The sequence below is a fragment of the Acinetobacter towneri DSM 14962 = CIP 107472 genome (assembly GCF_000368785.1).
Taxonomy (GTDB): domain Bacteria; phylum Pseudomonadota; class Gammaproteobacteria; order Pseudomonadales; family Moraxellaceae; genus Acinetobacter; species Acinetobacter towneri.
This window is the reverse complement of sequence record NZ_KB849690.1, coordinates 259984-317654: the sequence shown is the minus strand read 5'-3', so window position 1 is coordinate 317654 and position 57671 is coordinate 259984. Positions and strand designations below refer to the sequence as shown.

The 57671-nt window shown below is 40.7% G+C and carries 60 protein-coding genes and 3 pseudogenes (2 of these 63 only partly in view); 28 read left to right on the top strand and 35 right to left on the bottom strand.

From position 1 onward, the window contains the following. Positions 1–692 carry the 5' end (the start) of a 1-deoxy-D-xylulose-5-phosphate synthase gene (gene dxs / locus F947_RS08765; protein WP_004974635.1) on the bottom strand. The gene continues 1219 nt to the left of window position 1, outside the view, so 692 of the gene's 1911 nt are visible here — the first part of the coding sequence; the start codon lies at positions 690–692; the stop codon falls past the left edge of the window. 308 nt (positions 693–1000) lie between these two features. Between dxs and ribA the strand changes: the two genes are divergently transcribed. Next, a complete protein-coding gene (gene ribA / locus F947_RS08760) occupies positions 1001–1603 on the top strand; it encodes a GTP cyclohydrolase II (protein ID WP_004974633.1) in 603 nt (200 codons plus the stop codon). A 44-nt stretch (positions 1604–1647) separates the two neighbouring features. Here the strand turns inward: ribA and hemN are convergent, their stop codons facing one another. Further along, positions 1648–3021, bottom strand: a complete 1374-nt coding sequence (gene hemN / locus F947_RS08755; RefSeq protein ID WP_004974631.1) for an oxygen-independent coproporphyrinogen III oxidase — start codon at positions 3019–3021, stop codon at positions 1648–1650. 231 nt (positions 3022–3252) lie between these two features. On the opposite strand from hemN, the gene hemF reads away from it, so the two are divergent. The 3 genes from hemF to aroE all read left to right on the top strand — a co-directional run bounded on the left by hemF (position 3253) and on the right by aroE (position 5606). After that, positions 3253–4197: an oxygen-dependent coproporphyrinogen oxidase gene (hemF, locus tag F947_RS08750; protein ID WP_004974629.1), complete on the top strand. Its 945-nt coding sequence runs from the start codon at positions 3253–3255 to the stop codon at positions 4195–4197. Positions 4198–4514: 317 nt separating this feature from the next. Next, complete coding sequence (locus tag F947_RS08745; RefSeq protein WP_004974627.1) at positions 4515–4721, top strand: hypothetical protein; 207 nt, start codon at positions 4515–4517, stop codon at positions 4719–4721. Between the two features lie 96 nt (positions 4722–4817). After that, complete coding sequence (gene aroE / locus F947_RS08740) at positions 4818–5606, top strand: shikimate dehydrogenase (protein ID WP_004974625.1); 789 nt, start codon at positions 4818–4820, stop codon at positions 5604–5606. A 102-nt stretch (positions 5607–5708) separates the two neighbouring features. Here aroE and F947_RS08735 read toward each other — a convergent pair whose 3' ends face one another. Then, a complete protein-coding gene (locus tag F947_RS08735; RefSeq protein ID WP_004974623.1) occupies positions 5709–8099 on the bottom strand; it encodes a hypothetical protein in 2391 nt (796 codons plus the stop codon). Between the two features lie 225 nt (positions 8100–8324). Between F947_RS08735 and F947_RS08730 the strand changes: the two genes are divergently transcribed. After that, the gene (locus F947_RS08730) at positions 8325–10148 is read left to right on the top strand and encodes an acyl-CoA dehydrogenase C-terminal domain-containing protein (RefSeq protein WP_004974621.1); all 1824 of its coding nucleotides are present in this window, start codon (positions 8325–8327) and stop codon (positions 10146–10148) included. A gap of 194 nt (positions 10149–10342) precedes the next feature. Here the strand turns inward: F947_RS08730 and F947_RS08725 are convergent, their stop codons facing one another. Next, positions 10343–10861 (bottom strand): DinB family protein, encoded by a 519-nt coding sequence (locus tag F947_RS08725; protein ID WP_004974616.1) that lies wholly within the window; start codon positions 10859–10861, stop codon positions 10343–10345. A gap of 324 nt (positions 10862–11185) precedes the next feature. Between F947_RS08725 and F947_RS08720 the strand changes: the two genes are divergently transcribed. Together F947_RS08720 and F947_RS08715 are read left to right on the top strand one after the other, a co-directional pair. Beyond that, positions 11186–11641, top strand: coding sequence for a helix-turn-helix domain-containing protein (locus F947_RS08720; RefSeq protein WP_004973749.1), 456 nt, complete (start codon positions 11186–11188; stop codon positions 11639–11641). After that, positions 11631–12197: an IS630 family transposase gene (locus F947_RS08715; RefSeq protein ID WP_121533679.1), complete on the top strand. Its 567-nt coding sequence runs from the start codon at positions 11631–11633 to the stop codon at positions 12195–12197. Before F947_RS08720 ends, F947_RS08715 begins: the two co-directional genes overlap by 11 nt. Positions 12198–12206: 9 nt before the next feature. Here the strand turns inward: F947_RS08715 and F947_RS08710 are convergent. The 4 genes and pseudogenes from F947_RS08710 to hemW form a co-directional block, all read right to left on the bottom strand. Continuing rightward, positions 12207–13130, bottom strand: a pseudogene (locus F947_RS08710) (IS30-like element ISAba125 family transposase); the annotation flags it as partial. Positions 13131–13167: 37 nt separating this feature from the next. Continuing rightward, complete coding sequence (locus tag F947_RS08705) at positions 13168–14202, bottom strand: HpaII family restriction endonuclease (RefSeq protein WP_004974611.1); 1035 nt, start codon at positions 14200–14202, stop codon at positions 13168–13170. Then, positions 14186–15295, bottom strand: coding sequence for a DNA cytosine methyltransferase (locus F947_RS08700; RefSeq protein WP_004974609.1), 1110 nt, complete (start codon positions 15293–15295; stop codon positions 14186–14188). The genes F947_RS08705 and F947_RS08700 overlap by 17 nt, the downstream gene beginning before the upstream one ends. Before the next feature lie 141 nt (positions 15296–15436). Further along, complete coding sequence (gene hemW, locus F947_RS08695; protein WP_004974607.1) at positions 15437–16591, bottom strand: radical SAM family heme chaperone HemW; 1155 nt, start codon at positions 16589–16591, stop codon at positions 15437–15439. A 122-nt stretch (positions 16592–16713) separates the two neighbouring features. Here hemW and F947_RS08690 point away from each other — a divergent pair, with 122 nt between their 5' ends. The 3 genes from F947_RS08690 (at position 16714) to F947_RS08680 (ending at position 20022) form a co-directional block, all read left to right on the top strand. Next, positions 16714–17175, top strand: coding sequence for a DMT family transporter (locus F947_RS08690; protein WP_004974605.1), 462 nt, complete (start codon positions 16714–16716; stop codon positions 17173–17175). A gap of 38 nt (positions 17176–17213) precedes the next feature. After that, a complete protein-coding gene (locus F947_RS08685) occupies positions 17214–18578 on the top strand; it encodes an MATE family efflux transporter (protein ID WP_004974603.1) in 1365 nt (454 codons plus the stop codon). A 145-nt stretch (positions 18579–18723) separates the two neighbouring features. Beyond that, complete coding sequence (locus tag F947_RS08680; RefSeq protein WP_004974602.1) at positions 18724–20022, top strand: ABC1 kinase family protein; 1299 nt, start codon at positions 18724–18726, stop codon at positions 20020–20022. 158 nt (positions 20023–20180) lie between these two features. Here F947_RS08680 and F947_RS08675 read toward each other — a convergent pair whose 3' ends face one another. After that, positions 20181–20501, bottom strand: coding sequence for a type II toxin-antitoxin system PemK/MazF family toxin (locus tag F947_RS08675; protein ID WP_004974601.1), 321 nt, complete (start codon positions 20499–20501; stop codon positions 20181–20183). Then, positions 20501–20782, bottom strand: a complete 282-nt coding sequence (locus tag F947_RS08670) for a type II toxin-antitoxin system RelB/DinJ family antitoxin (RefSeq protein ID WP_004974600.1) — start codon at positions 20780–20782, stop codon at positions 20501–20503. The genes F947_RS08675 and F947_RS08670 overlap by 1 nt, the downstream gene beginning before the upstream one ends. A 277-nt stretch (positions 20783–21059) precedes the next feature. Here F947_RS08670 and F947_RS08665 point away from each other — a divergent pair, with 277 nt between their 5' ends. Continuing rightward, entirely contained in the window at positions 21060–21308 is a 249-nt protein-coding gene (locus F947_RS08665; protein WP_004974599.1) for a type B 50S ribosomal protein L31, read from the top strand. A gap of 213 nt (positions 21309–21521) precedes the next feature. On the opposite strand, the gene crcB is transcribed toward F947_RS08665, so the two are convergent. Continuing rightward, positions 21522–21899 (bottom strand): fluoride efflux transporter CrcB, encoded by a 378-nt coding sequence (crcB, locus tag F947_RS08660; RefSeq protein ID WP_004974593.1) that lies wholly within the window; start codon positions 21897–21899, stop codon positions 21522–21524. 234 nt (positions 21900–22133) lie between these two features. On the opposite strand from crcB, the gene F947_RS08655 reads away from it, so the two are divergent. Continuing rightward, the gene (locus F947_RS08655) at positions 22134–22466 is read left to right on the top strand and encodes a HopJ type III effector protein (RefSeq protein ID WP_004974591.1); all 333 of its coding nucleotides are present in this window, start codon (positions 22134–22136) and stop codon (positions 22464–22466) included. Positions 22467–22615: 149 nt separating this feature from the next. Here F947_RS08655 and F947_RS08650 read toward each other — a convergent pair whose 3' ends face one another. The 3 genes from F947_RS08650 to F947_RS08640 form a co-directional block, all read right to left on the bottom strand. Next, positions 22616–23026, bottom strand: coding sequence for a protease inhibitor I42 family protein (locus F947_RS08650; protein WP_004974582.1), 411 nt, complete (start codon positions 23024–23026; stop codon positions 22616–22618). A gap of 9 nt (positions 23027–23035) precedes the next feature. Further along, complete coding sequence (locus tag F947_RS08645; RefSeq protein WP_373683431.1) at positions 23036–23575, bottom strand: hypothetical protein; 540 nt, start codon at positions 23573–23575, stop codon at positions 23036–23038. Positions 23576–23796: 221 nt separating this feature from the next. Further along, the gene (locus F947_RS08640; protein WP_004974565.1) at positions 23797–24855 is read right to left on the bottom strand and encodes an RNA-guided endonuclease InsQ/TnpB family protein; all 1059 of its coding nucleotides are present in this window, start codon (positions 24853–24855) and stop codon (positions 23797–23799) included. A gap of 182 nt (positions 24856–25037) precedes the next feature. Here F947_RS08640 and F947_RS08635 point away from each other — a divergent pair, with 182 nt between their 5' ends. Continuing rightward, positions 25038–25610, top strand: coding sequence for a class I SAM-dependent methyltransferase (locus F947_RS08635; protein ID WP_042068701.1), 573 nt, complete (start codon positions 25038–25040; stop codon positions 25608–25610). Here F947_RS08635 and F947_RS08630 read toward each other — a convergent pair. Further along, a complete protein-coding gene (locus F947_RS08630) occupies positions 25607–26080 on the bottom strand; it encodes a Holliday junction resolvase-like protein (protein ID WP_004974557.1) in 474 nt (157 codons plus the stop codon). The genes F947_RS08635 and F947_RS08630 overlap by 4 nt on opposite strands. 115 nt (positions 26081–26195) lie before the next feature. Between F947_RS08630 and F947_RS08625 the strand changes: the two genes are divergently transcribed. The 4 genes from F947_RS08625 (at position 26196) to F947_RS08610 (ending at position 29428) form a co-directional block, all read left to right on the top strand. Then, positions 26196–26840, top strand: coding sequence for a ParA family protein (locus F947_RS08625; RefSeq protein ID WP_004974554.1), 645 nt, complete (start codon positions 26196–26198; stop codon positions 26838–26840). Between the two features lie 108 nt (positions 26841–26948). Further along, positions 26949–28085 (top strand): AI-2E family transporter, encoded by a 1137-nt coding sequence (locus F947_RS08620; RefSeq protein ID WP_004974553.1) that lies wholly within the window; start codon positions 26949–26951, stop codon positions 28083–28085. Positions 28086–28302: 217 nt separating this feature from the next. After that, positions 28303–28791 (top strand): superoxide dismutase [Cu-Zn] SodC, encoded by a 489-nt coding sequence (gene sodC, locus F947_RS08615; protein ID WP_249399394.1) that lies wholly within the window; start codon positions 28303–28305, stop codon positions 28789–28791. Between the two features lie 340 nt (positions 28792–29131). Continuing rightward, positions 29132–29428: a DUF3817 domain-containing protein gene (locus F947_RS08610; RefSeq protein ID WP_004974548.1), complete on the top strand. Its 297-nt coding sequence runs from the start codon at positions 29132–29134 to the stop codon at positions 29426–29428. 123 nt (positions 29429–29551) lie between these two features. On the opposite strand, the gene craA is transcribed toward F947_RS08610, so the two are convergent. The 4 genes and pseudogenes from craA to F947_RS08595 all read right to left on the bottom strand — a co-directional run bounded on the left by craA (position 29552) and on the right by F947_RS08595 (position 33150). Beyond that, the gene (gene craA / locus F947_RS08605) at positions 29552–30781 is read right to left on the bottom strand and encodes a chloramphenicol efflux MFS transporter CraA (RefSeq protein ID WP_004974547.1); all 1230 of its coding nucleotides are present in this window, start codon (positions 30779–30781) and stop codon (positions 29552–29554) included. A 181-nt stretch (positions 30782–30962) separates the two neighbouring features. Beyond that, positions 30963–31073, bottom strand: a pseudogene (locus tag F947_RS14505) (pirin family protein); the annotation flags it as partial. 138 nt (positions 31074–31211) lie between these two features. Further along, positions 31212–31583, bottom strand: coding sequence for a hypothetical protein (locus F947_RS08600; protein ID WP_004974545.1), 372 nt, complete (start codon positions 31581–31583; stop codon positions 31212–31214). 157 nt (positions 31584–31740) lie between these two features. Beyond that, complete coding sequence (locus F947_RS08595; RefSeq protein ID WP_004974544.1) at positions 31741–33150, bottom strand: FAD-binding oxidoreductase; 1410 nt, start codon at positions 33148–33150, stop codon at positions 31741–31743. A gap of 347 nt (positions 33151–33497) precedes the next feature. Here F947_RS08595 and serA point away from each other — a divergent pair, with 347 nt between their 5' ends. Continuing rightward, entirely contained in the window at positions 33498–34730 is a 1233-nt protein-coding gene (serA, locus tag F947_RS08590) for a phosphoglycerate dehydrogenase (RefSeq protein WP_004974541.1), read from the top strand. A 49-nt stretch (positions 34731–34779) separates the two neighbouring features. On the opposite strand, the gene F947_RS14740 is transcribed toward serA, so the two are convergent. Beyond that, positions 34780–34935 carry a hypothetical protein gene (locus F947_RS14740; RefSeq protein WP_162164694.1) on the bottom strand — a complete coding sequence of 52 codons (156 nt, stop codon included), beginning with the start codon at positions 34933–34935 and terminating at the stop codon, positions 34780–34782. Between F947_RS14740 and F947_RS08585 the strand changes: the two genes are divergently transcribed. Then, complete coding sequence (locus F947_RS08585; RefSeq protein ID WP_004974539.1) at positions 34889–35767, top strand: EamA family transporter; 879 nt, start codon at positions 34889–34891, stop codon at positions 35765–35767. The genes F947_RS14740 and F947_RS08585 overlap by 47 nt on opposite strands. On the opposite strand, the gene F947_RS08580 is transcribed toward F947_RS08585, so the two are convergent. Next, positions 35764–36222 (bottom strand): hemerythrin domain-containing protein, encoded by a 459-nt coding sequence (locus tag F947_RS08580; RefSeq protein ID WP_004974536.1) that lies wholly within the window; start codon positions 36220–36222, stop codon positions 35764–35766. The two genes, F947_RS08585 and F947_RS08580, sit on opposite strands and share 4 nt — an antisense overlap. Positions 36223–36430: 208 nt before the next feature. Beyond that, positions 36431–37336: a tRNA pseudouridine(55) synthase TruB gene (gene truB / locus F947_RS08575; protein WP_026438418.1), complete on the bottom strand. Its 906-nt coding sequence runs from the start codon at positions 37334–37336 to the stop codon at positions 36431–36433. 142 nt (positions 37337–37478) lie between these two features. Here truB and F947_RS08570 point away from each other — a divergent pair, with 142 nt between their 5' ends. The 3 genes from F947_RS08570 to F947_RS08560 all read left to right on the top strand — a co-directional run bounded on the left by F947_RS08570 (position 37479) and on the right by F947_RS08560 (position 41008). Beyond that, a complete protein-coding gene (locus tag F947_RS08570; protein WP_004974534.1) occupies positions 37479–38510 on the top strand; it encodes a lipase secretion chaperone in 1032 nt (343 codons plus the stop codon). Positions 38511–38861: 351 nt separating this feature from the next. Then, positions 38862–39842, top strand: a complete 981-nt coding sequence (locus F947_RS08565) for an esterase/lipase family protein (RefSeq protein WP_004974531.1) — start codon at positions 38862–38864, stop codon at positions 39840–39842. A gap of 197 nt (positions 39843–40039) precedes the next feature. Then, positions 40040–41008, top strand: a complete 969-nt coding sequence (locus F947_RS08560; protein ID WP_004974530.1) for a lipase family alpha/beta hydrolase — start codon at positions 40040–40042, stop codon at positions 41006–41008. A 68-nt stretch (positions 41009–41076) separates the two neighbouring features. Here the strand turns inward: F947_RS08560 and rplS are convergent, their stop codons facing one another. The 12 genes from rplS to ispH form a co-directional block, all read right to left on the bottom strand. Next, positions 41077–41448, bottom strand: coding sequence for a 50S ribosomal protein L19 (rplS, locus tag F947_RS08555; RefSeq protein WP_004974529.1), 372 nt, complete (start codon positions 41446–41448; stop codon positions 41077–41079). A 181-nt stretch (positions 41449–41629) separates the two neighbouring features. Next, positions 41630–42370, bottom strand: a complete 741-nt coding sequence (trmD, locus tag F947_RS08550; RefSeq protein WP_004974528.1) for a tRNA (guanosine(37)-N1)-methyltransferase TrmD — start codon at positions 42368–42370, stop codon at positions 41630–41632. Between the two features lie 42 nt (positions 42371–42412). Further along, the gene (gene rimM, locus F947_RS08545; protein WP_004974527.1) at positions 42413–42961 is read right to left on the bottom strand and encodes a ribosome maturation factor RimM; all 549 of its coding nucleotides are present in this window, start codon (positions 42959–42961) and stop codon (positions 42413–42415) included. Between the two features lie 27 nt (positions 42962–42988). Beyond that, positions 42989–43246, bottom strand: coding sequence for a 30S ribosomal protein S16 (rpsP, locus tag F947_RS08540; RefSeq protein ID WP_004974526.1), 258 nt, complete (start codon positions 43244–43246; stop codon positions 42989–42991). A 221-nt stretch (positions 43247–43467) separates the two neighbouring features. Then, positions 43468–43929, bottom strand: a complete 462-nt coding sequence (locus F947_RS08535) for a type IV pilin protein (protein ID WP_004974525.1) — start codon at positions 43927–43929, stop codon at positions 43468–43470. Continuing rightward, positions 43916–44443 carry a type IV pilin protein gene (locus F947_RS08530; protein WP_004909555.1) on the bottom strand — a complete coding sequence of 176 codons (528 nt, stop codon included), beginning with the start codon at positions 44441–44443 and terminating at the stop codon, positions 43916–43918. The genes F947_RS08535 and F947_RS08530 overlap by 14 nt, the downstream gene beginning before the upstream one ends. 12 nt (positions 44444–44455) lie before the next feature. Next, on the bottom strand, positions 44456–48331 hold the full coding sequence (locus tag F947_RS08525) for a PilC/PilY family type IV pilus protein (RefSeq protein ID WP_004974524.1): 3876 nt from the start codon (positions 48329–48331) through the stop codon (positions 44456–44458). 14 nt (positions 48332–48345) lie between these two features. Next, complete coding sequence (locus F947_RS08520; RefSeq protein ID WP_004974523.1) at positions 48346–49152, bottom strand: hypothetical protein; 807 nt, start codon at positions 49150–49152, stop codon at positions 48346–48348. After that, positions 49152–50138, bottom strand: a complete 987-nt coding sequence (locus tag F947_RS08515) for a PilW family protein (protein ID WP_004974522.1) — start codon at positions 50136–50138, stop codon at positions 49152–49154. The genes F947_RS08520 and F947_RS08515 overlap by 1 nt, the downstream gene beginning before the upstream one ends. Position 50139: 1 nt before the next feature. Further along, positions 50140–50703, bottom strand: a complete 564-nt coding sequence (pilV, locus tag F947_RS08510; protein WP_004974521.1) for a type IV pilus modification protein PilV — start codon at positions 50701–50703, stop codon at positions 50140–50142. 3 nt (positions 50704–50706) lie between these two features. Further along, on the bottom strand, positions 50707–51240 hold the full coding sequence (locus F947_RS08505; RefSeq protein ID WP_004974517.1) for a pilus assembly FimT family protein: 534 nt from the start codon (positions 51238–51240) through the stop codon (positions 50707–50709). 163 nt (positions 51241–51403) lie between these two features. Continuing rightward, positions 51404–52354 carry a 4-hydroxy-3-methylbut-2-enyl diphosphate reductase gene (gene ispH / locus F947_RS08500; protein WP_004974515.1) on the bottom strand — a complete coding sequence of 317 codons (951 nt, stop codon included), beginning with the start codon at positions 52352–52354 and terminating at the stop codon, positions 51404–51406. Positions 52355–52488: 134 nt separating this feature from the next. Here ispH and gmk point away from each other — a divergent pair, with 134 nt between their 5' ends. The 6 genes from gmk to bfr all read left to right on the top strand — a co-directional run bounded on the left by gmk (position 52489) and on the right by bfr (position 57379). Further along, positions 52489–53112: a guanylate kinase gene (gmk, locus tag F947_RS08495; RefSeq protein WP_004974513.1), complete on the top strand. Its 624-nt coding sequence runs from the start codon at positions 52489–52491 to the stop codon at positions 53110–53112. 76 nt (positions 53113–53188) lie between these two features. Further along, the gene (gene rpoZ, locus F947_RS08490) at positions 53189–53470 is read left to right on the top strand and encodes a DNA-directed RNA polymerase subunit omega (protein WP_004809957.1); all 282 of its coding nucleotides are present in this window, start codon (positions 53189–53191) and stop codon (positions 53468–53470) included. Between the two features lie 222 nt (positions 53471–53692). Then, positions 53693–55795, top strand: coding sequence for a RelA/SpoT family protein (locus F947_RS08485; RefSeq protein WP_004974512.1), 2103 nt, complete (start codon positions 53693–53695; stop codon positions 55793–55795). 122 nt (positions 55796–55917) lie between these two features. Beyond that, positions 55918–56301 carry a RidA family protein gene (locus F947_RS08480; RefSeq protein ID WP_004809961.1) on the top strand — a complete coding sequence of 128 codons (384 nt, stop codon included), beginning with the start codon at positions 55918–55920 and terminating at the stop codon, positions 56299–56301. Positions 56302–56472: 171 nt separating this feature from the next. Beyond that, on the top strand, positions 56473–56667 hold the full coding sequence (locus tag F947_RS08475) for a bacterioferritin-associated ferredoxin (protein ID WP_004974511.1): 195 nt from the start codon (positions 56473–56475) through the stop codon (positions 56665–56667). 247 nt (positions 56668–56914) lie between these two features. Further along, entirely contained in the window at positions 56915–57379 is a 465-nt protein-coding gene (bfr, locus tag F947_RS08470; protein ID WP_004974510.1) for a heteropolymeric bacterioferritin subunit Bfr, read from the top strand. Between the two features lie 137 nt (positions 57380–57516). Here bfr and F947_RS14350 read toward each other — a convergent pair. Beyond that, positions 57517–57671: pseudogene (locus F947_RS14350) on the bottom strand (type II toxin-antitoxin system RelE/ParE family toxin); its annotated part runs 106 nt beyond the window's last position; the annotation flags it as partial.

Genomic DNA, 57671 nt, shown 5'->3' with positions numbered 1-57671 from the left:
GAGTTGTATGTCCATTTTGGATGCGGCTGCACGTAAGCCTCACCTGTTTCACTGACATAAACCGATTCACCACGCTCCCAAATGGCAGCAAGATGTTTGGCAAAGCCGCCTGTGCTACATGAAATTGACATATCGTTGTCATTCAGCACCACCATCATATCGGCTTGGTGGGCCACTGCATCATTCATGGCTTCAAAAGCCATACCTGCCGTCATAGCACCATCGCCAATAATGGCAACAACTTCACACGGGTTTTGTTGATAACGTCGTGCCAACGCCATCCCCAATCCTGCAGAAATTGCTGTTGAGGAGTGACCAACGCCAAAGGTATCAAAAATAGATTCTTCACGCGCAGGGAATGCAGCCAAACCATCTTTGGCGCGAATGGTGGTGAGTTGCTCGCGGCGTCCTGTTAGGGCTTTATGCGGATAAGCCTGATGACCGACATCCCAAATTAAGCGATCGTGTGGGGTATTAAAGCAATAATGCAGCGCAACGGTCAGTTCGATCACGCCTAAGTTTGCGCCAAAGTGTCCTCCACTTTGACCTGCGGCATACAAAATGAATTGACGTAACTCATCTGCCACCTGTGGAAGCTGGCTTTGCGCGAGTAAACGTAATTGCTGCGGATGGTCAATCTCATCGAGCAATGGTGTTACAGGGCGTTGAGTTGGAATTTCTGTATACAGCATATGTGGCAAAGCCTTCTAAAGCCTGGCAAATCCTAAGCGAGGTCAATGGGAATTACTCGATCATATAACCGAATGGTATTACCTTCAATCAGCCACATTTCTAGCGATGTAGTTTTGAGCAGTGATTTCAGTTGGGCACACGTTGGGTGGGTAGATTATCCTGAATAATCTAACTATTTATCAACCATTATCGTGCGCTTTATACAAAAAAGAAAATCTTCTGTATAAATTCGTGTTCGCTATTCTACTAATGTCTGAGCATTACGCTATACTTTAAACAATTTATCGACTATTTCACGAGTTAAACAGTGCCGATTAAGTTTGTCGCAACCTCACGATTACCGACCGCATTTGGTGAATTCAACATTACGGTATTTCAAGATCCTGAAACTGGCGAAGAACACGTGGCATTATCCAAAGGTTTGGACACTGCGCCAACCCAGCCCGTTCTGGTACGGATTCACTCAGAATGTTTAACTGGCGATGCTTTCGCGTCTTTAAAATGCGACTGTGGCCCACAGCTTCAAGCCACTCAACGTCTGATTAATGACGCAGGACAAGGTGTGATTTTATATTTACGCCAAGAAGGTCGCGGGATTGGCTTGACCAATAAAATTCGTGCTTATGCCCTGCAAGATCAAGGACATGACACGGTGGATGCCAATTTAATGCTGAATTTACCTGCCGATGCACGTCGCTATGATATGTGCAGCATTATGCTAGATCATTTGCAGGTTAAAGCTGTGCGCTTAATCACCAACAACCCTTTGAAAATTCAAGCATTACAGGAACAAGGGATTACGGTGGTAGACCGTGTGCCTTTAACTGTGGGTCTAAATCCATTCAATGAAGAATATTTGCAAACCAAACACGAACGCATGGCGCACATGTATGATAAAGGTGACTTCTGAGTCACCTTTTAATTTTTGAATTAAATAATTTCTACTCAACTTACTTAAATCGTCATCGAAAAAATACGATTATTCGGCATACGGCGTTTTAAACGCAAATCAAAGGCCATACAAATATTGCGCACAAAAGGTTTACCTTTTTCCAAAATCTGAATGTGCTGATCTTGAATGAGCAGTAATTCATCTTCCTGCATTTCCTGTAACTGTTGCAGCACTTGCTCAATTTCAGGAAATGCCAATTCTGGACTGGCCCACGACGTTTCAAAGCTGCACATTAAATTTAAAATATGCTGACGTATTACCAAATCTTCCCGATCCAGCACATGCCCTTTAAACACAGGAATTTCATTGCAGGCTAAACGGGCATAATAATCTTCAATGCTTTTTTCATTTTGCGCAAAGCTATACCAACTGTCGCTAATAGATGAAACACCCAAGCCAATCATAAGCTGCGTTTTAGATGCGGTATAGCCCATAAAATTACGGTGCAAGGTACCATTTTTAAACGACTGATACATACCATCACGTTCTAAGGCAAAGTGATCCATCCCAATTTCATGATAACCATAGGCCAAAAGACGCTGTTTGCCTTCTTCATAGCACTGACGTTTTAATTCATCTTTAGGTACATCTTCATCTTTAAAACCACGCTGCCCATTGCCTTTAATCCATGGCACATGCGCATAACTGTAAAATGCCAAACGGTCTGGCATTAAACGTTGGGTCTGCTCAATGGTATTCAGTACATCGTCTAGATTTTGAAAGGGCAAACCAAAAACCAAATCATGTGAAATAGAATCATAGCCAATTTCACGCGCCCACTCGGTCACACGTTGCACATGCTCAAAAGGCTGCATCCGATGAATGGCGCGCTGCACTTTTTCATTATAATCCTGCACGCCATAACTGACCCGACGAAAACCCAAGTCATTTAAGGCCTGTAAATGTTCGCGGGTGGTGTTATTGGGATGACCTTCAAAACTAAATTCGTGCTGTTCTGCCACTTTGGCTTTTGCCAGAATGCCTTGAATGAGCTGCGTCAAATGTTCGACAGAAAAGAAAGTTGGTGTGCCACCGCCCAAGTGAATTTCTTTAATGATGGGAGTGCTTTCGAGCAATTGGCAATATAAGTCCCACTCTTTTAATAACGCCTGAATGTATGGCTGTTCAACTTCATGGCGTTTGGTGACACGTTTATGACAGCCACAAAAAGTGCATAGACTTTCGCAAAATGGCAAATGAATATACAGACTAATGCCTTCGCTGGCATTAGATTCATCAAAAGAACGCTTCAGCGTCTGCTGCCATGCCTCGGCTGAAAAAGTAGCATCATCCCAATAAGGTACGGTTGGATAACTGGTATAACGTGGTCCAGGCACATTGTATTTTTGAATTAAAGAATTTGCCTGCTGTGTCATCCACTCTGCCCCATTCAGTTAATTGCTGCTGACTAAAATTTAGATTGTAAAAACTATTGTGCTGAGCTTAGGCATGGAAATCAACCTAGTCTTTTGCTCGGAATACATGCTGAAATACAAAGCACCTTGCGCAATTGCCTGAGCGATTTGCAGCAAACTGGATAAACCCCTTAATTTTTAGACAGTTTTATGTTTTGATGTAAGCCATTTTATTTTTATGCTGAGGTGGCCATGTCGCATCCTACTCACGCGGATATTCAACGTGTACGTGAATTTCTTCTCGATTTGCAGGCGCGAATTTGTGCGGCTTTAGAACAACAAGAACAGGCAGGTGGCGGAAGCGCACAGTTTGAAATTGATGACTGGCAACGTCCTGAAGGTGGCGGTGGTCGTTCCCGTGTCTTACAAAACGGTACAGTCATTGAAAAAGGCGGGGTGATGTTTTCGCATATCAATATTTCCAAACTGCCTGCTTCTGCAACTGAGCGTCATCCCAATATTGCAGGCGCACCTGCGCAGGCGATGGGTGTATCATTGGTGATTCACCCGAAAAACCCAAATGTACCCACCTCGCACGCCAATGTGCGTTTATTTGTCGCTGAACCTGAAGGACAACCGCCAATTTGGTGGTTTGGTGGTGGTTTTGACCTGACACCATTTTATCCAAATGATGAAGATGTGTTGGCATGGCACCAAACAGCACATGACTTATGTGCGCCTTTTGGCGATCAAGTCTATGCAGAACATAAACAATGGTGTGATGACTATTTTTATTTAAAGCACCGTGATGAACAGCGTGGCGTGGGTGGTTTATTTTTTGATGATCTGAATCAATGGGACTTTGACACCTGTTTCAACTATATTCAGGCGGTGGGTAACGGTTATTTGGCTGCAATTCTGCCTATTTTTGAGCGTAATCGTGACAAAGCCTATACCGAAGCACAACGTGAGTTCCAGCTTTACCGTCGTGGACGTTATGTGGAATACAATCTGGTCTATGACCGTGGCACTTTATTTGGCTTGCAGACAGGTGGACGGATTGAGTCCATTTTAGTCAGCTTACCGAACTTGGCGGGATGGTCGTACCGTCCTGAATGGGCAGAAGATTCCGCAGAGAAAAAACTCACTGACTATTATTTAAAACCACGCGATTGGTTAAATCTCAAGACGAGTTAAAGCTCGCGACTGGTGAAACCTTGCTACATCGCAGTGTAAAAAAGATCACATTCAAGGTTCAAAAAAGCGATTCTTCCACGAATCGCTTTTTTACTTACAAACTTTATTGCTTATTTTCAAATCAATAAATATGCACAGCATGAATTAACTGTCATGATAGTGCGGATGGATTTTAATAGATGATGTGACCGCGCACCCTATTCGACCATGCACAAATAGGATTTAACTATCCATACATCAAACCATGAGTCAAAGGCGAATTCATCAAACTGTCAAAGCCTTATGTCACACTGCGCCACATCTGTCAGGAGATCCGCATGTTTAGCCCGCTGTTCAAACACAAAATCTTTTTATTTTGGGCAACCTTTGCCATGTTACTTGGCTCAATTTGCATGACCTTTATTTTTGAAAGTCATCTTTCAGATGGCTTAGCCATTAGTAGCAGCATTTTAGCGGGCATTGCCATGTTCGTGATTGCCACTATTTTGGTATTAGAAACCGTTTTAGAGATTTGTAATCCTTAAGTCCAAAGACTCCCACCGTTTTATACCGCCATAGGCTTTAGTCCGCGCTGAATTTAACGTATATTGATGCACATTTCAGCACATGGATTTTGGCAAATGCGCAAACAATTTGCCGTGATTGGCAACCCAATTGAACAATCACGTTCTCCTGAACTGCATCATGCCTTTGCAGAAAAAACAGGCATTGACCTGCAATACAGCAAACGCCTTGCCCCTCTTGATGGTTTTAGAGACAGTGTTGCAGACTTTTTTAATCAGGGCGGTGTAGGCATGAATGTGACCGTGCCTTTTAAAGAGCAAGCATTTGCCCAATGTGGCGTATTAACCGAACGTGCCAAAATTGCCAAAGCAGTCAATACCTTGTGGATGCAAGATGGTGTTTTGCATGGCGACAATACCGATGGTCAGGGTTTGGTTGATGCCATTCGTGCTTTGGGCTGGAATTTAGAGCACAGTGATATTTTGATTATTGGCGCTGGTGGTGCAACCCGCGGGGTAATTTATCCGTTGGTACAAGCAGGCGCAAAAAAAATTGTGATTGCCAACCGCACCCTTGTCCGTGCTGAACAACTGGTTGCTGACCTACAAGCTGCCGTACCGCAAGCAGAATTACAAGCCATGGCACTTACCGATTTAACAGGTCAATTTGATTTAGCCATTAATGCGACGTCTGCCAGCTTAACGGGAGATGCCCTCACCTTGCCTGAGTGTTTGCAGTTTAATTTTGCTTATGAAATGGCTTATGGCAAACCTTCGAGCTTTTTAGAACAAGCCAAAGCGCGTGGCGTACCGACATCGGAAGGTTTTGGCATGCTGGTCGGACAGGCGATTGAATCTTTTTATATTTGGAATGGCGTGAAACCTGAATTAAAAGATTTCCTCTAAATCATCACCAAATAAAAATAGCCCTTGAGCAGCAAAGGGCTATTTTTTTATTTAAACTGGGCAATCTTGTTGAACGCTGATTGCCCATTTTTCACCCACGGTTTATTTTACAAATTTCTGCATATCTTCATACACATCCATATATAACTCATAATCAATCTGTTCAGCCTGATCTTCAGTTAAAGTGCGAATTGAATTTTGGCTCAATTTGCCCTGCTGACGATCAACATACGTCTGCCCCAAAATGTGTGCCGTTTTCTTTAAATTCTCCAAGTCAGGCACATCCCAATCATAAGCTGCTTCATAGGCTTTTAAATATTGCTGAGCAAATATCTGTTGTGGTTGCTTGTATTGCTGTTTCAGCTTACGCCATTCAAGTGCGACTTTATTTTCATCGACTGCATCTTCAGTCAAATTATTGATACGACGACCAATTGCATTATTGAATTGCTCATCTTCTTCTAAATGATGCTTGGCTTGTAAAGCTTCAATCCGTTTTAGCGCGGCACCTTTCGGGTCATAGTAGCGCTCATCACTGAACCAATAGGCATACACTTCTGCCATTTCCTGCAAGGTTTGTGGACTAAGATTTTTTACCCACGTACTTTGCTCTGCTGCCATGTGCACTAAAAATAAAGTCTGATAAGTCTGACTAAAAGATTCTGTTTGTTGATAGGTTTTTTGCGCCAACTGCGCCAATTCTTCATCATAACTTAAGGCAGGTTTTACAGTGGTCTTATCTTTATTTTCTGCAGTTTCCTGCTCCAAAGTCCGCCCTAAATTTGTCACCCATTTTTCTAAAATTGAGTCTTTGCTGACCTCTTGAATGGATTTGGCTTGACGCAGCGCACTACGGTCAATTTTGCTGGCTTGCCCATAATTCGCAATGCTGACATAGTTATACACATGAATTGTGCCGTAATTTTCGCGTTTAAATTGCAACGCATAATCAATTTTTGCAGCACGCCCCTGATCATCTAAAGCCACATCAATTTGAATCGGTGTTTTTTTATCTTTAGGTGTAGTGTTCATAATCTGCTGAATTTCAGCCTGATATTTTTGCCACAAAGCTGCAAAAGCGGCGGCATCGACCAATTGTTCCGAACGGTATGGTTCAAAAACTTTAGCTAGCTTTTCTTGCGGTGAAGCAAAGTGCTCATCTAAAACCGATTGTGCCTGCTCAGCACGACTTGGGCTAAATGCTTCTAATTCATAGGCATAAGCACAGTAGGTTAAATCTCCAACTTTGGCTGTTTTTGCTGTTTCGATCAAACGCTGACAGTCTTGTTCGCTTAGCATACTTGCGGTGCTTGCTGAATCTTCTGCCTGCTCAGCAGCCGCTTCAACGGCTTGTTCAGCTGCGATCATGGCATCTTCACTGGCATCTGCTGAATAATCTGCCACATTACTCACTGTCGTTTCAGTTGCATAAAATTTCTGACTGACCAAATCACGTAAAGCAAGGGTGGCTTGATACGCCACAAAAGCCTCTTGGCTCATGCCATAATCTTCAGCAGTTTCATTGTGTTTCAAGTAGTCTTCAACACTTTCTTTGGCCGATGTATCTTGCGTAATTTCAGCTTGTTCAGCAGCATCTTCGGTTGTGGTCGCCTGCCCCAATACAGTCTGTTGCAAATACGGTGCATTGACCTGATCAAACATGGCAAGCTGCAGCAACATATCTTCCAAACTACTGTTCAAACGAATTTTTTCACTAATTTTTTGCTGACGGTCTTGTGCAGTTAAAGATAACTTTTGAATATGTTTAGAATCTGCCAATACATACGGCACCGCATTCATGGCTTTTAAGTATTCGGCAAATTGTGCCACTTTAATCCGCTCAAAATCGGCTTTGTATTTAGAAAAGTCGATATAGGCAAAGTCATTTTGACTGTCTTTATTCACCAAATAAGGCAACAAAGAAAAATAGTTGGTATAGAACTTATATTCATTAAAATCGACCACCATCGGTACTTTCATTTGCACCAAAAGTGTCGGTTTTTCATAGCGTGCTGCCACATTCAAAGCAGCAATTTTTTGCCGATAATGCACCGAGCCATCGTAGCTAAACTCAGTATCATTCAATACATTCAACAGAAAATTAAAAGGACTCGATTTTTCGATTGCCCCTGCAGCATAGGAAGCAGAGTTTTGTTCCTTAGCCATTGCCGTATATAAGTTTTGTTTTTCTTGTGTACTTAAACGGACTTTTTGCTGTTTTAAATACTGATCTAATTGCTTTTTAAGTACAGGATCGAGTGTAGCAGGAGCAGCATCCGCTACTTTTGGTATTGCTTCAACTAAATTGCTCTGTACCCGTAATTTGCCCTGAAAGTCATAACTTGGCGTTTCAAAGATGGCATTTAACCCTGTAATTGCCTTTTGTTCTATACTTGCCGTCTGATTGGAATTGGTCTTAATGACATGCTGCGAACAACCTGTAGCAGCTAAACTAAAAAGACATAAAGATAAATATTTTAATTGTATCTTCATTGCTAAACACCTTATATTCATTATAGATTGGTCTGTTCAAACATATAGATTATGATACATTGTAACATAACACTTCATTCGTTTTTGTAAGGTGAATAATTTTCACTATTCGCATTTCTGACATTTTTATTCGCTATTCTTATCAATGTTTTTTGATCATGAGTGTGAATAATCAACATATCGATACAGATAATCCAAAACTATTTCTAAATTAGGATTAAGACTATGCCAGCATATAAAGCCCCATTACACGATATTCGTTTCTTAATGAACGAAGTGCTTGATTACCCGACCCACTACAAAAATCTTTCTAACGGTGAACTTGCGGACGCAGATACAGTCGATATGATTTTGGAAGGTGCAGCAGATTTCTGTGAAAATGTACTTTCTCCTCTTAATCAATCAGGCGATGAAGAAGGCTGTCATTTTGAAAATGGCAATGTGACCACACCGAAAGGCTTTAAAGAAGCCTATGACCAATTTGTGCAAGGTGGCTGGCAAGGTCTGTCTTACCCTGAACAATACGGCGGTCAAAACCTGCCAATGTCGCTAAACCTCATCAAATCTGAAATGATGGGTACAGCAAACTGGTCATTCCAAATGTATCCAGGTTTAAGCGTGGGTTGTATCAACACCATTATGCAATTTGGTACAGACGCGCAAAAAGATACCTATTTACCGCACTTGGTTGCAGGTACTTGGTCAGGCACCATGTGTTTGACTGAACCACAATGTGGTACCGACTTAGGTCAGGTAAAAACCAAAGCAGAACCACAAGCCGATGGTACGTATGCGATTTCAGGTACCAAAATCTTTATTTCTGCAGGCGAACATGACCTGACTGAAAACATCATTCATATTGTGTTAGCACGCCTCCCAGATGCGCCTGCAGGCACAAAAGGTATTTCATTATTTATCGTACCGAAATTCTTGCCAACAGCAGAAGGTACGGTGGGTGAGCGTAATCCTGTCACTTGTGGCTCTATTGAACACAAAATGGGGATTCGCGCGTCTGCAACTGCAGTCCTGAACTTTGACAATGCCGTGGGTTATTTGATTGGTGAACCAAACAAAGGCTTACATGCCATGTTTACCTTTATGAATACTGCACGTATTGGTACAGCAATTCAGGGGATTTGCCATGCAGAATTGGCATTCCAAGGTGCATTACCGTATGCCAAAGAACGTATGTCAATGCGTGCGCTTTCAGGTAAAAAAGACCCTGAAAAAGTAGCTGATGCAATCATTCACCACGCCGATGTACGTCGTATGCTCTTAACGCAAAAAGCCGTGGCAGAAGGTGGTCGTGCCATGATTTATCATGCTGCACAATTGGCAGATAAAATGAACGACGCTTTAATGCGTGGTGATACTGCAGCTTTTGAAGCGCATGATGACCATTTAGGTTTCTATACCCCAATCTTAAAAGGCTTCTTAACTGAAATGGGTTATGAAGCTGCCAACCACGGCATGCAAGTGTACGGCGGTCACGGCTATATTAAAGAATGGGGCATGGAGCAAATTGTACGTGATTCACGTATTTCTACCTTATATGAAGGTACAACTGGCGTTCAGGCGCTCGACTTGATTGGTCGTAAAGTGTTGTTAAGCTCTAAAGGTAAAGTGATTCGTGACTACACCGCTGAAATTTTGAAATTCTGTGGTCAGCATGCACGTAACAAATACATGCGTCGTTTTGCATGGGACTTAACCAAGCTATGTGCTCAATGGAACGCATTAACCGTGCGCATTATGTTGGCAGCACGTAAAGACCGTGACATCGTATCCAGTGCTTCAGTAGACTTCTTGATGTTCTCTGGTTATGTGATGATGGCTTATTTCTGGGCGCAACAAGCGGCTGTGGCTTCGACCAAATTGGCTGAAGGCAATGGTCAGGAAACACCTGAGTTCTATAAAGCCAAAATCAAAGTTGCAGATTTCTACTTTGAGCGTTTATTGCCACGTACCCAAGGTCATGCAGAAGCAATGGTCAATCCATCTAAAACCATGACTGCATTAGCACCAGAACATTTTAGTTTTGACTACTAAAATATTCTAAGCAGATGTAAATCAAAAGAGCGCGTAATGCGCTCTTTTGGTGTTTACTTCAGAAAGTCAGTACTCGAATCTACACATCAATTAAAATTACTTTTAATGTGCTGTTGGAAAACCATGAAATACCCACTGAATCAGATATAAAATCAGAAAAATTAAAATCACTAGACATAAAATTTCTAGTCGTTTCATTCAATTCGCTTCTTAGCCTTGTCTTCTAGCAACATATAAATTAAATCAAGCTCAGGACAGACATATCCCATTGCGGTTAAAGCCGCGGTAATTTGCCCACGATGATGAGTTGCATGATTGAACACATGCATTAGGGTTGCAGCATAGGGTAAGTGCATCTCCACGCCAGTTGATGTTTTATAGTGCAGCTCTTGATGAAAAACATTCTCATCCACCTGATTTAAAAAATAAATCCAGTTTTCAGCCTTCTTTTCAAGTTGCTCAACAAGCTGTGTTCTGTTGGTTTCCACAATACTATCTAATGGCAAAATTGGTGAGTGGTGCAAAGCAAAACGTGGAAACCACAAATGATGCTCACCGACCAACAAGTGATTCAGAGTGCCAAAAATACTTTTAAAATATAAGCCCTGATCCAAGAAAAAATCATCATCTGAAACCAATAGCAAAGTCTGATTTAGTTTTTGAGTTGCCCAAAGATTATAGCGGGCAAGTAACTCAAACGTTTTTAAATCCATTTAAAATTATCCTATTTGAGTTTTATTATGAAAATTGAATCAAAAGTTCAAACTATATTAAGATAAAAGATATATTTTTAATCATTTAAAGCGAATTTGTAGATTTAAAGACAGATACAATTTATTGTCCTTTAGAAATAATTGACCAAAATCATGGCGAATTCAAACATGAGGTGCGACAGTTTGAAAAGTCTTATGATAATCAACAAGCTGAGCAAATTTCTCTAATGGTGTAAGCCAATCTAACGCTTTTCTAGGACGAGTAAGTTGACAAAAATAACTAATCATGCGAAAAAAGTTTTTTTAGTTAACAGATGTTCACACATGCCTCGAATTGTTTCTGTACCACTTAGTTTAGAACAGCGAGAACGACTCATTTTTCTGGCCAAGCATGCAAAACATTGGCGTGAAAGACAACGTGCCCAAACTATTCTCTGGCTTTCTGAAGGTAAAAGTGTTGCGGAAGTTGCCACTCTACAAGAACGTATCCCAGAAACCATAAGGCTACAACGCCGACGTTGGGAATTGTATGAGTTTGAATCGATTAAAGAAGGTCATCGCTCAGGTCGGCCCAATACATTGATCTCAGACTATCAGGCAAAAATCCTAGATTGGGTCAATACAAGTCCACTCAATGCAGAACAAATCCGAGTCAAACTACATGAAGAATACGAAGTGTCCGTGTCTGTTGAAACCATTCGTAAGTTTTTACGTGATTCAGGTATGGTCTTCAAGCGTACCCGTCATAGCTTGAAAAAAAAGAGATCCGATTGCATTTGAACAAGCAACACAGCAGATTGAAAAATTACGAGAGCAAGCGGCACGTGGTGAAATTATATTAGGTTATGTTGATGAAACAGGGTTTTCATCTACACCTGATAACCGCTATGCATGGACAAAGATAGGTGATGTTCATGCGGTTGATGCAATAAGATTAAAACGAGTTAATGTCATGGGGTGTTTGCTTTCAACGGGGAAACTGGTGACAAGTTGTTTACAAGAGTCAGTTACAAGCACTTGGTTTTATGCCTATTTAACTGGAATAGCTCAACAAGTAAAACAGACTTATAACCTTCCATTGGTTCTTATTGTTGATAATGCCTCGATTCATAGAAGTAAAAAGATGGCTGATTACAGAGAGCTACTTAAAAGTAACTTTTCGACGAATTTGTATTTTATTCCAGCTTATAGCCCTGAGTTAAATCGAATCGAGATGGTATGGAAGCAGATGAAATATTATTGGCGAGATTTTCAAGTCATGACAGCTGATAAAATAGAGCAATGGGTGGAGAGAGTATCAAACCAATTCGGAAAAGAATACATGTTTACTTTTTAATGACAGCTTATTCAGTGACATGGCCACTTGATTTAAATAATGCTGATCTGCCTGATTTAAATCAATCCCTTTAGGTAAATATTGCCTAATTAAACCATTCATATTTTCGCATGTGCCTTTTTGCCAGGGTGAATGTGGGTCACAGAAATATACATCTATGCCTAAATCTTCTTCAAGTATTTTATGTTCTGCCAGCTCGCGTCCACGGTCATAGGTCAACGTTTTACGCAGTTCTGCAGGTAAATATTTCAGAGCTTCAGTTAAAGCCTTGCGCACTGATTCTGCCTTTGCATCAGGTAATGTTGCCAAGATACAGAGCCGTGTATTTCGTTCAATAAGTGTTGCTATCGAACTTTTATTGTCTTTACCTTTAATTAAATCAGCTTCCCAATGACCCGGTATTTTTCTTTCTTGAACTTCGGCTGGGCGCTCATGAATAGTTTTAATATCCTGTAATATAGAATCTTTTTTAGGTTCACCGTTAGCTTTTCGCTTTTTATTTTCATGACGCAGACAGGATAATAAGTCTTTTTTCAACTCACCCTTTGGTAATGCTCGTATCGTTGAATAAATCGTTGTATGGCTTACATTCATTGTTTGATCCAAATCAGGAAATGTCTTTAAACGCTTTGCTATTTGCTGAGGAGACCATAAACAACGGATCGCTTCAACAATAAATTTCCAGAGGATTGAATCGATTTTGAGTTTTCTGTGACCACGTCTACGTCTAGCGAAGGTGTTATCAGAAGCATATCGAGCTTGATAAACGTCATTGATGCTATTTCTTTTAAGCTCACGATAGATCGTACTAGGATGTCTTTTAATGAGTTCAGCAAATTTTCTGGCTGAAAAGCCTTCTTTTCTTGACTCAAGCATTAATGCAGTACGATCTTCAAAGTTAAGATGATGGTATGACAATTTTATATACTCCATAAACCCTTTAAATTAATTAGGTGGTTTATGTCGCACTTCAAGTTTTACTCTGCCCATGCTTGGTTTTACTTGCCATCTCAAACTTTGTATTATTGTATAAATACTCTTCAAATTCATGGCGATGATACAGATGATAGCAAATGATCTCGCCATCTTCTTTAATTACTAAATATCCACCTGTAGAATCAATTTCGTTACCTGTCCAAACTGTACCAGGCATCATTCCAATTGCTATTTCACACAATAATTTTTTAATTTTAAACTGATAAAAAGGATGCTGATGTTCAAAAGAATATTTCATTGGATTTTCATAAGAAATTTCATTAAAAATATCTTTAACTGAATTAAGAGTTGATGTGTAATATTTAAATATAGCTTCTGCCATAATTTTTGGTAGTAAACTATCCAACAAAATTAAATTATTCTCAAATACAGCATTATTTAAATGGGAAAATTTAATATCGGCTCCCAACATTTTTAAATGTGCTATACGAGATTTAATAATTGGTTGTGGCAATGCAAGCTGATTAAAATCTTCAATCTCTTTTTCGGTTAGGCAAATATTTTTTATTTCAAAAATAAAATTTGTTGTCTTTCCTGCATTTAACAATGTGGATGGTTTACCTAATTTTGACTTTATGCTAAATCCCAATTCAGGCATTGTTCCAATTTTTGCATCATAAATTACGATTCTAATATCACTTTTCGCACTAGATTTTGCTTTAATCTTATTTGATTGGTATCTGGATATAAAGTTTTCCACATCTGGAATAGTAAATGATGCCGTTTGCTTTTTCTGTAATTCTGCCAGCAAAAACTGAGTAATATCTCTGAGTTCCTGTAATGGTATCTGAAAAACATCTTCACCCCGCAAAATCTCTACTATACCCTCTGATTTATGCGGTACATAAGTGAATAAATGATGATGTTCTTGACGTAAAATTCTAATTACAGGATAAATTAAATTATTTATTTTATTTAAGTTTTCATCACCCGCACTTAACTCCCCATCACATAGTAATTTAAAAATGGCATAGAGTTCACTCCATTCCCCCTTATTTGCTGTAATCATACTCACCAATCTTCAATGCTTTTAATATTTCTTTTGCAGTTGCCTGTATCGCTGGAATAGCAACAGAATTTCCAAATTGTTTATAGGCTGAGGCATCTGAAACCACGATTTTGAAATGATCTGGAAACCCCTGCAACCGTGCCCATTCTCTTGGCGTCATTTTCCGAATACCTTTCCGATTTACCTCTCCTTTAATTCTAGTAGTTGGAGTAAAGTCTGTAATTCTATGATCTATAACTAAATTACGCTCTCTCCCCATTCCACCTACAACTATGGCATTGGCAATTGCGTGATCTGGAATAATAGCGTAACCAAAACCATTTCCTTTATTTTCATGTCGAGCTTTATGCTTTTCCAAGGTATCTAAATACTGTGTAGATAAGTAATATTTAGTAGGTACAACCTGAGTTTCCTTTATATCGGCAAAACAGGTTTTTTTATTTAATGGTTGTGGATAAGAGAAATTTTGAATTCCAGTATCTTTATGGAAGCCTACAATAAAAATTCGCTCTCTATTTTGGGGAACACCAAAATCTTTAGCATTTATAATTTGAGGCTCAGCAACGTAGTAACCTAAATCATCTCTTAATGTTTTTAAAATAGTTTTAAGTGTATTTCCCTTATCATGACTAATTAAGCCTTTAACATTTTCTAAAAAGAAAGCTTTAGGTTGTTTCCGTTTTATAATATCCGCAACGTCAAAAAATAGCGTACCGCGTGTATCTTCAAATCCAGATCTTTTACCTGCAATTGAAAAAGCCTGACAAGGGAAGCCTCCACATAAAATATCGAAATGATCAGGTATCGCATTTTTAGTAGACTCTAAAGTGATATCACCATAAGGCGTTTCACCAAAATTGACGGAATATGTTTTTTGGGCATATAGGTCTATTTCTGATGAAAATACGCACTCGCCACCAAGATTTTGTAACGCTAGCCGAAATCCACCAATTCCTGCGAATAGGTCAATAAATTTAAATTTACTTGGGTATTCTGGATAAAAAGGGATTGATTCAAAGAGGGAAAGGTTTTCCTCTTTGTTTACCACTAATTCACCATGAGCCTTTAAAACTTTTGGACTAGTAGAGTTCATCTCAAACCTTCAAGGCGATACAATAACAAAGCCATTACAATAACAAAATTTACCTTAAATAGCATGCAGTGCAAGACACAAGCTGTCGCTCTAGCACAATATTCGATAAGCGTTAGGACAGATGCCTGAGCTGAACTCAAATCACAAAAACGCTTCCAACACCGAATTTAAAAACACATGCCCTTGCGCAGTACATGCCAATCGCTTCGGATCATCCTGCAACAATTGCCGCTGACGCAATGTATTTAAAATATCCTGCAAATCATCCAAGTTTAAACCTGTGCGGGCAGTATACAAGTTTGCCTCAACCCCATCATTCAGGCGCAGTGCATTCATCATAAATTCAAATGGCAACTCATCGGCTGCAATTGCTTTAAACTGCAAGTTTTCCGCAGGTACTTTGGCTAAGTAATCTTTCGGCAAACGGGTTTTTTGGAAGCGATACACACCATCATGCAAAGTCACTTTGCCATGCGCCCCCGCACCTATCGCCAAATAATCGCCAAACTGCCAATAATTTAAATTATGTGCAGACGGCAACTCTTTACGCCATGCAGACACTTCATAATTCACAAAACCTTGTGCAGTTAAATAGGCTTCGCCCTGTGCCTGAATTTCTTCCAAGACATCATCTACAGGTAAAATTGGCTGAGTGCGGAAAAATACGGTATTAGGCTCAATGGTCAATTGATACCATGATATATGCGTTGCGCCATGTTCCACTGCCAGTTTTAAATCCTGCAATGCCTGCTGCAAAGACTGTTCAGGCAAACCATGCATTAAATCGACATTAATTCGCTGAAAGCCCGCTTCGCGCGCCAAGCCAATTGCAGCAATGGCATCATCATTGGAGTGAATACGCCCCAATTTGTTTAAATGCTCGGTATTAAAACTTTGTACGCCGATCGACAAACGGTTAATCCCTGCAGCCAAATAATCTGCAAATGGATCATGCTCCACTGTACCTGGATTGGCTTCCAACGTAATTTCGCAGTCATCTTCAAAAGCCAGCACGGCTTTCAGCTGTGCAAATAGCCATTGATAACCCTGTGCCGAAATCAGCGAAGGCGTGCCGCCGCCAATAAAGACACTGTGGATTTTTCGTCCCTGCGCAAACTGGGTCTGGGTTTTAAAATCTTCCAGCAAAGCCTGTAGATATTCCTGTTCTAAATCTAAACTCAACTTACCGTCAGGCACTGCATGTGAATTAAAATCACAATACGGACACTTACGCACGCACCACGGCATGTGAATATATAAAGATAAAGGAATATCAATGGGTTGAAGTGGATTCAAAGACAGACTCAATGCAAAATCAAAACAGTGATACAGATTTTAACATGACTACAGCAGGACACTGATGTATTCCCTAGAATTTGCTTTAGACTAGAATCTGTTTAATAAGAAAAAATGTGAAAATGATGAAGATATCCAGCCAATTACTCTTAATTTTGCCACTGGCGATGGGCATCGGGATTGCAATGGCCTTTCAAACTGCAATCAACAGCCAATTGCGTGAATATTTATATTCTCCGTTACAAGCTGCCCTTTTCTCTTTTTTGGTTGGTACAATAGTTTTAGCCATACTGGTATTTTTTCAGCAAGTCGAAAAACCCAACCTCAGCACCTTGCTCAACATCCCATGGTATTTATGGATTGGCGGATGTCTAGGGGTTTATGCCATCAGCATGAGTATTTATAGTGCTCCAAAACTAAGTTTACTCACTTTATCTGGGGTGATTATTTTTGGACAAATGGTCACATCAATGCTGATTGATCATTTTGGGTTCTTGGGCACTGATAAAGTCAGTATCAATTGGCAACGTCTTTTAGGTAGCGTGGTGATTTTTATTGGTGTGCTTCTCACTTTACAACGCTAATACCCAAACGCTAAGCACCTCATGCATTGAGATTTTTTGTGTCAAATATACATTCTGTGACCACGACCCGTTTTGAATTAAAACAGCTTTTTCAACTGATGATTCCAATTTTGGTCACACAATTTGCGCAAGCAGGTTTAGGTCTGATTGATACCATTATGGCAGGTCACATGTCTGCCACCGACTTAGCTGCTATTGCCGTTGGGGTCGGTTTGTGGATGCCCATTATGCTGCTGTTCAGTGGCATTATGATTGCTACCACACCCTTAGTCGCCGAGGCTAAAGGCGCGCGTACCCCAGAAAAAATTGCAACCATCGCCCGTCAGTCTTTATGGATTGCGTTTATTTTAGGTGTGATTGCAGGGCTGATTTTACAGCTCATGCCTGCACTATTGCCATTATTTGGTGTGCCTGAAAATTTACAGCCCAAAGCAGGCTTATTTTTACATGCCATCGGTTTTGGGATGCCTGCCGTGACCATGTATGCCGCTTTGCGCGGTTATTCAGAAGCACTGGGCTATCCACGCCCTGTGACCGTAATTAGTCTGTTGGCATTGGCTTTATTGGTTCCACTGAACTTTATGTTTATGTATGGTTGGGGGCCTCTGCCTGAACTGGGCAGTGCGGGTTGTGGTTTTGCCACTGCTATTTTGCAATGGTTAATGTTTATAACTTTGGCATTTTATATTTTTAAAAGTCGCGCCTATCAAAGCACACAGGTATTTAGCCAATGGGAAGCGATTGATGCGGTCTGGATTAAACGCATTTTGCTATTAGGACTACCAATTGGTTTAGCCATTTTCTTTGAAGTGAGTATTTTTAGTACTGCCGCCATTGTAATCAGTCCTTTGGGAGAAACCAAACTGGCAGCCCATCAAATTGCCATGTCAGTCACATCTCAGTTATTTATGATTCCCATGTCTTTGGCAATTGCCCTGACCATTCGTATTGGCACATATTATGGCGAACAAAATATTCACGCCATGCGTAAAGTACAAGGCTTAGGCTTTGCAACTGCAACTGTATTTGCCTTTTCTACAATGACGCTGATGTGGTTTTTCCGTCCTGAAATCATTTCAATTTACACCCGCGACCCGCAAGTGGCGCAAGTGACGATGTCTCTATTATTATTTGCGATTGCCTATCAACTCATGGATGCATGGCAAATTAGCGCAGCAGGTTGTTTGCGTGGCATGCAAGACACTCAGGGCCCAATGTGGATTACCATGCTTGCTTATTGGGTTGTGGCTTTCCCCATTGGCGTGTATTTAACTCGTTACAGCAGTATGGGCGCTGCAGGGGTTTGGGTCGGGCTGATTGTCGGTTTAAGCATTGCCTGTGTGTTACTTCTGACCCGTTTATATTTCAACAATCAACGACTGGAACGCCAATTTACAGCATAAACCTCAGCCTACTCACCTACATGCCAAAATACGTTTTGGCACGTGGGTCTTGTGATCAAAAAATACTTTAACAATTAAAAGTAGGCATTTTGCTCACGAACACTTATGATCAAAAGATAGTAAAGATGATCTTGAGGAACATCGCATGGCAAAAACGGCGCGTACACCTGGTCGTCGCTTTATGAAACTTGCGAGCATGACAGCAAGTATTGCAACCAAAACGGTATCGAACTCGATTAAAAACCTCACCGCAGATGAAGAACAAAAAAATGCGGCACGCAGCCAATTGTTTCAGGATATTGGTATCCAAATTGCTGATACCTTAGGCGAAATGAAAGGTGCGGTGATGAAAGTCGGGCAAATTGCCTCGCAATATAAAGATATTTTTCCGCCTGAAGTTGCCAAAGCCATCAGTAAATTACAGCGCCAAGCACCTGCCATGCCTTTTGCTGAAATTAAGGCACAAGTTGAAAAAGAACTTGGTAAACCGCTCGACAAAATTTTTAAACACTTTGATGAAACTCCGTTTGCAGCCGCATCTATTGGGCAAGTGCATAAAGCCATTTTACCCAATGGCGAGCAAGTGGTGGTCAAAGTGCAATATCCTGGGGTCGATGAAGCCTGCGAAAGTGACCTGAAACAAGTCCGTTTGGCACTGCGTTTAATGGGTGTACTTAAAATAGACCGTAAATTACAAGACCGTCTATTTCAGGAAATTCAGGAAAGTTTAGACAATGAGCTGAACTACCAGATTGAGGCACAAAACCTAGAAGTAGCGCGTACCTTTCACGCGGCTTTGGATGATAAAATTATTATCCCACAAGTGTTTAAAGACTATTCTTCGCGGCATATTCTCACCTTAAGTTTGGAACAAGGTGAAAATATAGAAACGGCAAGCACATGGTCACAGCGTACCCGCAACACTTTGGGACGACGTTTATTGCGTGCCATGGGTCAAGAAATCTTTTATTTAAAACGCTTTCATTGCGACCCGCATCCGGGCAACTTTGCGTTCCGCCAAGATGGTTCTGTGGTGATTTATGATTACGGCGGCGTCAAAACTCTATCGAATGATGTAGTGCATCATTTTCGACAACTGATTCATGCTGCGCGTGCGCAAGATATTGCCGAAATTGAACAGCATCTAGATGCACTGCAGGCAATTTCTGCATTGGGTAAATTCCCTGAAGATTTATATTTGCAATGGTTAGAAGTGCTGATGCGTCCGCTAACCACACATTATGATTTTGCTGAAAATTCTGCCCATCATGATGGCGTTGAGTTGGTCAAAAGTTCATTGAAATATTGGGATGTGTTTAAGCCTTCTCCCGATACCTTAATGGTGAATCGAACTGTTTCAGGGCATTATTGGAATTTAATTCATTTAAAAGTACATGATAATTTAAATGATATTTTTGAGGAGTTGGTTCCACCGCGAGCTTAGACTCAACTTTGGACTCAGCAAAGGATGCTGAAAATAAAGCCCAATCTGTTTTATGCTCCGTAACTAAAATTATAATCCAGACAAAAAATCCTCCCAAATGTAGGAGGATTTTTTGTTATCTAAACCGATTCATTCAAGTTGAAACGATGAAATTCAAATTATTGAATTTCAAGGTGTTTGATTAAGCATTCCAGATCATCGGCAGACAGTTGTCCAATATAAGTGAGTTGTGTTTTTTGGATAGGCAGCTGATATGTTTGTACTGTATCAATCCACGATGGCTTTTTTAAACCAGCCTGTTGCCAGTTTTTAATTTCCACATATTTGCTTTTAATAAAAGCAGACTTATTTTCGTACTGACTACTTAAACGAAATACAACATAGTCGGTGTCCGTTTGGCGAATATACAACACAGGTCTGGTCTTACCATCGGCAATATCTGTAAAGCCAACATAAGCCCAATAGAGTTGTTGGGTCATTAGTAGCCGCCATCATCTTCTAAAAAAGCAGCAGCATCAGCAGCGCTAGACACTTTTACACTAGGAACATTATGGCTCATCGCGATTAATCTTGCTGTATTCAAATCCTCGTCACTCACCTGAGTCGTGACAGGTATTTTGCCAGTTCGTGCAATTTCAGCATAAACCATGCTCATTACAGTAGCAGGCGTCAGACCAACTTTTGTCATAATGTATTCTGCTGATTCCATAATTGCCTGATCAACCGTGTATTGAACCCGTTTTTTTACCAATGTTGTCATCATATGCTCCATTTACACCACTAAATGCCATTTTATGCCTTAAAATGGCACGGGTCAAACTTGTTCTTACGATGCCTTTTCACTTCAAATAGAAAAAATTATTTAATCTGTGCAGACACTATTCCCTCAATGAAAGCCCTTATACAACGGGTTTAGAAAAAGATTGGATAATTTTTATGTAAAACTCACTAGAAAGAATGCATGTGGGTTTTATTTGCCAAATCAAATGTTATGTTATAACATTTACTTAAATATACACTTAGTTTGGAGAAATCTCATGCGTCCGAATATCCACCCAGAATATCGTGAAGTTTTATTTCACGACACCAACGCCAATGCCTATTTTGTGATTGGCAGCACCTTACAAAGCAGCCAAAGTAAAGAATATGAAGGCAAAGTATATCCTTATGTGACTTTGGATATTTCAAGCGCATCGCATCCGTTCTACACAGGCGAACAACGTCAAACCAGCAATGAAGGACGTGTGGCAAGCTTCAACAAACGCTTTGCACGTTTCAAACGCTAAGCTTGAGTTTTATTGCAAAATCTCACAATCACTTCATATTCAGTTAAGTTTTCTGTTTTATATTTTAAACATAGCAAGATTGCTCATCGAAACGATGGGATATCCTCTATCTTCAAAGCCCAAGCACTCTCCTCCAGCTTGGGCTTCTTTTTATTTATAATTTTTATCTAATGGATTTTTCTACTCAACGATTGATTTGGTACAGACCCTAATCTAATGTTTTAAAAACTGTTGAATCACATAAAAACCCAATCCCAGCAACATCACTCCCAAAACCACACTGGAAAGCGCATAACTAAACGCCATACCTTGCTGTCCATGTCTTAAGAGTTGCCAAGTTTCCAAACTAAAACTGGAAAAAGTGGTAAAGCCACCTAAAATACCTACCATCAGTAATAAGCGGGCTTCCTGCTGCAACACAGGATATTTCTGACTCAATGCAAAAAATACACCTGCCAAAAAGCAGCCAAACAGATTGACCGACCACGTTGCCCATGGAAAATGCTGTGCCGATTTAAATAAATACAGGCTTGCGGCATAACGTAAACTTGCCCCCAATGCACCACCAATTGCCACCAATAGCCAATTCATCTGTTCTACTGTCCTTTTTGCGGCTATGTCGTGTATTTCTCACAGCCATAATTTTTAGTCACATGTGATCTCTCTCTGTATTTCAAGATATTCTTGCCCGAAGCATCCATATCTTTGCTCAGATTTTACATCTTCCTAAATCACATAAGTTAAATACACGAAAAAGTTTTCCACTCAAAACCAAATTGCGCTAGTCTGCATATTATTTCAATTTAGGCACATGTGGAGGATGTCATGGCAAAAGAATTATTGGCTCAAGTTGAGGCAGGCAGTGCAACATTTGCCGATGTGATTGCATTCATTGAAGCACACTATAACCACACCCCAACCGCATTTAAAAATGGACAACAAAACAATGCGGCCACTGAAAATCAAGGCAGTGCCAAAATCTTTTCATTTGCGAAACTCAATGGCTTAAATCAGGCGCAAACCCTCAGCCTATTTGCGGAACATTATGCTTCGGTACTTGCGACACCTGAAGGAATTGATCATCAAAATATCCGCCAGTTTATGCAGCACGGTTGGGATGGCATCCAATTTGAAGGACAAGCACTCAGCGCCAAATAATTTTTAGTATTTTAGTTTTAAATTTAGATAGGAAAGCCGTGCGATACTGATTATAAACAGCCTCACACGGCTTTTTATTTTAAGAAAATTATAGATTTTTTGCTGCTAAATCTCACAACAATTCAAGCTGTTTAGCATAATCAAACATATCAAGAAATACGCACCCGACATTGCCATTCTTGTATTGCGGTTTTTTCCCATGCACGGGCATGTTTCACGTGGAGCAATTCCTGACCAGCCTTGACTGCCTGAAAATAAAATATTTTTTGTCCACCTTGCCCTACTTGAGCAGAAGATGAAGCTTCAGCAGTATGATAAATACTTTCTACATCAAATAGCTTCAGTGACTCTACCAAACTCCATTGATAGCCTGTACTTGGGTTTTCATTCAGTTGTAATTCTAAAGTTTGTCCGACATCCATCTCTAACAATGCGGGACATTGCTGCTGCGCTGTAAATTTAAAAGTTTGCCCATCAATGCTTGAATTCATAAGTGTGCATGCGCTTAAGCCCAATGCCACAACACATCCACTCAAACCCATGCGCAAATAGCAATTCATCACCCTGTCCTAACTTTTAACCTTTTCAATCCACTGAATTGAACTGACGCGAAATACTTCGCACGCACCATCCCCCGTATCGGTTGGTGTGAGAGATGATGTCCAAACCAAGTCCTGATCTTTCACCTCAACCAACTCACCTTTTAAACGCACCAAATCACCACGTTTTACTTTTTGAATGTCTTTGGCAATTTTTGGGTTGGCAGGAATGATATGCATATTAGACACCATTTGCATGGCTTGTTCTGCAGGCACAGGTAAACGGTCTATTTTCCAGTTTAAATAGCGGTCATATTGATTGACGGTAATATGACGGGCAATTTCAGGCTCAGCAAATAAACCCCAACTCACCGCATAATCAATCGGAGAAAATTTGGCTTGGGCATCATCCTGATAGGTTTTTGAACCCAAAATCCGAAAATCACCTTTAAAGGGTTGCAACACTTCAATCGACTGACTTTTCAATACAGGAGGCAGACCTTTGGCAATATTACGCTCGACTGAGGCATAGACAGAACATGGCAAAGCCAAAGTCATTAACAATGCCATAAGTTTTAGCGAAATATGTGTGTTCATTCTAAAGTCTACCTAACAAATTCATCTATCTATATTTATCTTAATCACAGATTATGAATACAATAGTTGAAATTGGTAACAAAATGCATTCATTCGCTTATTCTGGCATGACCAAAAACCTGTAATTTCAGCTAAGCTTAGGGTCATAAAATCCATAATCAGATCTGCACATGCTCTTTGACATCCTCCTCGACCTAAAGGACGGAGATTCCTACTGCTAGACGCTCATGTCCGAGCGCAAGAATATTCAGTGCGGAATTTACATCCCGATCATGGAGCGTACCGCACTCCACACACTGCCACTCTCTTATTCCAAGTCCTGCTCTACCTTCCGGACTACTGGAGCGTGAGCCACAGCACGAACAAATTTGGGTGGTATAGGCTTCATTGACTTCTTCATAACATACCCCTGCGTTCTCGCATTTATACTTGAGCATGGTTCTTAGTGTTGTCCAACTGGCATCTAGCACAGACTTGGCTAGTTTGGTCTGCGCTAATGCTTTGGCATTCACATTGCCAACGAAGATGGCTGCATGTTCATTCACCAATTTTCGGCTGAATTGATGCAGCATGTTTTGTCTTACATTTTTAATCTTGGCATGGATGGCTTTGACACGTTTCTTATTTTTTGCACGTTGAGCAATACCAAGTTTTTGTTCATATTGCCGATAGATTTGAGGGGCTTTAAGTTTTACGCCATCTGAACAAGTCGCTAAATCTTTTAAACCTAGATCAATACCTATGGCTTTGCTTGACGTTGGCTTAGCTTGCTTTGGTGAATCTATAACAAGACAAACATACCAACGTCCACGACTATCTTCTACGAATGTGCCTGTTTTGATATTGTATTGACTTAATCCGTAACTATCCCATAGTTTAAATTGATGCTTGCCATATTGAACATAGCCATCAGCATATTTGATTGCAACCTTTTTAAACGGTATCCAACCCAGTGAACGTATAGCTGATTTTTTATTACTGACACGCCATTTTAGTTTTGCTTTTTTGAACTGCTTGCGTCTTGTGACCAATTCTTCTGTCACTGCCTGAATAGTTTGACTGTGCAAGTTGCATTCTTTCGATGTGCCTTTCGTGTATTTTGCAATGTCGTATGCTGAAAAGAATTGTTGTTTACGTTGTAGATGCTTAAAACACAAATCATTGACATAATTCCAGACAAAATTTACTTCGGATGCTAACTGATTTAGCACCTTGCAATGTTTGTCTTTTATGCGTAATTTGAGTGTCTTCATCCAATTATTTTAACAGTATTTTTCTTAATAGTGACTATAGTACAAGTATTTAAAAAGACATTTCGTGTCGTTCATATGATTTACTCCAGTCGCTTGTATCCTCGTGCTGAACCACGAGGTTTTACGCTCCAGTGGATAAATTTTTTCAAAAACATATTTTTCCGCACTTGCTGAATCAAGTCATGCAAACCCCATCCTTAATGGATTTGCGACGAGAGCTTTTATTGAGCGTATCGGGAGAAGTTTTGGAAATTGGCTTTGGCACAGGTTTAAATTTACCTTTTTATCAAGGTGTAGATACCGTGTATGCCTTAGAATCCAATGCAGCAATTTTCCAATTGGCGCAGGAACGAATTGATGCAGCACCGTTCGTGGTTGAGCAGATCACCGCAAGTGCAGAACAACTGCCTTTTGCAAATAATCAATTACAGCATGTGGTATCCACTTGGACGTTGTGCAGTATTCCAGACCTAGAACAAAGCTTGCGAGAGATTTATCGTGTCTTACAACCGGGCGGCACTTTGCACCTCGTAGAACACGTTTTAAATCGACAAAACTTAAATATTCAGCGTTTGCAACATCTGCTCACACCAATTCAAAAGAAAGTTGCAGATGGCTGTCACTTAAACCGTGACATTGAAATTGCCCTACTCGAAACTGGTTTTGAATTGGGTGAAGTCCAATATATTGATATTGCAGGCATTCCAAGTCTTGCACAGCGCATGTTATTGGCGCGAGTACATAAACCTCTTTAATCACAATCCTCAAAATCAATCCGAATGGTTTCAAAACGCAGTCTGCCCTGCTGAATGGCCTGCGCAATTGCTTGCTGACCTTTGGTCAAACGTGCGCCACCACTTTTAATATCAATTAGGACGATTGCAATATCTTCGGCATGCCCATTGCCATCCCGATAATCGGTATAGCCATCAAACACGATATAATCAACAGGATCACCTAAAAATTTGGCATCGCTCGGTAAATACTGAAATTCGGGCATAATCGGTGCTAATTGCTCTGCCATTTTGCCTTTCAGTACCGCACGACTGGTATTTACACTGCGCTTTTGTGCCTGCAATAATGCCTGCTGATGTGACAGTTCAATTTCTGCAATATATTGTTCATACTCGGCTTTAATCCGTCCATTGCGGCTATTGCTTAAAATTAAGGTGGTCAGCACCACGCCTATACAGGCACCAATCAGCATCGCCATCCAGATTGACATAAAACCTTCCTAAACCTTTTTTGCAGAACTCGATACGACTTTTGTCAACTGTCATATTCCGAGCACAAAACAATGATATGCTAGGGATGAGCAGATTAAAATCGATTCGAGGGTCATGAAAACTATATTAATTGCCAACCAAAAAGGTGGCTGTGGAAAAACCATTACGGCTATTAGTTTAGCATCTGCGCTTGCACAAAAAGGCTATAAAGTTGCTTTGGCGGATGCCGACAATCAAAAATCTGCGCTGCAATGGTTAAAACAACGACCAGAAACAGCCGCTCCAATTCAAAGTTTAGATTGGCGTCATGAAAAGTCGATTGGCGATGCACCCAAAAACATTGAATATTTAATTATTGATGCACCTGGTGCGTTATCGGGTGAGCATGCCGAGCAGCTGATTAGCGAAGCACATGCCATTATCACACCTCTACAGCCTTCATTTTTTGACATTGACTCCACCCGTCGCTTCTTAAAACACTTACAAGACATTAAGCGGATTCGTAAAGGCAAAGTCCAAATTTTGCTGTTGGCCAATCGGGTCAAACCCAACTCTGCCAGCTCTAAAGATATTCAGGATTTTTTCCAGAAAATCGAGCAACAGCCTGTGGCATGGATTTCAGAACGTGCCGCTTACGGACAATTGGCAATGCAAGGTTTAAGTATTTTTGATAAAACCCAAAAAACTTATCTGCAAATGCAAGATCAATGGCAGCCTGTACTGAATGCCATTGTAGATGACCCTGCTCAATGGTTTTAAAGCCTAGAATCGCCACCGTTTAGAACTTATTCACCAGAACTTACCAAGCTCTCGTTTTCGGGAGCTTTTTTTTCAGTTAATATGGCACATGACCTTAGGAATGTTTCAGTGAATTCAGTGCAACAGTACGCGCCAACATTACAAAAAATTTTATTGTTTGGACTGTTTTTTGTCCTGATCTTTTTGGGTTTTCACATACTCAAATATTTTATTGTTCCTGTTGTTTGGGCAGCAATCATTGCCTATATGAGCTGGCCACTATATCAGTCGGTGCTACGTTTATGCGGTCATCGTCCTACGCTTAGCGCAGCCTTAATGATGCTGATGGTCACGTTGGTGGTCGGCATTCCACTCACTTTTGCCATTTTTATCCTGCAACATGAAGGTCGCAACTTATATTACGAATTACAAAAACAGGTCTTTTCCGGACACTTAAATGTCCCTGATTTCATTCGCAATTTACCTATTATTGGTAAAGAAGTCACCCGCACCCTTAAAGAAATTAATCACGATCCGAACAGCATTGTGCAATCCATTTCCTTATGGATTCAAGGGCATTTAAATTACGGCAAAGTGGTGATTAATGAAGTCAGCAAAAACCTAATCAAACTTGGTTTTGCCCTGCTATCGTTATTCTTTTTCTACCGCGATGGTCACACCATTTTGCATCAAGTCAGCAAAGCTTTGGAAATGGTGATTGGGCCACGTATTCATCACTATTTAGATACTATTTCTGAAACCACACGTGCTGTGGTCTATGGCGTTGGACTCACCGCAATTGCGCAAGCCTTACTCGCAGGCGTGAGCTATTTTGTCGCTGGGGTACCTAATCCGATGGTACTGACCATTGTGACTTTCTTATTTGCCTTAATTCCGTTTGGCCCACCGTTAGCTTATGGTTCGGTGTCGCTGTGGTTATTTAGCCAAGGGCATACCATGGAAGCCATTGGTGTGATGGCGTGGGGCGTGTGTGTGGTCAGCACTGCTGATAACGTGATTCGTCCTTTGGTGATTTCGGGTGCCACTCAAATTCCATTCCTGTTGATCATGTTTGGAGTTTTAGGTGGAATTGCCAGTTTTGGTCTGATTGGTCTATTTATTGGCCCTGTGATTTTGGCAGTCTTACTCGCTATTTGGCGTGAGTGGTTGCATGAAAACAACAATGAAGGATTAATGATGCCCAAAGCTACCCTTGCGCATGATCTCCCTGAAGACGATTCATCATCCAATTCAAAGCTTGATTAAGCTGTTTTACTGATCATATTGCTCACATGGCTGTGTTGATCTGAATAAATCAGCTCAACACAGTACATACATACTACTACGCAAACGTTGTATTGTAACGGAGCTAACTTTGCTTCAATCAAGACATCCCTAAATATTATGCACAACAAATAGGATGTCTTTTATGCGCTCAATACTCAAATTTGCCAGTCTTGCTGCTTTTAGTGGCCTAGTACTCATGGGTTGCAGCACCACCGCGACCACACAACAAAAATCTAAAATCTTAAAAATGCATGCTGTTTCAGCACAAGGGATTGGCAAGGAATTAGGTACGGTTGAACTGCGTGACAGTGCAGCAGGCTTAGTCATTCACACCCAACTCCAACAACTCCCTGCAGGGGAACGAGGTTTTCATATCCATGAAAAAGGTTCATGTGCAGCAGCAGAAAAAGATGGAAAAATGGTTGCTGCTTTGGCAGCGGGCGGACATTTTAATCCCAAAAATATCCCGAATCATGGTACACCGCTGACAGGACATTTAGGGGACTTACCGGCTTTAAGTGTTGCAAACGACGGGACAGCCAAAGTGACCGTGATTGCACCCCGTTTAACATTGGCACAAGTTGAAGGATTGGCCTTGATGATTCATGCAGGCGGTGATAACTATGCCGACCATCCAAAACCATTGGGCGGCGGCGGTGAGCGAATTGCCTGTGGGATTATTTAAGCTAGCATGATGCATTTTCAATAAAACATTTATTACCAATTGTGGATAAGTTAAGGGTTATACACATGCCTTTCGACTTATCCGCAAAAAGTAAAATTTATCTTTTTGAGGATTATTCTCAAACGACGCTCAATGCAGGTCTTCTTGCTTTATATCGGTCGTCTTTCATAACCACACTTACTCGTTTTTGAATAACTTGCTACTAATTTGCAAAAAATTAGCTCAATTTTGCAGCCATCGTATCTAGCTCATCAATGTGCAGAGCTCCCAACAGCTCGTCTTTGCGATTGTCACTATTTGCGCTACACTGCTGTTTTATCGACATGAAAAAGATTTGGGCATGAACATTAAAACATTACGTTGGGTTGGGTTCCTAGAAGGTATTTCATTCTTATTGTTGTTATTTATTGCTATGCCCATGAAATATATGTTCGATAACCCAATTTTAGTGAAATATGTAGGTATGGGACACGGCGTATTGTTTATCGCATTTTTAGTAGTGCTTTTTGTGGTTTGTGAAAAACAAAAATGGTCTCTTAAAATGTTTATTTTGGGCTTAATTGCTTCAATTTTACCTTTTGGCCCATTTGTTTTTGATGCTAAATTGAAAAAGATGGAACAACCAGTACAAGCTTAATCTGCAAGTCCTTTTCAGCTTTCATCATATTACACATTTTCTCAACTTTAATTTATAAATCAAATGTTTGCAAGGTGATGCCACATCACCTTGTTTTATGATGCAGCTGAAAAATTTAACCCCTTAAAACTGCCCTGCAGCAACTCGCTCCTGCATCACCTGTTTAAGCATCATGCGTGGCAAACTAAACCAGAGCGTTATCAGCACCAAACAAGCCAAACTATACGCCCAAATATCAAACCGCATATATAAAACACGCACCAGTTCAATCACAATAAAAAAGCACAGCATCAATATCATTGAAACACTAGCAGCAACAGTACCTTTAGACACTTCCGATGACATTAAGGCGAAACGGTATAAGACTGAGAAGCTCATTCCCTCACCAAAACTAATCAAGCTCATACCAATCACCAAACACCAAACAAAATAGATTTGCCAAATTGCCCCCAATACGATCAGCACACTACCCAACAACATTAAAGGTAAACCAATCAAGACTGTTTTTCCTAAAGGTAAACGGTCAATAACTTTCATCAGTACCAGATTGCCTAAAATCAAACCACCCAAAACAGGAAACTGCGCCAAACCGTATTGCAGACTACTAAAGCCTAACTCTTCCACCAACATCACAGGAGATAACGCAATCCACAACATTAAAGGCATGCTCAATAAGGGCAGCGCCAATGTCAAACCTAAGAATCTGGTATTTTTAAAAACTTGTTTAAAATCATCCCATACATCTCGAAATGGAGGTTTGGGAATACGCTGCTGATTTTCAGGCATTTTGGCTTTCAGTCCAAACCAACTCAAAAATGCCAACAGTGCTATGCCGATAAAACCCCAATGCCAAGAAACATGCTCAATCATAAATGCACCTAAGACTGGGCCGAGCAAGGGAGCAAGTAAAGAGACGTTCGCCATGAGCGCCATGACTTTAATTGCATCACGTTCTGCAAAGTTTTCCTGAATAGCCGCATAACCGACTGCACTAATGACTGACAAACCAAAACCTTGAAAAAAACGAAGAACAAGGAAGCTTTCAATGTTCTGAGTCAATAAAATCAATAAACAGGTTAGGGTAAAAAATGCCACGCCGCCCAATAATACTTTTTTGCGTCCCAAACGGTCAGAGAGTGGCCCCAATAACCACGCCACACAAGCACCCCCCAGCAAATAAAATGACATGGACGAAGCTGCCCATGCACCACTGACACCAAAATCTTGTGTGACGGCCAACATCGCGGGTTGAACCAAGTCATTGCCAATATAAACCGCGAACTCAAACAAGACCAAAGCCAAGGGAAACATGAGTGTGGCACGTTGAATGGTATTTTTTTGCTGCTGTGGCATGAGTTATAAAGGACAAAACGATGCAAGTCAGCCGCGTTTAGCCCATAAAAATAGAAAATTGAGCTGCAGTTTAACAGAGTTGAATGGCAAATTTATGGCGCATTTTTTAAGTCCGTTAAATAAATTGCGGCACTTGATGTGACATCAGACCAAGTTAGGCATCACCTCCTTCAGCGGGTTAAGGCGATACAGTATTGCCCAATTCATAATGTGAAAATACCGAAAGCACAGGATAAAAATCACCCACGGCAAAACGGCTATCATTGCGGTGTAGAAATGCTAGAGTTTTGATGGACATGCTGCGCTCACACGTTTTTGAATCGAATGAAGTCATCCTAAATAAAAGCTGTGGATAACACGAGTATTATCCACAGACGCTTTGTTGCATTTTTAGAACATCAGGCAAGATTTACCTAAGCCCTACAGCAATTTAAGGACATTTTTTGCTTTGGAAAGTCTTGGTATTTTTACCACGTGCGCATAAGTAAGCGGTTTGCACATCACCCTGCTGCCATTGTCCATTAATATTTTTAAAGTGATAAATACTACGAATTGAACGTACCGAATCATCCATTAAGCCTGTTTCGGTAATTTTTACTTCTGCCGCAGTTGGTGCTTCGACACGGTTAAAGTATTGACGAATTTCAACGGTAGCCAATTCTTTACGCAAATCTGGACGTTGTTTGAGTACCTGCGCCAAAGGTGTTTCTGCAGGCGTAACTTGTGAAATAATATTCTGTGTAGTCGCACAGCCTGACAATAACGCAACACCCAATGCGGAAACCGTGATTAAACGCAACATAACTCCTCCAAAATGTTGATTATTATTTATGCTTCTATGATGCCTTGTTCGAGCAGAAACGCTAGAACAGAAATGTAAAATTAAAACAGCGGCATAAAAAAACGCATCACGAGGATGCGTTTTTCAATTCACTTAAATAAATGAAAGGCGAAAGGAATTACAAATCAAATAATTTGCCTGGGTTCATAATGCCTTGAGGGTCAAAAACCTTTTTCAACGCTTTCATATATTCAATTTCTTCAGCTGAACGTGAATATTCCAAATATGGTTTTTTGGTCATGCCTACACCGTGTTCTGCAGAAATAGAACCATCATATTTCTTCACAGTATCAAATACATACTTATTTACCACCTGACATTTGGCAAAGAATTCGTCTTTGCTTAAATCGGCAGGTTTTAGAATGTTCAGGTGCAAGTTACCATCACCAATATGACCGAACCAGCAAATTTCAAAGTCAGGATAGTTTTCTGCCACAATTGCATCAATTTCCTGAATAAATGCAGGAACATGAGTAATCAATACTGAAATATCGTTTTTATATGGAATAAACGGTGCAATCGACTCAGAAATGTCTTCACGCAAACGCCATAAACTTTCAACTTGGTCTAGGCTTTGGCTCAATACGCCATCCATCACCCAGCCTTGTTCCATACAGTGTTCAAAAATTTCCATCGCCTTGTCCATAATTGGCTCAAATGGCGCTTCAAATTCAAGTAACACGTAGAATGGACATTGGGTTTCAAATGGACGTTGCACATGACCATGATCCAAGACTTTTTGCATCGCCAATTCACCAAAGAATTCAAATGCAGTCAGATCAATTTTAGCTTGGAAAGCATGTAATACAGGCATCACCGAATTAAAATCAGGTACGCCCAACACCATCACTTGCAAATCTTGCGGTTGGCGTTCTAGCTTAATTTCAGCTTCGGTCACTAAGCCAAGTGTGCCTTCACCGCCAATAAATAAATGTTGCAGCGCATAACCTGTTGCGTTTTTGATCATGCCTTTGTTCAGACGCAGGATATCTCCTTTGCCTGTTACCACAGTCAGACCCAACACCCAGTTACGGGTCATGCCGTATTTAATGACTTTAATACCGCCCGCATTGGTACCAATATTACCGCCAATTTGTGAAGAACCTGAAGATGCAAAATCGACTGGATAATACATGCCTTGTTCTTCGGCATAGTTTTGTAGTTGCTCAGTCACCACACCCGCTTGCACACGTACCATACGGTCTGCAGGGAAAAATTCCAAGATTTGGTTCATCTTGTCCATGCTGACGACAATTTCACCATTGGCTGCCACTGCACCTGCAGATAAACCTGTGCGTCCGCCCGATGGAGTAATGGCCACATTAAACTGATTCGCCAGTTTTACAATGGCTTGTACTTGCTCTGTGCTTGATGGAAAAACGATGACCGATGGGTTCGGATCAAAATGCTTTGTATGGTCACGACCCCAGTTTTGGAGGCTATCAGCATCCGTTTTAATACGGTTTTCACCGACTATTGCCGTTAATTGGGTCAATAACTCAGGGGTTAAAGCGACTGGAGCATTCATCGTTTGCAGACCTAGCAAGAATTAAACAGGAAGAAAAGCGACTGTCTGCACATCTTGATCTATTTGAAGATGAAGATACTGCAGACTAAATATGTGCATCAAAGCAACAGCGTGGGTTGGCTTTCATGTGCGCCGCTTATTATAAGCGATTTTTTTGAAAAACCTGTGAATATTGGCAATTCCGATAATATAACGTGGTAAGAACAGGGCAATTTTGGGCAATATTTCTGAAAGAGATTATATCTGACAAAAAATACCTGCACTCTTGGTCATAAAGGAAATGTATATCGACCCATCTCCTATGTTATCATACCGCCACTAAATTTGGCCTTTGTAGCGGAGCCGTAATGAGCCAACATCTTTCACTACCTAAAGATAAAATTCGTTTCTTGTTGTTAGAAGGCGTACACCAGAACGCAATCGACGTGTTAAATGCAGCGGGTTATACCAACATCGATTATCGTAAAACAGCGCTTGAGGGCGATGCGTTAAAAGAAGCGATTAAAGATGCGCATTTCATTGGAATTCGTTCACGTACACAGCTAACTGAAGAAGTTTTTGAAGCTGCGAACAAACTAATTGCGGTAGGTTGTTTCTGTATTGGTACAAACCAAGTGAACTTAACTGCAGCAATGGAACGTGGTATTCCAGTTTTCAATGCCCCTTATTCAAACACCCGTTCGGTTGCAGAATTGGTATTGGCTGAAGCAATTTTATTGCTACGTCGCGTACCTGAAAAATCAACCGATACACATGCAGGTGGCTGGAACAAGTCTGCAGTCGGTTCATTTGAAACACGTGGTAAAACTTTAGGTATCGTGGGTTACGGTTCAATCGGTTCTCAACTTTCAGTATTGGCTGAAAGCTTGGGTATGCACGTCATTTATTATGATGCTGTAACCAAGTTACCTTTAGGTAATGCACGTCAAGTTGGCTCTATGGGCGAATTATTGGCAAATGCTGACGTGGTTTCTTTACACGTTCCAGATGTACCATCTACCCGCAATTTCATGGCAAAAGAACAATTTGCACAAATGAAAGAAGGCGCAATTTTCATTAACGCGGCACGTGGTACTTGTGTGGTGATTGAAGATTTGGCAGATGCTATCAAGTCTGGTCATATTGCAGGTGCTGCAGTTGACGTATTCCCGAAAGAACCAAAAGCCAATGGTGAAGAATTTGTTTCTCCACTACGCAACCTACCAAACGTGATTTTAACACCGCACGTGGGTGGTTCTACTATGGAAGCGCAAGCGAACATTGGTTTAGAAGTGGCAGAGAAATTTGTTGCATATTCAGATAAAGGTATGACTTTGTCTGCAGTGAACTTCCCTGAAATTGCATTGCCATTAACTGAAGGCAAGCACCGTTTATTACACATTCACCAAAATATTCCAGGTGTATTGTCTAAAATCAACAACTTGTTTGCTGAACATGGCATCAACATCTCTGGTCAATCACTTATGACCAAAGGTGATGTCGGTTATTTAGTAATGGACGTTGATGCAACGGCATCTAAAGAAGCACTAGATACTTTACACGAAGTTGAAGGCACAATTCGCGTACGTGTCTTGTTCTAAGACCACACGCTGGTGCTACAAAAAACCACAGTCTTAGCACTGTGGTTTTTTATGCCTGATCTATGAGTAACCTTGAGTTGCCACAGCCCTGTATTTTTAAACTTGCTATAATCTGCCTGACCTTCCCATTTCCACACTGTTGAGTATTTTTCTGCCCCATGCCAAACGCCCAACTCACTGCGGTGTTGTTCATGGTTTTATCCATGATCTCCTATCAAATCAGTGCTTCTTTTGCCAAACAATTGTTTCAGGTGCTTGACCCGCTTACTGTGACGATTTTGCGACTGTGCTTTGCCAGTGTAATTGTGGCAATCATGTTTCGCTCATGGCAAATTCTGTCGCGGCTCGCACATTTAAAATGGCGTGATTTATTGTGCTATAGCGCAGCCTTGGGCTTAATGAATATTCTGTTTTATCTGTCTTTGGGCAAGTTGCCGCAAGGTATTGCGGTGGGTTTAGAGTTTGTCGGGCCTTTGGGCTTGGCTTTATTATCCATTCAAAACCGTAAAGATTATGTTTGGGTGTTGTTGGCGATTTTAGGCATTATTCTTATGGTGCCTTGGGGACAAGCGCAGGGTGATCATTTTAGTCTGTTTGGTGCAGCGTGTGCCCTAGGTGCAGGATTGTGCTGGGCTTTTTATATTTATTTTGGGCAAAAAGTGGTGCAACAAAATATTGGCATGCACGCGCTGACCATCGCCATCAGTATTTCAGCTTTGGCACTGATCCCATTTGGATTGTATAACAATGCACCTGCGTTGTTTGAGACTCAATATTGGGGCAAAGCACTTGCCATTGCTGTACTCGCCACCGCCATTCCTTATGCTTTAGATTTACAAGCGCTGAAACAACTCAGCAAAATGAGTTATGGCACACTTTCCAGTTTATCGCCTGCTTTGGCTGCACTGACAGGCTTGGTATTGTTGGGTGAGAAAATTACTTCACTGCAATGGCTCGCGTTATGCTGCATTATGTTAGCTTCGGTGGGCGTTACTTTTAGAGCAGTAAAAAAATCCAAACAGCCGCAGAATGTTTAAACCAAACTGTTTTTAGACATCTGTTGGTATTTTTCATATTCTGCCAAATATTGCTTGGCTAGACTTTGTTTTTGCTGTTCAGACAAAATTTTGCCTGCCTGCTGAAAAAAGCCATGTTCTTCTTCTTTTAAATGATGATGCACTTTATCTGACAGTTGCTTGGCAATTGCCAGCCAACCCGTGTTGCTCATTTCCGTTTCGGTTAATTGTTCGAGTAATTCATCCATTTGATGATGCTCTGCCAAAGCATGGCGAGTGATATTTAAACCCGCATCAGTCATCATTAAGGGAATATAAAAATAGCGATCTTCTGCCACTGCATGCGCAAATAATTCATTTTTAAGTTGTTCAAATATCGCTCTACGTTCAGGGCTATCACCTGAAGTTTGCGTCAGTTGGTGGGCTAAATTTCGTTGAATGTCGTGACTTTGGCGTAAAGCTTCAAAAATATTCATGTGCAGACCTCTGTTTTTTACCTATGCGCGGCGAACAGATTGATAAAAATCTACTCGCACATCCACATCGGTTTTGGAGTCAGTTTTTTAATTTCGTTTTAATCCTCTAAGTACTGTATAGAGGATCAATCCAAAATCCTGCAACTATTTGTATAAAAAGCTTTAATTCACTTACTCACTTTATTCAAGTTATGTATCTGAGCAAAATTTAGAGATTTAAAACCCGTTTCGGTACCAAGCGCTTTTTATCTGTAATTTCAGCTAAACCTAAACACTTTTCACCATCAAACACCAATACTTGTGCAACAGCAGGATGCTCGATATTACTTTCCATGCCTCGGCTAAAATATTCAGCCCGACCTTCAGGCACCTGAACCTGTGGAAAATGCTGTACAGGCGCATAAGCAGGCAGCAATAAGGCTTCACGTTCCGCTTCGCTTAAACTTTCCAAATATTCAATGCTATAGCTTGGAATCAGGTCAAAATGCCCCGTTTTAATCCGATGCAAATAAGTCAGGTGTCCATAAGTACCTAAAGCTTTGGCAATATCTTCACCCAACACACGGATATACGTGCCTTTGGAACAGGTAACATCCAGCGTGATACTGTTTTCGGTAAAGGACAGTAACTCAATCGCATAAATGGTAACTGGGCGCGCTTCACGTTCAATTTCTATGCCTTGACGAGCTAACTCATATAACGGACGACCTTCTTTTTTTAAGGCAGAATACATGGGCGGAACTTGCATAATATCGCCCTGAAACTGCGTCAAAACCTGTTCAATTTTTTCTTGGCTCAATGCTGGCACAACTTGCTGTAACAAGACTTCACCTTCTACATCACCTGTCGTGGTGCTATGCCCGAATTGAATGGTGGTCTGATAGCGTTTTATAGAATCGAGTAAATAATGTGAAAACTTGGTCGCTTCACCTAAACAAATAGGCAACAAACCTGAAGCCAATGGGTCTAATGCCCCCGTATGCCCTGCTTTTTGCGCCCGATACAACCAGCGTACTTTTTGCAAAGCCGCATTGGAACTAATCCCCAAAGGTTTATTTAATAAAAACACACCACTAATGGCACGACGCTGAATTTTAGCCGCAGATGATTTCATAGCAAAAAGTAAGTCAAAGCAAAACTGCGTCATGGTAACAATCTGCCGAGATAAATGACAACTTTTCTAGAACAGCTACCAACTTTTATGGCATATTGAAACCCGATTAAAAAAATAAAACGGATGAAACAGGTGCATTGCAATGCAGAAAAATAAAATATGGATTGTTTTAGCTGTTGTGATTCTAGCCATCGCCGCTTTGGTGTATTGGCTGATGCCGCAGTCAAGCACATCTGAATCTACTTCTCATGAACAGACTGCAGATACACAAAGTGCTGAACAGATACGCATGCAGCAGGCCATGCACAATAACGCTGCTGCGTCATTTTTAAGTCCAAGCCAGCAAGATACCGAAATCAATTGTCAGCTCCGACTAGATTCAAGCAACCGCCTGATCGTTAATGAACAAACCCGTAACTGTTTTGAATATTTTATTACCCAATATGGCGAAAAAAGCATTGAACAGATTCGTGATGATTTTAAAAGCTATATTCAACAAGGGCATAAAGAGCCTGCCTTATCGCAAATTTTAGATTTATGGCAGCGTTATTTGGACTATCGCAATGCGCTTGGACAACTGCAAGCACCGAATTTAAATCAGGAAGATCCGCAATATTACCGCAGCATTTTTAGCAGCATGCAAAATCTGCGTAAACAATATTTTTCTGATTATGAAATTGAAGGTTTATTTGGTACGGAAGATGCCTATCACGAATATACCCTAAAGCGCATGGCAGTCATGGATGATAAAAAATTATCTGAAGCTGAAAAAGCACGACAATTGCAGGAATTATTTAAACAATTACCTCAAGATTGGCAAGAAAATTTAGAACAGCTGAACACCTTGCAAGATTTACGCAGCTTGACTGCGGCAATTAAAGCACGTGGTGGTTCTGCTGCTGAAATCCGCCAAATGCGTTTAAATCTGGTTGGTCCTGAAGCAACTCAGCGTTTAGAACAATTAGATGGGCAACGCAGTCAGTGGAAATCACGAGTAGAGGATTATTTAAGTACGCGTGATCAAATCATGCAAAGTGGAATGAATGATCAAGCCAAGCAACAAGCCGTGAAACAATTACGCGGACAGCATTTTCAAAATCCACAAGAGCAATTGCGTTTAGAAACCTTTGAACAGGTACATGATCAAGGTGGAAAATTACCTTTTGCTGACTAACATATCTACATAGGAAACTGGGGCATTCAACATGCCCTATTTTTATGCCTGAAAAGCTGTTTTAGTACAAACTCACCACAACGATTTAATATACAAATGTCTATAAATATTAAATAGATATCAATATGCATGTAGATTTACAAATCTCTGGGACAATGCGCAATAACTGTCCCCAAATGATATGTTTTTTCTAAATTACGCATGAAAAAATACCTGAGCGTACAAAAAATAGTCGAGGATGACTCACAATAATGTGCCGTAACCAACGGCAATTTGCATATCTGAGCTTTCAGGAGGGAAGCGAAGCCACCACTTCACTTGTAATAAAAATAAAGAACACAGGATTGTTTTATGACCATCATCTCTAACATACGGGCAATTACATTGGCTGTCACTAGCTGCTTGCTCGGTTCAATGGGTGTCGCTCAAGCTGCTCCAAGCGTGTTGCCTATTCAGGAACAGGCCAAATCTGACTATGCCAAAACCAAATATCCATTGCTCATGGTACACGGCTGGCTCGGATGGTCACGCATTGGCAATGAAACCTTTAATATGGATTATTGGTATCAAATTTTGCCAGATATGGCACGTAATGGCGCAACCGTATTTGCCGCACAACTCTCCCCTGCACACCGTACTGAATTTCGAGGTGAGCAACTGATTGCCCAAGTCGAAGAAGTCATGGCAATCACTGGCAAATCCAAAGTCAATTTAATTGGTCACTCACATGGTGGCCCAACAGTACGTTATGTAGCTGCGACCAAACCTGAATATGTGGCATCAATTACGGGCGTTGCAGGTACATTCCGTGGCTCCAAAGTTGCCGATGATATTCAAAATAATCGTTTATCACGCACCGCGTTTAATATTTTAGGCGACTATATGGTGGCGCCTCTCATTACTTGGGCGCAGCAACAGCCAGACATGCCTGTCGATTTTGATGCATCGATGGCTTCTTTAACCGAAACAGCGTCTGCAGATTTTAACCGTCGTTTTCCAACCACAGCCTTGGCCGCAAATTGCAGCAGCAGCGGTGCCAAAGTAGATCGCGGGATTCATTACTATTCATGGACAGGTGTAGCACAAGCCACCAATTTACTGGATATTGACACTGTTTTAATGCAACTCGGCCCACTGTCTTATGGCAATTTAGACAACGATGGCATGGTCGCACGTTGTAGTACCCACATTGGACACGTCATTCGTGACAACTACCGACTAAATCATACCGACCTTGCCAACATGATGTTTGGCTTAACGGGCTTGTTTGCACCTGACCCAGTTGCACTGTATCGACAACATGCCAACCGATTGAAATTACAAGGTTTGTAATAGTAAAGCTCATTTCAATCTTGGCAAAACCATCTTCCTGTGCTTGAAATTCAAGTGCAGGAAAACCTTTAAAAACAACTGATGTTTCAACAGCCATTAATCATTCAGAACTTGCAATCTTGCAAATTTCCTGAATAATGATATTTGACAATAGATATTGTCATGCTAGGAAAGCACAATAAAATAGAGGATGTTATATGAAATATGGATTATTCATTGCAGGCTTAATCGCAGCCAGTACCCTCAGTACTGCGCACGCATCCAATGCAGAACAGGTCAAATCTAACTTCGTAATCTCCAGTTATGCCAAAACCAAATACCCAATTGTGTTTACTCACGGTATGGCAGGTTTTATCAATATTGGTGGAGATCAGTTAGGGGTCGACTATTGGTACCAAATTTTACCCAATTTAGCACGTAACGGTGCCAATGCTTGGGCAACCCGTGTATCTCCATTTAACTCATCAGAAGTTCGTGGCGAACAATTGGCACAACAAGTCGATGAAATTCTTGCAATTACAGGTGCAAGCAAAGTCAACTTAATTGGTCACTCACATGGTGGGCCAACCATTCGTTATGTTGCAGGTGTAATGCCGTCCAAAGTCGCATCACTGACTGCAGTCGGTGCACCCAATAAAGGCTCGCCTGTGGCAGACTTTATTTTGAATGTACAAGGTACACCACTCGAAAAACCATTAATTGATATGGTCAATTTAGTGTCTAAAACCATTACTTGGGCACAGGGTTTAGATCCAAATAGCTATACACATGACTCATTGGCAGGTGCCAACAGTTTGAGCACCACAGGTTCAGCACAATTTAACAGCAAATTCCCAATGGGTATGCCAACGACAAGTTGTGGTGAGGGCGCTTATCAAGAAAAAGGCATCCAGTTCTATTCATTTACGGGCAATACGGCTGTCACTAATTTACTTGATCCAGACTCAGCCATGTTGGCGACCAGTTTGTTGATTGATAATGGTCGTGATAATGATGGTTTGGTATCACGCTGCAGCGCCAAATTTGGTAAAACCATTCGTGATAACTACTATTGGAACCACTTAGATGAAGTCAATCAACTCTTGGGCATGAAAGATATTTTTGCACCAGATCCTGTTGATGTATATCGTCAACATGCCAATCGCTTAAAAATGCAAGGTTTATAAACTCAAATACCAGACATAAAAAAATGCGCCTAAACGGCGCATTTTTTAGCTGTAAAGCAAAGTTAAAATTAACCTTGTTTACGTGCTGGTAATTTCTCACGAATACGTGCAGCTTTACCAGAAAGTTCACGTAGGTAGTAAAGTTTAGCACGACGAACGTCACCACGACGTTTCACTTCAATTTTAGCAACGATTGGAGAGTGGGTTTGGAAAACACGCTCAACACCAACACCGCTAGAAATTTTACGTACTGTGAACGCAGAGTTCAAACCACGGTTTTTCTTCGCAATTACCACACCTTCAAATGCTTGAAGACGCTCACGATCACCTTCTTTTACTTTTACTTGAACGATAACTGTATCGCCTGGTGCAAAAGCTGGGATGTCTTGCTTAAGCTGTGCATTTTCAACAGCTTGTACTAAAGGATGCTTACCACTCATGGGGTATCTCCAGTATGTGTGGGTCAGAAGAGGTCTGATTTCCACTGGGTCTAGAGGCTAAAGCGCATAGGCCCGATTGACTTTCCCTTTATGCCTGACCGCTTCAATGCATAAAGAGCCTATTTAAGACTACAAACCAACTGCCTGTAGCCATGGTGCTTAGATAAACCAATTATTTGGTCTACCCTTGCGAATCTTTTAGCCATTTTTTTTGCTGCTTGCTCAACTCAACTTTTTCAATCAACTCAGGTCGACGCTCTAAAGTCCGTTGATAACGCTGCAAAAACCGCCATTTTTCAATATTGGCATGGTGTCCCGACTTTAATACTTCAGGCACATCCAACCCTTCAAAATGGTCTGGCTTGGTATATTGTGGGCAATCTAAAAGACCATCCACAAATGAGTCTTGCACATGAGATTGTTCATCAGACATTGCACCCGGAAGTCTCCGGATAATACTGTCTAACAACACCATCGCTGGTAGTTCACCGCCCGATAAAACGTAATCGCCAATCGACCATTCCTGATCGACATAATGCTGAATTAAACGCTCATCGACACCCTCATAACGACCACACAATACAATTAATCCATCATATTCAACGAATTGCTGTACTGCAGTCTCATTTAGGGTTTTGCCTTGTGGTGACATATACACCACTGGCACATGAACTGCACCCGCTTGCTGTGCAAGATTTTTGGCATGCTGGATTGCTTGCGCCAAAGGCTCTGCCATCATCACCATACCTGGACCACCACCAAATGGACGTTCATCCACCCGTTTGTAGTTGCCCTGTGCATAATCACGTGGATTAATACAATGAATTTGCATCAAGTCACGTTTTGCTGCACGTCCGCTAATACCGTAAGCTGTAATCGCTTCAAACATTTCAGGAAAAAGCGTAATGACTGCAAAAAACACCGCAGACTCCTCTATTTTCCTGCTCTGCGAATCCTGAAAGGATTAATAATCTACGCCCCAATTCACGTAGATGCGACCCGCTTCGAGATCAACGCGTTGTACCACATCTTTATGCCATGGAATCATACGCTCTTCGCCATCGACGCTATCGGCAGTTGCGCGAACCACCATCACGTCATTGGCACCTGTTTCAAACAGTTCATGGATTTGACCGAGGTTCACTTCTTGTTCGTCATCGTCCAGACCTAACACTGTTAGACCTTTTAAATCAGACCAATAATACTCGTCCACGCCCGGTTGAGGCAGTTGCGCTTTTGAAATCCAGATATTGGCACCAACCAAGTTGTCTGCTGCGGTACGATCACTCACACCTTTTAAGCTGACCACCAAGCCTTTGCCATGTGGTTTCCAACGTTTTACATCGACCATTTGCCAACCTGCTTTGGTCTCAATGTACCAAGGCAGGTAGTCAAATATGTTGCTCATGGGTTCTGTATTGGAATAGACCCAGAGCCACCCATTTAATCCATAAGCTGAACGTAGCTGTCCAATCTGAATACGATCTTCGGGCACATTCTGTGTTGGTGTCATGGGCTACCTACTACTTAATTCATTAAATTATGCAGCAGCTGCAGCTTTCTTCGCTTGAGCAGCTAAAGAAGCAACACGTTCAGAAGGTTGAGCACCTTGTGCAACCCAGTGAGCAAAACGGTCAGCATCTAAACGAAGTTTTTCTGCTTTACCTTGAGCTGTTGGGTTAAAGAAACCGATACGTTCGATGAAACGACCGTCACGCGCATTGCGGCTGTCAGTTACAACGATTTGATAGAATGGACGCTTTTTAGCACCACCACGAGTAAGACGAATAACTACCATGATACAACCTTATAGTTTTTACGGATTATCCCTGTACCGACCATCGACACATTTCAAACCCCTTTCATAGAGGGCGGTATTTTACGTTAATTTTATGCTGAAAGGAAGACTAAATTAAGAGTTATCCACAGTTTTGAATGTACAGCTAATAAAACATGGAGATACCCGATAAATAAGAAGCGAATACTCAGAATATTTGCTTCTTGTAAACTATTTAACTGTTAATGACCATCCCAGTTGGTTGTAGCTGATGGCATACAAGGCGAACCACTATTTTTGTCAGAGCCTTTCGTCCAGCATTTTTCTCCACGATGATTGAGTACAAGATGACCATCACCTGTTTGAGCCCCAATAGGGGTTGCAGTTAATGTCCATGTTCCTGCTGTGACATTAGATAAAGCTAGGTTATATAAAGCTGTTCCTGATGGTGGAAGTTGTTCACTTATTCCAATGTCATCGAGTTCAATCGCTGTACCATCCGACTTTAAAAATTTAAAATTTACAATTTTGTACCGTTGTAATTGACCAGCAATATTTACCATTTCTGCCTGAGCATCTACACGTTTAGTTTTGCGTGTATACTCCTGATAGGATGGATAAGCGATGGCAGCCAAAATCCCAATAATTGCCACGACAATCATAAGCTCAATTAGAGTAAATCCATATTGCTTACCAACTTTCACTGTTTGCTCCACATGGGGTTACTGATGCTAGCTTCGTCGAGGTTAAGACCTCACTTTCCACTAACTTATCTTTTGTTTTACAACGGATTCCACTACTAGTTAAAAGAAAACTATAGTTCTGTTCTTGTAAAACATTACAAGTGGTACAACTTGTACCATAGTTTATTTTAGAATTTGCTTCAGCCAATATAACCCATCCTTGCCCCAAAGCTTCATTATTTTTTAAATCATTGGCTGGAGTCGTTGCATCACGTATGTAGACTGTATATTGCTTTTCTGACCCTGTTTTACCTGTTGGTATAGCAACAGAAGTAGTCTCAAAATTTCTATAATTAAGATTCCGTGATTTATGTCTCTCTAACAAAGTTGCTAATCGCTGCATTTCCTGTTCAGCATGTGAAGCAATTGCACGACGGACAAACTGCTGGTAACTTGGGATTGCGATTGCAGCAAATATTGCAATGATCACAACGACAATCATCAATTCAACCAAGGTAAAACCTTTGTTTCTCATAAATATCCCGCCTTAACGCTCATACCAACGCTGGGAAACGAACTTGGTTTTTCCAGTATATGTTCTTAATGTTTTATCTGTTGGCAAGTTCAGTACGATATTTCTGTCTCGGCTAATCCCCCCAAAACTAATACCAACATTTCCTTTACCTAAGAAAATTTCATCGGAACTTCCTCCTCCAGTGCCACTACCTGAATCCTGAACAAGTTTACAATCCCCATCACCATAAGGTAGACAGAACTGTTTTGCGTTACTTTCACCTCGTACACCACCAGCGCAGTTCACATCATCAATATCAACAGATGAATCAAAGATACTTACATATAAATCACCATCAATTGCAACCGTTTCATTTAAAACTCGCTTTTTTGTTCCTAGAGGATAGTACCATCCACCACTGGTAAGGGTAGTTTTGGTAATACCATTGGTATTCTTTATCAGCTTTTTCCCACCTGTGGCACTTGGTTTAACATCTTGAGTATATAGTTCTGATGTTGTTAATACAGCTAAATTACGACGTGTTACATCCTTATCATATATTACATATACACCATCATCAGTATTAGTAGATGCAGACATTGGATAGCTCAAATTACCGGAACCGATACTAACCGCAGCAAACAGTCCATTATTTGAATTATGAATCGTGAAGTTTGGTGCATTATAAAAACGAGGTACTTTGGTTGAGCCAGACATATCTAAAATACGCACTGCACGAATAGCGAAGTTTTCATCCTTTCCTGCCTTAGATGAGGCATTTAAATCAACACGCCAAACCTGTCCGCCCAAATCACCAAAGTAGAGATGATCAGTAATACCATCACTATTACGATCAATAGCCTTGATGCTACTGACTACGCTACGCTTCATCTCGGCAGCATAAGTTTTGTTGGTTGCGGTATTGGTTGATCCTGCATTAGCACTTGCCCACCATAACAAATTACCATTGTCTGCATCGAACATATAAATGCCTGCGCCTTGATCTGTGTTACTTGGGGTATAATCTACAGAGCTTTCGTATGCAGCGTCATAACCACCACCAACTAGCATCACTAGTTTACGTTTGCCTTGCCAATTAACCCATGTAAGCGTTGGTTTAGACCAGCTTTGCCCCATACAGCCCAAAGCATTTGTGGTACTACATGTTCCTGCTGGATTAATATGGAATTTAAGTTTTGGCGTACCGCTACTTGATGTCACATCAGATAGGTCTAGCGCATAATAGCTTTTACCTCCCATACGCAACCCACCATACAACCATTGTTTACCACCTTTCACAGTCACTACAGGTTCATTAACATTTGTGCCTTTTTTCGTGACAAACTCAGTATAAGCTGTCCATTGCCCATCCAAGCCATATTGCAAATTTGATGACTGATTGTCTTGTGACAAAAAGCCTTTTGCTTGTTTTTCAATTATTTCATTTGGGACAAAGGTAAAAACTTCTTTTCCTGCATCTCCATCCGCTGCAGATGTGCCTGCACGTACTATATGTAACAAGCCTTGTGTCGTACCAAAAACAATTAAATCATCACGTTTATCATAGGTAGTCACTTTATTCTCTGCATCGTATTTTGTAGTCCCCTCCTGAGTAATCAAGATAGGCTTTGAGTGCATTACAGATCCCATTAACCAATCTCTTTTTGGCGTTTGCTGAATGACCTGCTCTAGTTCAGTCTGAAAAGTTGTTTCCTTCGGATATAGTTCAACATTATAAGCTAAGTCTTTGCCCACTGGATAACCAAATAATGACAATAGATATGCTCTTTTAGGGTCTTGTTTATACAAATTTGAACTGCTTGAAATAAAGTCATCTCGTCCCAACTTTATAAGGTTACCTGAACTTATAGTACCAATATCATTTTGACTATTATCTGTACTATTTTGTTTAATAGTACGATCCGTAAAAATTCTCCTTTCATTTGGGGTCTGGGCTGTACTATAACCCAGCAACATACGACTTAACGCTCCTCCAACCTTCACTTCCTGACTTATTTGTACGCCATCCACTTCTTTTTCAATGGTTTTTTTAATTGATGTATCTGCCCAATAATCATTAAGGTCATCTTTTAAAAGCCCATTACTGTTGGTAATCGTATTAGAATCACGATCTTTTAAAATACCATTGACCACACTATATTTTTTTAAATTTCCTAACCAGGTCACTACCCCTGTATTACCAACAGCATCAGGTTTAGGGTCAAATTGTGGGAAATAACCCCAAGGCTGGATATTTTGTGTATCCAGATTATCAACAGGAATGGTTACTGAACCCGTGGTTACAGGAGGAATATATTTTCCAAGTTTTTTTACAAATTCCTTGACACTATCGACTACAGCTTTATCATCATTACCTGAATACCATCCGCCTTTTCCTAGTGTTCCCCAGTCTCTAGCATCACTAATATCATTTCCACTTCCCGTACTAAAGTCGGAACCAAATCCAACAACAGCCGTCAATATTTCAGTTCCCGATGGATTTAAGTTAGGGTTGATTAATGCCTGAGTAAAAGCACCAATACAATCCCATCCGTTTGGAGAACTCATTGTACTATTAGTACTATAACCACTCCCCCTTTTTCCCAAGGTACTCTGATTTGAGCAAGAAAAGCTACTTCCCTTAGAACCAAGGGCTTTTTTCATAAATTCTTCTAATGTACTTCTTTGTTTATTATAATAATACTGTGGTTGACCATCCGTTAAAAAGTAAATACCTTGCGTATTACACTGTTTTGTCGAGTCAATTTGTATAGGTTTTATATAGTTATTAGCATCACGAATATTGCCTACACTCGATTCTGTAAAACCACTGCCTGTTTCTCCTTTGGTTGTTTGTCCCATCATGTAAGCCGCCACCTCAGCATAAGCATAACCTGTAGGCGTACTATCACCAACACTTAAACTATTTACTTCACGCAGCATCTTTTTACGATGTGTTTCATAGGCTGCACCCGTATAGATAATACTCTTTGTAAATGAGGCAGTGGCTTCCTGATCAACTTTTTCAGTAGTAGTCGTTTTTTTTCCATTTTGAGTTAGTTTATTTTCTTGTTTAAGACAACGATTAAAAAAATCTGAGTCCACACATTGTGTCTCATCCGTCGCAGGTATTGATTGAGCAGGGGAGGTTACTAAATCTGTAGAAATATTTGTGGGATTGGAATACGTCACATTACCCGTTTGAGATACAGCAATAGTTCCTGTAAAATCTTCTGCACGCTTTGTAGTTGCTACCCAACCACTTGCCTTACATTTATAATTGCTCTCCCAATCTACACACTCTTGAGCAATGGTGCTTTTAACCACTTCACTTCCTGTCGGACTCCAACCAGACTCTACCCAGTCGGACCAACTCCCATTAGACGTTTTATTTGTCCATCCAGGATTACTCCAACCCGACCAATTTCCACACCCAAACAAACCACATGAACGAGTTTGTACTCTTACACGCTCTTGCCATTCTTCATCTGTTTTAGTACGTGTTCTTGTTCTTTGTGCCTGTTGTTCTACTTGTTGAACGGTTCTAAACACCTCTCTATTTCCAGCCAGTTGTACAGGGTCACCTAATGGTTTTGCTTCAAGTTTAATCCGCCCTGTTGCCTCACTAAAAGTAGATAGACCCACAACCAATTTATCATCCAATGGTGCAATCCCTGCACTACTGTCGCCTTGTAACAGAGTGGTCATACCTTTTTTAAGATCCCTTATACGACTTCCGTCCATACTCCCAGACACATCCAACATAAACATTAGTGTAGTTTGTGAAGTCTGTGGTGCTTTATAGAGTTCGATATCACTGGCTTGAGTGGTGACAGCAACACTGGTAATTAAAGTAAAAGTAGCTGCCTGACAAGCAACGACCAATTTTTTCAAGTTGATATTTTTCATTGCATCATCCTCACTTAACTGCCTTGTTTCGTTGCATAACTCACCACGGCATAGTCCATGACTTGCTGGCTATAGGGCACACCCAGCTTTTCAAAACAGTCTGCTACCGTTTCAGTATCCGTATATTCCATTGACTTCTCATTGGTATAATTTTTAAAACATTTATTAATTTCTGTCGTATTTGAACTCCAAGCATTACCACCTGATACCATACTTGGGATTACTGTCGTGACCACTACCCGTACTGGCTGAATATTGTCAAGTTGTACTGTAGAAGTATCCGTTCCAATTGGATAGAACTTAAAAGGAACATCACTATTCACAGCACTTTTTTTAACCGCGATTTGTGAGATCATAATATCTCTACCACTACTAAAATCATTTGATGTGTACTGGCAAAAACCTGTAATCCCTAATTCATCATTTTTAATTTGAGTAATTTTCTTAGTATTGTCACTTGGATCAGTTGTTTCTTGCCAAGACACGATACTTGCCTTATTCAAATCAAACATTGTTTTTTGTGATTTTGGACGATAGCAAAATACTAATTCTTTAGTTAAAAAATTATCTGACTTTACCATCCCCAACATACCTAACGAACTTAGGTTTTTTTGTAAAATGGCATTGTCTTTATTGTCCTGTTCCAAAGCAAAAAAGACAGCATCCGCAGTTTGCTGCATTAAATTTCGAGCTTGGCTATTGGTCGCAATTCCTAAACCCACAATACTTTGTTTGACTGCAAATGTACCAACTACTGTCACAAGCAATAATACAAAAAGTATAGTGATCAGTGTCGCACCACGCTGATAGAACATAGACATTACAAGCTCTCCATCAATCCATAACCATTACGTAAAGCAATCGTTTGTGTGACGACCTCCCGAATATATCTTTTTGATTTAGCAGCATTATTAAGCGAAACACTTTGGTCTAATATTTGGAATGTTTCAGGTACATCTTGCCCACCTGGGATTGTTTCCACACCACGCATTAATATACCCAGCTGTACAGACATAATACGATTTCTAGGTGTTCCATCTTTTATAAGACTATTATTATTTCCCATATAATCTTTAATCGACATATATTTAAATTCATCTTTACTATTATCTTTAACCCCTAGCAACACGTGAAAATGGTCAACTCTACGTATAATAATTTCTCCATTTCCTCCATAATTACTAATCGTGGTAGGTAAGTCAGATGTTGCAAGTAATGTTTTATAACGTCCCGCATCACACGCTAAAGCAAGCTCATTTCCATCTTTTCTTAAAAAATATCGTTGTACAATAAATGTACCTTGATCTATCTCTGCTTGTGTAATGCTATTACCCTCACAATCCATAGCCCCTGCAATAATTGCTTTATATTGAATCACCAACTGATCACTTTTATATTCATTTATATTCGTTTGACCAGCCCAGTTTGCTTGACCATATCCTTGGGTTAGAAGAGATATTTTAGTTGTATCCGCATTTGTTAAATGGAGAGGCAAATTGGCCGTTTGTACAGCCTTATCATCTGCTGTCAATCCAGAATAGCTTTCCAAACTTGTCAGCACGATCCCACTATATAAATTTCGATCATTAATCACAGCCAGATTTGCATCTAAATTCGCTAAACGAATATCTTTAGTAATATAATTTAAACCAAAGTTACCATTGTCCTGCAATTCACCTAACGTCTTTTGCAAGCTATAATTAATCGTACCTGAAACAAATAATTGAACACCAGCAGCAGTAATAATTAATCCTAATGCCAATGCAACCATCAATTCAATCAAGGTCATACCAAGTTGTTTACTCATCTCAATATGCCTCCAAGACTATACATTTTGTATCTAAACCATAGCTTCCATTTTTAGTGCAATCATTAGTATTTGAACCATCTTTCGGATTTGTTTCATCCCAAGCCACATAAATACAGTAACGGTTTCTCTGTACTGCTCCAGCACATTGACTTAAACCAATCTTCATACCCATTTGATAGGCTTTATATAACGCATGCTTTGCATCTTCTTTCGCAAAATTCTCACTATTGCAGGCTGCTGCTGCCCCAAAACAATTTGTGTAACTATAACTACTTAAGCTCTCTCGACCTTCAAAACCTTTAACATAAGCTTTGTATACTTCTTTCTTACCTTCCTTATCTGGCTCTCCTTCTAGATCTTTAACTAATCCCTCTTGATTTGCCCGAATACGCTCTGCAATATCTTTAGCCAAACTCATGGCTTGAATACGTTTGGATGCTTCTATAGATGAATTTAATGCACTCACTTGCAACAAAGTAAAACCTAAAACCCCTACTGCTAGAAGTAATAATGCAACGAGAACCTCAACCAACCCTACCCCTTTCTGATACTGAATTCCCATTTATCAGCACTCCTGATCTTGTCTGGATTGATCTTTTGTGGTTATTTTACCAAGTGGGCTAATTTCTACATACTTAGAAGTATTACCATTCGATATAATGACCTCAATAGAGGAAAGTTCTTGTTTTTGCCTTTGTGCATTGCCATCATCATCTGTATAACCACGAAATAGTTCAGCTGTACCATCAGTTGCAAATATCAGTTGCTTTACACCGTCAATAAGCGTTCCCTGCCATTTATTACTTGTACACACGAACTTTTTAAAAGACAAAGTTTGCTCATCAGGAACAGACCAATATAGTGTATTTGTACTAGACGTACCTATTTGCCCTAAATTTACCATCATTCTTTGTCGATGTAAGATTGCATCATAACGTGCCTGTAATAAGACTTTTTCTAAATCCTTGGTTGAATAGTCTATTTTTTGCTGAGCCCTTACAGCTTTGAAACTTGGCGCTGCAATTGAAGCCACAATCGCCATCACAGCAATCGTCACCAACAACTCAATTAAGGTGAACCCGTTTTCTTTTTTTCGCATACTCCCCCCCAAGACACAGACTTTGCCCTATTAAAATAGTAACCAACAACTTTACAAAACCCTCACACTTCAGGATAAAAGGCATAAAAAAGCAGATAACCGTCATTCAACGGTTATCTGCCTATTTTTAATCAGTTTTTTAAAGTGTTATATGCTTCGCAGTTTAAGCCTGTGTTACAGGAATACGTAACTCTTTGGGCAAACTAAAGGTAATATTTTCTTCACGCCCTGCCAGCTCTTCAGGGGCGGTTGCACCCCAGTCTTGCAAACGCTGAATCACTTGTTTGATTAAAATTTCTGGTGCAGATGCGCCTGCAGTCACACCAATTTTTGTATTTGCTTTAAACCATGCTTGGTTTAATTCATCGGCATTATCCACCAAGTAGGCTTGTTTCCCCATACGTTCAGCCAACTCACGTAAGCGGTTAGAGTTAGATGAATTTGGCGAACCCACCACCAACACCACATCACATTGATTGGCTAAGTCGCGCACTGCGTCCTGACGGTTTTGAGTAGCATAACAAATATCGTCTTTACGTGGTCCTTGAATATTCGGATATTTTTGGCGCAAGGCATCAATTACTTTGGCAGTATCATCAATCGACAAAGTAGTTTGCGTCACAAAAGCCACTTTATCTGGATGCTGAACCACAAGTGCAGCCACATCATCTTCATCTTCTACCAAATAAATTTCGCCGCCATTTTTCTTGTCGTACTGACCCATCGTCCCTTCAACTTCGGGATGTCCTTCGTGACCAATTAAAATCGCCTCTGTGCCTTCACGCGCATATTTGGTGACTTCAATATGTACTTTGGTGACCAACGGACAAGTGGCATCAAACACTTTTAAGCCACGACGCTCCGCTTCTTGCTGCACTGCTTTAGATACGCCATGTGCACTAAAAATCACGATATTGTCATCTGGTACTTCATCCAGCTCATCGACAAAAATCGCACCGCGCTGACGCAAGTCATCTACCACAAATTTGTTGTGAACCACTTCGTGACGCACATAAATAGGTGGGTTAAAACACTCAAGGGCACGATTTACAATCGCAATTGCTCGGTCTACACCTGCACAAAAACCACGTGGATTCGCCAATACAATTTCCATAGAACCCTCTATGTTGAAGTTAAATAGGTGGGATGTTTTAAAATTTATGCCAACAAAAGCCATCTTGGCTATTTTGTTTAAGGGGCGTCTACTCTAAAATAGAGAAGATATTTTATCATATCAGGAAAAATATCATGTCGGGTCTATTGTTTGTCGTTTCTGCCGCTTCAGGAACAGGCAAAACATCCCTCGTTAAAGCCCTGCTTGAGCGTGTGAATAATTTACACGTTTCAGTTTCTCACACAACACGTGGTCAACGTCCCGGCGAACTCGATGGTGTGCATTATCACTTCACGCAAAAACAAGATTTTATCGACTTGGTAGAACAAGGCGGTTTTATTGAGTATGCAGAGGTGTTTGGCAATTATTACGGCACCGCGCAAGCGACGGTTAAAGAGCAGTTAGCCAAAGGTCACGATGTGTTACTTGAAATTGACTGGCAAGGCGCTCAGCAAGTACGCAATCTTTTTCCTGAATCGAAGCAAATTTTTATTCTTCCACCAAGTCAGTTTGATTTACGCGAGCGTTTGTCTAACCGTGGCACCGATGCAGTCGATGTAATTGAACATCGTCTAGGCTGCGCAGTTGAAGACATGCAACAATATGTCAATTTTGACTATGTGATTATTAATGATGACTTTAATAAGGCTCTGCACGATTTAGAATCGGTGATTACGGCTAATCGTTTGGTGATGGCGCAGCAGGCGCATCGTCATCAAGCCTTGATTCAAAAGTTAATTAGCCCGCCAAGCGCGTGATTAAAACTTGAGTCTATAAGCAAAGCACCTTATACTGCATAGTCTGTTTAAATTTATTATTCGAACGAGAATTCTTATGGCACGCGTTACCGTTGAAGATTGTTTAGACCATGTAGACAACCGCTTTGAGCTTGTACTAGTGGCAAGCAAGCGCGCGCGTCAATTGGCACGTCAAGGCATAGAACCTACCGTTGAGTGGGACAACGACAAACCTACCGTTGTTGCTTTACGTGAAATTGCAGAAGGTCACGTTTCTAAAGACATTTTGAAACAACGTGATCAAGATTATCAAACTTCGAGTCTTGACCTCGCACTTTCAGCAAATAACTTGAATTTAGATGGTTTTTCTTTCCAATAAGAACGACTTTCTGAAAAAGCCTAGTTTTTTACTAGGCTTTTTTGTTGTCTGAACTTTAATCTTACGCTAAAAACCGTTATAACATAAGGATTAAGACCTAATTTTAAATGGTCTAATGACCTTATGTTTTGGTACGAAAAAAATTGACAAGTCATGCAATATGCTTTTCATTATAAGGTCTAACTGTAAATTCGTTATCACTTGTATTTTAAAGGGTGTTATATGCCAGGCACGATGGTCAGCCAAGCCAAACAACAGCTTCAAACCATGATCGAACCTTACCTTAGCGTAAGTGAAGTCGAACAGGTGCTTACGGCTTGTGATTATGCTGAGCATGCGCATGATGGCGTTACCCGTAAAAGTGGTGAACCTTATGTGCTACACCCGATTGCGGTGAGTTGCATTTTGGCACACATGCGTTTGGATGCCGACACGCTCATTGCTGCGCTATTGCATGATGTCATTGAAGATACCGACTACAGCAAAGATGACATCACAGAAAAATTTGGACGCACCGTTGCCGAACTAGTCGATGGTGTAACCAAACTCAGCCATTCTAGCGACAAGGAATACAACAAAGCCGCTTCGTTCCGTAAAATTCTGCAAGCCACCTTACAGGACCCACGTGTCATTATTGTGAAACTAGCAGATCGTTATCACAACATGACCACATTAGATGCGCTGCGACCAGACAAACGCGCACGCATTGCCCAAGAAACCTTTGATGTATTTGTACCCATGGCACGTATCGTGGGTATGAATGAAATGGCAGATAACCTCGAACATCTGTGTTATCAAAATCTTGATTTAGATATGTATAACGATGTGCAAGCTGCCCTGTTGCACACCAAACCAAAACGCTGCGAATACCAATCTAAATGGGAGCAAAACCTTGCCGACCTACTCCAAGACAATCAAATTACCGGTCGGATTAAAAAGAAAAATAACAATATAGAATTACTGCGCCACTTTGTTAAAAACGATATTGATCTACAAGAACTGACCCACAGCCATGCGTTTGAAATTATTTTACAAAGCATTGCCGACTGTGACCGTTTGGCCGATATTTTACGTGACAACTTTCAGGTCTTGCATTATGAAGATCATATCCGTCGCCCCCTACCAGGCGGTAACCAATCACTCATGATGCGTCTAAAAGGTGAACAAACCACCTTATCACTCACCATTCAAACTGAATTGATGCGTAAAGCCGCACGTTTTGGCGTAGTCTTGGGTGAAAACGCACCACAAGCCTGCCGTTCTGCCATTCAAGCCTCTATGAAAAGCTTAAACGTGTTGGTTGATGGTGAATGCGCTAAAACCACATTTAGCGATTTACTGGATTATCTACACCAAGAGAAAATTCATGTTTATACACCGCATGGACATTTACATGAATTGCCGCAAGGCGCCACCGCGGTTGATTTTGCCTATGCAGCCAGTTTATTCTTAGGTAACCACGCCGTCGGTACAAAAATTAATGGTGAAAGCAAACCGCTGTCAACACCACTCATCAGCGGGCAAGTGGTCGAAATCATCACCGATGTGTTAGCCACACCAAACCCAGACTGGCTAAGTTTTATTAATACCCAAAAAGCCCGTCGTGCCTTACAAAACATTCTGCGTGATCAGGATATTGAAGAACAGCGTTTGGTAGGTCAGCAAGCCCTGAACCGTGCGCTGAAATTGTTTAATCACTCGATTCAAGACTTGACCGAAGCAGATTGGTTAAATGTGTTGCAATGGCGTCATATCGACTCCAAAGACCGTTTATTTGAGCAAATTGCAGTCGGTGATTTATTGCCGCAGTTGGTGGCAAACCACATTTACGCACTTGATCAGGATAGCAACGAACATTCTGACCGTCTGATTCAAGGTACAGAAGGTATTGACGTCAAATATGCACACTGTTGCAACCCGGTGCTGGGCGATCCAATTCAGGGCAACTTGTCACGTCGTGGTTTGATTGTGCATCGTGCGCGCTGCAACAACTTACTGCATGAGCAGCATCAACATCCTGAAAATATCATGCCGCTACAATGGACTTCAGAAGATGTCGATGACGTGAGTTTTACCGCTTACCTCAGCATTGATATGGATATGAATGACGAACAAATTTCCGATTTGATCTATCAGTGTCGTAAGGCCAAAACGGGTGTGGAAATGGTACGCAGCCACGATGGCAAGACTCATGTGAATATTGTGGTCAATAACCGTAAGCAAATTGCCAAAATTATTCGTGATTTGCGTATGCACTACGGTTTCCCACGGATTAGCCGTTTAGCGCGTCCCATCAGCATTGTAGAAGAAGCCAAAGCTTGTTAATTCAATGTGTTGCATGGTTTTACTGTGCCGCACATTCACCGCTTTTGCATTATTGACTCATAAGGCTACTGAAATGCAGTCGGATGGTCTATGATGTTCGTACATTATTTTAGGAGAAATCAATGTCTCGCCAAGTCATCCATACTGAAAATGCACCTGCAGCAATTGGTACTTACTCTCAAGCCATTTTAGTTGGCAATACGGTTTATTTATCAGGTCAAATTGGTTTAGACCCATACAGCATGGAATTGGTAGAAGGCATTGAAGCGCAAATTCGCCGCGTATTTGACAACTTAAAGGCCGTTTGCGAAGCGGCTGGTGGCTCTTTGGCCGATATTGCCAAGCTCAATATTTTCCTGACCGATTTATCTCACTTCCAATTGGTCAATCAGATTATGGGTGAATACTTTGCACAACCTTACCCTGCGCGTGCAGCCTTAGGTGTGGCCAGCTTACCTAAAGGTGCTTTAGTTGAAATGGATGGCGTGGTGATTATCAATTCATAAACCATTATCATTCAAACACTTAAAAACAAATAAACGATGCCACCTATTGAGTGGCATTTTTTAATTCAAAAACCCAATTACAATAAATGACTTTTCAAATGATTTTTATTGACAAACGATAATAATTATCAATAATAACTCTTATCTTATTTCATTATTGTGGTTGCATTCATGTACGTTTGCTTATGCCGTGGTATTACAGATCAAGACATTAAAGAAGCCGTTGCCAATGGTGCAGACAGCTATCGTGAAATTCGCGATATGTTTGACTTGGGCACCTGTTGTGGTCGCTGTGCGCCTGAAACTCGCGCCATCATTAGCGATGAAATTGCACAAATTGCGTCTCGTCTTGCCGTCGCTGCCTAAAGCTGACGTTTTATTGCTCTCCCGCATTTCAGTATTATAATTTTTACTCGGTGTTTCCTCTCCCGCTTTCGACTACAGCGGGTTTTTCTTATCTTACATTTCTTCACACCGCCTAGCTAATTGTTTTTGATTGCGATTTTCATTTGCCGTTCTATAAATCACTCGCCATTTTGCCCAGTCTTGTTTAAGATAGAAATATAGATTGCCTTAAGCGGTTTAAGGCAGAAATTGTTGATGGAGTGCTGCAATGAAAGGCAATCGTGATGTGATTAATCAACTCAACCAAGTTTTGTATCATCACCTGACTGCAATTAACCAATATTTTTTACATTCACGTATGTTTAATGATTGGGGCATTGAGCAACTGGGTTCGGCTGAATATAAAGAGTCGATTCGTCAAATGAAGCATGCCGATAAAATTATTGAGCGTATTCTGTTTTTAGAAGGTCTGCCAAATTTACAACATTTGGGTAAATTGTATATTGGTCAGCACACTGCTGAAGTGCTGAATTGCGATGTACGAAAAGTCCAAGAAAATATTGAAGCGATTCAAAAAGCGGTGGTTTTGGCAGAGCAACAACTCGACTATGTGACTCGTGATTTGGTTCAGGAAATTTTAGAGAAAGAAGAAGAATATTTAGATTGGGCAACGACACAGCTTGATTTGGTTGAAACTGTGGGTATTGAAAACTATATTCAAAGCCAACTCTAAGATTCATCTGGTTTAGATAACTCAAAAGACTGGTTTTCCAGTCTTTTGTTTTTTGGGGCACTTTACCTAAAATTCAGTATCTTGCCTATCTCTAATGAAGAAGCTCTCAATATCAATATATTTTACTTATGCGCATTTTAAATTCTTGGATTTATAAAAAAGTATTTATAACGCAAAAAATGTTTCATGGGTTGCATCTGTTGATGCAATATCCGAATAATAAAAATTCCATAATCCTGTTTTTTATAAAAAATAGCATGTTGATGATGATCGTGACGGCGTATTCCCTCGC

Bases quoted from the DNA above. Each gene is read 5' to 3' on its own strand.
- gmk (WP_004974513.1), top strand. From the start codon at position 52,489: ATGTCGGGTCTATTGTTTGTCGTTTCTGCCGCTTCAGGAACAGGCAAA.
- rpoZ (WP_004809957.1), top strand. From the start codon at position 53,189: ATGGCACGCGTTACCGTTGAAGATTGTTTAGACCATGTAGACAACCGC.
- F947_RS08560 (WP_004974530.1), top strand. From the start codon at position 40,040: ATGAAATATGGATTATTCATTGCAGGCTTAATCGCAGCCAGTACCCTC.
- F947_RS08565 (WP_004974531.1), top strand. From the start codon at position 38,862: ATGACCATCATCTCTAACATACGGGCAATTACATTGGCTGTCACTAGC.
- F947_RS08480 (WP_004809961.1), top strand. From the start codon at position 55,918: ATGTCTCGCCAAGTCATCCATACTGAAAATGCACCTGCAGCAATTGGT.
- F947_RS08735 (WP_004974623.1), bottom strand. From the start codon at position 8,099: ATGAAGATACAATTAAAATATTTATCTTTATGTCTTTTTAGTTTAGCT.
- F947_RS08505 (WP_004974517.1), bottom strand. From the start codon at position 51,240: ATGCGAAAAAAAGAAAACGGGTTCACCTTAATTGAGTTGTTGGTGACG.
- F947_RS14740 (WP_162164694.1), bottom strand. From the start codon at position 34,935: ATGGATAAAACCATGAACAACACCGCAGTGAGTTGGGCGTTTGGCATG.
- F947_RS08670 (WP_004974600.1), bottom strand. From the start codon at position 20,782: ATGACAACATTGGTAAAAAAACGGGTTCAATACACGGTTGATCAGGCA.
- rplS (WP_004974529.1), bottom strand. From the start codon at position 41,448: ATGAGTGGTAAGCATCCTTTAGTACAAGCTGTTGAAAATGCACAGCTT.
- F947_RS08600 (WP_004974545.1), bottom strand. From the start codon at position 31,583: ATGTTGCGTTTAATCACGGTTTCCGCATTGGGTGTTGCGTTATTGTCA.
- F947_RS08515 (WP_004974522.1), bottom strand. From the start codon at position 50,138: ATGAGTAAACAACTTGGTATGACCTTGATTGAATTGATGGTTGCATTG.
- serA (WP_004974541.1), top strand. From the start codon at position 33,498: ATGAGCCAACATCTTTCACTACCTAAAGATAAAATTCGTTTCTTGTTG.
- F947_RS08675 (WP_004974601.1), bottom strand. From the start codon at position 20,501: ATGACCCAACAACTCTATTGGGCTTATGTTGGCTTTACAGATATTGCC.
- truB (WP_026438418.1), bottom strand. From the start codon at position 37,336: ATGAAATCATCTGCGGCTAAAATTCAGCGTCGTGCCATTAGTGGTGTG.
- F947_RS08745 (WP_004974627.1), top strand. From the start codon at position 4,515: ATGTTTAGCCCGCTGTTCAAACACAAAATCTTTTTATTTTGGGCAACC.
- F947_RS08640 (WP_004974565.1), bottom strand. From the start codon at position 24,855: ATGAAGACACTCAAATTACGCATAAAAGACAAACATTGCAAGGTGCTA.
- ispH (WP_004974515.1), bottom strand. From the start codon at position 52,354: ATGGAAATTGTATTGGCGAATCCACGTGGTTTTTGTGCAGGTGTAGAC.
- craA (WP_004974547.1), bottom strand. From the start codon at position 30,781: ATGCCACAGCAGCAAAAAAATACCATTCAACGTGCCACACTCATGTTT.
- F947_RS08630 (WP_004974557.1), bottom strand. From the start codon at position 26,080: ATGTCAATCTGGATGGCGATGCTGATTGGTGCCTGTATAGGCGTGGTG.
- pilV (WP_004974521.1), bottom strand. From the start codon at position 50,703: ATGGGAATTCAGTATCAGAAAGGGGTAGGGTTGGTTGAGGTTCTCGTT.
- F947_RS08725 (WP_004974616.1), bottom strand. From the start codon at position 10,861: ATGGATTTAAAAACGTTTGAGTTACTTGCCCGCTATAATCTTTGGGCA.
- F947_RS08655 (WP_004974591.1), top strand. From the start codon at position 22,134: ATGGCAAAAGAATTATTGGCTCAAGTTGAGGCAGGCAGTGCAACATTT.
- bfr (WP_004974510.1), top strand. From the start codon at position 56,915: ATGAAAGGCAATCGTGATGTGATTAATCAACTCAACCAAGTTTTGTAT.
- F947_RS08585 (WP_004974539.1), top strand. From the start codon at position 34,889: ATGCCAAACGCCCAACTCACTGCGGTGTTGTTCATGGTTTTATCCATG.
- F947_RS08580 (WP_004974536.1), bottom strand. From the start codon at position 36,222: ATGAATATTTTTGAAGCTTTACGCCAAAGTCACGACATTCAACGAAAT.
- F947_RS08610 (WP_004974548.1), top strand. From the start codon at position 29,132: ATGAACATTAAAACATTACGTTGGGTTGGGTTCCTAGAAGGTATTTCA.
- F947_RS08720 (WP_004973749.1), top strand. From the start codon at position 11,186: ATGCCTCGAATTGTTTCTGTACCACTTAGTTTAGAACAGCGAGAACGA.
- hemF (WP_004974629.1), top strand. From the start codon at position 3,253: ATGTCGCATCCTACTCACGCGGATATTCAACGTGTACGTGAATTTCTT.
- F947_RS08705 (WP_004974611.1), bottom strand. From the start codon at position 14,202: ATGATTACAGCAAATAAGGGGGAATGGAGTGAACTCTATGCCATTTTT.
- F947_RS08525 (WP_004974524.1), bottom strand. From the start codon at position 48,331: ATGAAAAATATCAACTTGAAAAAATTGGTCGTTGCTTGTCAGGCAGCT.
- F947_RS08570 (WP_004974534.1), top strand. From the start codon at position 37,479: ATGCAGAAAAATAAAATATGGATTGTTTTAGCTGTTGTGATTCTAGCC.
- F947_RS08530 (WP_004909555.1), bottom strand. From the start codon at position 44,443: ATGAGAAACAAAGGTTTTACCTTGGTTGAATTGATGATTGTCGTTGTG.
- rpsP (WP_004974526.1), bottom strand. From the start codon at position 43,246: ATGGTAGTTATTCGTCTTACTCGTGGTGGTGCTAAAAAGCGTCCATTC.
- F947_RS08665 (WP_004974599.1), top strand. From the start codon at position 21,060: ATGCGTCCGAATATCCACCCAGAATATCGTGAAGTTTTATTTCACGAC.
- hemN (WP_004974631.1), bottom strand. From the start codon at position 3,021: ATGACACAGCAGGCAAATTCTTTAATTCAAAAATACAATGTGCCTGGA.
- F947_RS08700 (WP_004974609.1), bottom strand. From the start codon at position 15,295: ATGAACTCTACTAGTCCAAAAGTTTTAAAGGCTCATGGTGAATTAGTG.
- F947_RS08520 (WP_004974523.1), bottom strand. From the start codon at position 49,152: ATGTCTATGTTCTATCAGCGTGGTGCGACACTGATCACTATACTTTTT.
- F947_RS08485 (WP_004974512.1), top strand. From the start codon at position 53,693: ATGCCAGGCACGATGGTCAGCCAAGCCAAACAACAGCTTCAAACCATG.
- sodC (WP_249399394.1), top strand. From the start codon at position 28,303: ATGGGTTGCAGCACCACCGCGACCACACAACAAAAATCTAAAATCTTA.
- F947_RS08680 (WP_004974602.1), top strand. From the start codon at position 18,724: ATGGCAAAAACGGCGCGTACACCTGGTCGTCGCTTTATGAAACTTGCG.
- F947_RS08625 (WP_004974554.1), top strand. From the start codon at position 26,196: ATGAAAACTATATTAATTGCCAACCAAAAAGGTGGCTGTGGAAAAACC.
- F947_RS08690 (WP_004974605.1), top strand. From the start codon at position 16,714: ATGATGAAGATATCCAGCCAATTACTCTTAATTTTGCCACTGGCGATG.
- crcB (WP_004974593.1), bottom strand. From the start codon at position 21,899: ATGAATTGGCTATTGGTGGCAATTGGTGGTGCATTGGGGGCAAGTTTA.
- F947_RS08650 (WP_004974582.1), bottom strand. From the start codon at position 23,026: ATGAATTGCTATTTGCGCATGGGTTTGAGTGGATGTGTTGTGGCATTG.
- F947_RS08730 (WP_004974621.1), top strand. From the start codon at position 8,325: ATGCCAGCATATAAAGCCCCATTACACGATATTCGTTTCTTAATGAAC.
- F947_RS08595 (WP_004974544.1), bottom strand. From the start codon at position 33,150: ATGAATGCTCCAGTCGCTTTAACCCCTGAGTTATTGACCCAATTAACG.
- aroE (WP_004974625.1), top strand. From the start codon at position 4,818: ATGCGCAAACAATTTGCCGTGATTGGCAACCCAATTGAACAATCACGT.
- rimM (WP_004974527.1), bottom strand. From the start codon at position 42,961: ATGACACCAACACAGAATGTGCCCGAAGATCGTATTCAGATTGGACAG.
- F947_RS08645 (WP_373683431.1), bottom strand. From the start codon at position 23,575: ATGGCATTGTTAATGACTTTGGCTTTGCCATGTTCTGTCTATGCCTCA.
- F947_RS08635 (WP_042068701.1), top strand. From the start codon at position 25,038: ATGCAAACCCCATCCTTAATGGATTTGCGACGAGAGCTTTTATTGAGC.
- F947_RS08475 (WP_004974511.1), top strand. From the start codon at position 56,473: ATGTACGTTTGCTTATGCCGTGGTATTACAGATCAAGACATTAAAGAA.